Below are 57,245 nucleotides of genomic sequence, written 5' to 3'. Positions count from 1 at the left end.
CGTGTCGTCCAGATCCAGCACCCAGGTGTCGACATCGGCCAGACCGGGGCGGTGGGGTGGGGTCTTATGACACAGCATCAGTCCAGAGTAGTGACAGACTGGGCGACGTCATCTACGGGAGGACTGAGCTGTGGCGACGGCACTCATCACTGGGCCCACCGCGGGAATCGGGCGGGCGTTCGCGGACAAGTTGGCGGTCGAGGGCTACGACCTCGTGCTGGTGGCGCGGGATGAGGCGCGGCTCAAGGAGGTCGCGACCGAGATCACCCGGTTGCACGGGGTCGCCAGTGAGGTGCTCGCGGCGGATCTGACCGTGCCGGAGCAGCTGGCCACCGTCGAAGAGCGGTTCCGGACCGGGCCGATCGAAGTACTGGTGAACAACGCCGGCTTCGGCGAGAAGAAGCCGTTCTGGGCCAACCCGATCGAGGTCGAGGAGAAGCAGTTCGACCTGCTGGTGCGCGTCGTACTGCGGCTCACCCACGCCGCCGTTCTGCCGATGATCGAGCGCGGCTCGGGCGCGGTGGTCAACGTCTCGTCGGTGGCGGGCTTCCTGCAGCGCGGCAGCTACAGCGCGCACAAGTCCTGGGTGACGAACTTCTCGGCGGGCCTGGCGATCGAGCTGCACTCCAAGGGCGTCGCGGTGATGGCGCTCTGCCCCGGTTTCGTGCACACCGAGTTCCACAGCCGGATGGGGATGGACAAGACGATCATCCCGTCGTTCCTGTGGCTCGACGCCACCGACCTGGTCGACGCCGCCTGGACCGACCTGATGCGCGGCAAGGCGATCTCGATCCCGTCGATGCGTTACAAACTCGTCGTCGCGGCGGCCCGCTACACCCCGCGCACCCTGATCGCCCGGCTGTCCACGGTTGGCCTGGACGGCCGCCGCCGCGCCTGACCGGGCAAATCCCCCGGCAACCAATCGCTTCTCGCTAGCGTCCACCCCAGCAGGACGTCACATCGCGAGAAGGTTGGCCGGAGATGACCGCACGGGGATGGAAGCACGCCCACCTGGCCGCCGCTGGGATGGCGACGCTGGGCCTGCTGTTAGTGGCTTGCGGCAACGACACGAAGCCGTCTGGCAACGCCGCACCAGCCGGTACGCCGACGGCCGCGGCCACCACGCCTGCGCCCACCACTGGCGTACCGACTACGCCAAGCACGTCGAGCGGGCCAAGCGCTTCTGGCAAACCGAGTGCGACGCCGAGTGGCAAGCCCACGCCGACTCCGAGCATCACGCCCACGCCCACGCCGACTCCCGCGCCCGGCAAGCCGGTCAAGCTGACCACCGCGATGCTGCTCACCGGCGCCGAACTCGCCAAGGCCGACCCGAAGCGCGGCTGGGTCTCCACCACCGGCTCCGCCAGTACGCCGATCTGCGGCCGCGGCTCGACCCGCGGTGCCAACCCGCTGGGCAGCCTGAGCCGCAACTTCACCACCGACCTCGACGCCTCCGGTGGCCAGTGGCTCACCCGGTACTCCGACGCGAAGGCCGCGCGGGCGGCGTACGACAAGATCATCAAGACGGTGAAGTCCTGCAAGTCCGCCGTCCCCGCGCCGACCCACGCCCGCAAGCTGACCGAGGACCGCACCTTGGCCGTCGGCGACACGACCCGCATCCTCCGCTGGTACGACTACCCACTGCCGAACGACCCCGGCAGCGAGGACGGCGGCTTCCCGTACGCCATCACCCTGAAGGGCAAGATCGTCAGCGTCCTAGCCTTCCGCGAAATGGGCCCCGGCATCAAACCCCCCACCTTCGACCGCATCACCCGAGCAGCCGCAGCCCACCTCACCTGAGGGTCATCGACGGCGGCGATCCCTTAGCCTGGCTGCATGCGGATCCCAGGATCCACCGCCCCGCCATCCGGTGTCGCCCACCTGCTGAAGCAATTCCGCCTGCGCGCAGGCCTCACCCAGGAAGGACTGGCTGCTCGTGCCGGCTTGAGCGTCGAGGGGATCCGCGCACTGGAAGGCGGCCGTCGCCGCTCCCCTCGCGCAGCGACGATCGATCAACTTGCCCTCGCGCTCAGACTTTCACTGCCTGAACAACGTCAGTTGACGGACGCGGCCGATCCCCCGCGCCAGAGTCGTGCGCTTCCGGAGCAGCTACCGCCCGCCCCGGACGACTTCACCGGGCGTGATCGGGAGCTGAACGACTTGGTCCGGCTCCTACGGACAACTGACCTGCGCGTGGACAGTCGGGCTGTGGTCATCTCCGCGGTCGGTGGCATGGGCGGGGTGGGCAAGACCGCACTCGCCATCCAGGCCGGGCACTTGGTGGCTCCCGACTACCCGGACGGCCAGATCTACCTCAACCTGGGCGGTGGGAGTCAGGAGCCGGTCAGTACGGCGGGCGCGCTGGCCGCCGTACTGCGAAGTCTGGGTGTCCCACCAGCGGACGATCCTCGCGACGTCGAGCAGGCAGTCGGCAGGTACCGTACGGCGCTCGCGCATCGGCGAGTCCTGTTGTTGCTGGACGACGCGGACGGCGTGGATCAGGTGCTGCCGTTGATACCCGGAACCCGCGGGTCGGCAGTCGTCATCACGAGTCGCAAGCAACTGACTGCACTTCCCGGCGTAAGGTATCTCGGCCTGCAGGTGCTCACCGAGGAAGATGGTCTGAGCCTGCTCGGCGAGGTCGCTGGGAGGGATCGGGTAGCGGCTGAGCCGGAGGCCGCGCTGCAGTTGGTCCGGCACTGTGGATTGCTGCCATTGGCGGTACGGATCGCTGGCGGTCATCCGTCCATTCAGGCTGCCGGAGGGCTGGCAGCTCTGGTCGGTCTCCTGGCCGATGACGGCAGCAGGCTCGATGCGTTGAGTGGCGGCGGTGCAGGCGGCGGGATCCGGGCGACTATCGTGTCGTCGCTCCGTTCGCTGGCCGCGACAGACCGTCCCGGGGACCGGAAGTGTAGCGAGATGTTCCCACTGCTGGCCTTGTCGGAGGGGGACCATTTCCCGCTCCGGACCGCGGCGAAGGTGCTGGAGCTGCCGCTGGACGTGACGGAAGATCTCCTCGAACGGCTGGTGGACGTTCACTTGCTGGAGACGCCCGCGCCTCAGCAGTACCGAATGCACGATCTCGTCCGTGATGTCGGACAGGAGTTGGCGGCCGGCACGATGACCAGTGCCGAGCGGGCGGAGGCCTCGCGCCGGGAACTGCGTTGCTACTTGGGCGTCCTGTGGCGACTCAGCGAGCTCCACGAGTTGCCGCATCCGAAGGGCGCCGAGGACTGGTCGGCCGGCGCCGAAGACCTCGGCGACCGCGATGAGGTGGCACGCTGGCTGGAGGCCGAGGTCGGCAACGTGCTCCGGCTCATCGCCAAGGCGGCGACCGGAGGCCGGGAGGACCGGCTGACCGCCGCGCGGACCGGGCTGGGGATGTTTCAGTTCGCGCGAGTGCGGTTGCGGTTCGCCGAGTCGCGGGACGCATTGGCCGCCGTCACGGGCATTCTCGATGAACCGGACGACGAGCTCGACGACTGGCTGTGGCTCTCGCTGGGACGGCTGTACACGGCGCTCGACCAGCCGCGGTCGGCGGCCGACTGCATCCGGATCGCGCTACGGCTGGCCCGCGCCCGGGGCGATCTCGACCAGGTGGTGAACTGTTTGATCGAACTCGCCTATGTCTTGGTGCGGATCGGTGAACCGGCCGAAGCGAAGGCAGCGGTCGACGAAGTTCTGGCCTTGCCGCCGGAGGACTGGATGCATCTCGAGGCGGCCGTGCGGCTGGTCGCCGGTTCTGCCGCGGGCGCGCTGGGTGATCTGGCCGGGCAGCGGGCAGCCTTTGATCGCGTGATCGCCGTTCATCGCGAACGGGGAAGAGGCCGGACGGCCTTGCTTCATCAGGAGCAGATGGGCATGTCGCTGGTGGAGAGCGGCCAGTACGACGCGGGCTGGCCAATGCTGGCCGAGGCGCTCGAACGGGCCCGTGCCGACGGGCTTGCGATGATCGAGTTCGACCTGCTGACTGACTTCGGGAAAGGCTGGTCGCTGCGCGGCGATCACCAGCAGGCTCGCGAGTACTTCGAACAGGCGCTGGAGATAGCAATCCGATTTCCCGCTGAGAACCAGGAGGGCCGCACCCTGGATCGTCTCGGCCGGACCCTGCTTGCGCTCGGCCGGCCCGAGGAGGCTCGCATGCACTGGCAGCGAGCCGTCGTCCTGTACCAGCAGTTCGCCGACCCGGCGGCCGATGAGGTGCAGGAACTCCTCGATGTCCTCCCATCGACGGACTAGCCCAATTGGTCGGCGATTGTCGTGGCGATCGGGGTGGTCGGGCGGCCGATCAGCTGGGCGAGGGTGCCGGGGGTGCCGCTGAGGGTGCCGGTGCTGATTTGGGTGTCGACGTCGGCCAGGACGGTGGCGAAGGCCTCGGGGATGCCGGCGGCGGTCAGGCCGGCCAGGTTCTCGTCGTGGGACAGGGAGCGGTGCACTACGGGCTTGCCGGTCTGGCGGGTTACCTCGGCGGCGTACTCGCCGAAGGTCCAGGCCCCGTCACCGCTCAACTCGTAAGCCTGGTTGAGGTGGCCGTCGGTGCGCAGTACTGCGGACGCCGCGGCCGCGAAGTCCTGTCGGCTCGCCGTGGCCAGCCGGCCGTCCGGGCTGACGCCGTTCACGATCGCGCCGCTCTCGACGGTGGCGGGCAGGTCGAAGACGCCCATCTCGGAGTACCAGTTGTTGCGCAGGAGAGTGTGCGGGACGCCGGAGTCGAGGATGAGCTGTTCGGTCGCCTTGTGGTCGGCGGCGAGCAGCATCGCGTTGTCCGGAGCACCGAAGACGCTGGTGTAGGCGAGCTGCGAGACGCCCGCCTTCTTCGTCGCGTCGATGACGGCGGCGTGCTGACCGACCCGGCGGCCGAAGTCGGTACCGGACACCAGCAGGACCCGGTCGCCGGCGCTGAAGATCTCGTCGAGCGTCGCCGGTTCGTCGTAGTCCGCGATGGCGACCTTGACGCCCTGGGCCGCGAGGTCAGCGGCCTTTTCCTTGCTCCGGGCAACAGCCGTGATGCCGTCGGCGGGCACGCCCGCGGCCAGCAGATCGGCAATGACAAGACGACCAAGCTGCCCGGTGGCGCCGGTGATGACGATGCTCATCTGAAGAGGTTCGCTTTCCGTAGAGTTCGTGGAGTGCCACTAACTCTAGGGTGGGTACTATCTTCACAACAGTACCCACTTTGAAGTAAGGTACTACTCTCGAAGTAAGCCTAGGAGAGTGCCGCCATGCCCGAGACCTTCGCGCCGGACGTCAATCGGGTGGATTGCCCGTCCCGGATCATCCTCGAACACGTCACCAGCCGCTGGGGCGTCCTCGTGCTGGCCGCCCTGCTCGACCGGTCGTACCGCTTCAGCGAACTGCGCCGCCACGTCGGCGGAGTGAGCGAGAAGATGCTCGCCCAAACCCTGCAGGCCCTGGAACGCGACGGCTTCGTACTCCGCGACGCCAAGCCCGTCATCCCACCCCGCGTCGACTACTCACTGACCCCCCTCGGCCAGGAGGTAGCAGCCAAGGTCAACTCCCTGGCCCACTGGGTGGAGTCCAAAGTCCCCGACGTGATGCAGGCCCGCGACCAGTACGACAAGGCCCGCTAGCCGATCCGCGTGCTGGTGAGGTGCGGGGGTTGTTACGGGGTCAGGGGTAACGCTGCTGCGGTTTTGCGGAGGGTTTCGGTGGTTGCTTTTAGCAATGGGTTGTTGGTTTGGCCGGTGCGGATGGCGGCGTAGACGCGGCGGGTGGGGGTGGGGGGTGTGAGCGGGCGGAGTACGGCGGTGCCGGGGTTGGGGAGGGCTAGTTGGGGGACCAGGGAGACGCCGGCGCCCGCGGCGACCAGGGCTGCTACGGCTGTGTAGTCGTCGGAGTGGTGGGCGATGCGAGGGGCGAAGCCTGCTTGTTCGCAGGCTAGGAGGACTACGTCGCGGATCGGGTTGCCGGTCGACGTCATGATCCAGTCGTCGGTGGCGAGGGTGGTGAGGTCGATCTGGGCCGCGGTCGCGGCCGGGTGGTCGGCGGGCAGGATGGCGGCGAAAGGCTCGGCGTACAAGGGGATTCGGGTCAGGCGTTGGTCGTCGGGGCTGGGGGAGCCGCGGTGCTCTACGGCGATGGCCAGTTCGACCTCGCCGTCGAGGAGCTGGGTGATCGCTTGATGACCTTCGGCGTCTCGGACCGCGAGGTGGAGGCCAGGTGTGGTGGTCCGCAAGGCGGCGAGGGACGGGGCGACGAGGAGGCTGATGGCGGTGGCGAAGGCGGCTACCCGGATTTCGCCGGTGGCGCCTTCGGCGTGCAGGCGCATGGCTTCTTCGGCGCGTTCTACTTCGGTGAGGATGGCGTCGGTGTGGTCGAGCAGGAGGCGGCCGGCCGAGGTGATGGCTACTCGGCGGCCGCGACGTTCCAGGAGTTCTTGGCCGACCTCGGATTCGAGGGCCGCGAGTTGCTGGGAGACGGCCGACGGGGTCAGGTGCAGGACCTCGGCGGCCGCCGTCACGGTGCCGTGGTCAGCAAGCGCTCGCAGGACCCGCAACCGGCGTACTTCGATCACGAGGCTCAGCTTCCCACAGGGCCGTCGGGCGACGGCGCCAGCGGCGGCGGGGCTTGTCCGGTACGACGGGGGCGTCGGCCATACCGGAGCGGGATTCTTTGGCGACCTTCTCGATGGCGGGAGTGAAGTTGTAGTACATGCTTCGAAACTAGGCAGCGGCAGTTGATACGTCCAATGAAAGTTCTGTGCTCAGTTGATGCGCCTGGTGCATGATGGGTCCATGGAGCTGCGCCTGCTGGAGTCGTTTGTCGTGGTCGCCGAGGAGCTGAACGTCGGGCGGGCGGCGGTGCGACTGCACCTGACCCAGCCGTCGCTGAGCCGGCAGATCGCGTCGCTGGAGCGGGAGCTCGGGGTCGAGTTGTTCGCCCGGGTGAAGAAGCGCTTCGTGCTGACGGCAGCGGGGGAGAGCTTTCTGGCCGACTCGAGAGCGCTGCTCAAGCAGGCCGACCTGGCGGTTCGCGATGCTCAGCGGGTCCATCGCGGTGAGCTCGGTACGCTGCGGCTGCGGTTCGTCCAGTCCGCGACCTTCGAGGCGCTGCCGCGGCTTCTCGGTGCCTTCAGAGAGGCCCAGCCGGACGTCGTACTCGATCTGGAGACGATGACCACGATCAACCAGACCAAGGCCTTGCTGGACGGGCGGATCGATGTCGGTCTGTTCCGGCCGCTGACCACGACCGTGGACGGTCTGGCCACCCGGGTGATCTCGGCAGATCCGTTGGTCGCCGCGCTGTCCGCGAAGCACCCACTGGCCGGGCGCCGCAGGATCCGCCTGGCCGACCTGGCTGACGACGACTTCGTGCTCTACACCCGCGCGTCCGGACCGTCGGTGCACGACGCGATCGTCGGCAACTGCCAGGACGCCGGGTTCACGCCACGGATCGTGCAGGAGGGCGCCGACGTACAGACGATCGTGTCGCTGGTCGCGGCCGGGCTCGGGGTCTCGTTGCTGATCGCCCCGACACCGCCGATCGATCCGGACAAGGTCGTCTACCGCGAGTTGTCCGACGACCTACCACCATGGGACCTCTGCGTGGCCTGGTCACCGGACAACAACTCGCCGGTACTACGACGCTTCCTCGAGGTGCTCTAGCCGAAGGTGTCCGGGTCCCCACCGGTGCGGACGCCGGTCTCCAGATCGGCGATCGCGGCCATGTCGTCGTTGTCCAGCGCGAAGTCGAACACGGCGATGTTCTCCGCGATCCGGCTCGGCGTCTTCGACTTCGGCAGCACCACGTTGCCCAGCTGCAGGTGCCAGCGGATCGCCACCTGCGCGGGCGTCTTGCCGTACTTCGCGCCGATCGCCTTCAGCGTCGGGTTGTCCACCAGCCCACCCGAAGCCAGCGGGCTCCACGCCTGGGTGACGATGTCGTTCTCCGCGTTGAACGCGCGCAGCTCGTCCTGCGGCAGCTCCGGGTGCAGCTCGATCTGGTTCACCGCCGGCCGCAGGTCGGTCTCCTCGAACAGCCGCCGCAGCGCCGGGATGTGAAAGTTCGAGACGCCGATCGCGCGCACCCGCTTGTCGGCGTACAGCTGCTCGAACGCCTTCCAGGTCTCGACGTACTTGTCCTTCTTCAGTGCCTGCCAGTGGATCAGGTAGAGGTCCACGGACTCCAGGCCCAGCCGGTCGAGGCTGGCGTCGAAGGCCTTCAGGGTCGAGTCGTAGCCCTGGTCGCTGTTCCACAGCTTGGTGGTGATGAACAGTTCGTCGCGGGGCAGGCCGGAGGCGGCGATGGCGCGGCCGACCCCCGCCTCGTTGCCGTAGATGGCGGCGGTGTCGACGTGCCGGTAGCCGGCCTCGAACGCCGCCTCGACGACACCGGTGACGATCTCGTCCTCGACCTGCCACACCCCCAGGCCGAGCTGTGGGATCTCGACGCCGTTGTCCAGAGTGATCATGGGGACTGTGCTCATCTGTCTATTCCACTGGGCCGACGGCCTCAGGCCCAGTCATCTGATGTGTGACAACAACCTCATCAACTACCCGTAACCACTTCACAGGTCTTCGCATCGGGCTCCAGGAAGCGCAGCAGCGCCTCACCTTCGCGCTCCAGCGCGGCCGCCGTCTGCTTCGTCGTCCGGCCGAACGGAGTCAGGGTGAGAGTTGCCACACCTCGTTTCTTCTCCGCTGTCCACAATCCGGCGACCAGCCCGTCGACCAGGTACGTCGACTTCACCCGCAGGTTCTTGGTGAAGACGGCCTGCCGGTGTTCGCCGGCGATGATCCGCTCACGTTTCGCGTGGGCGAGCAGCAGGTTGTCGAACTCCGGCAGGAACCTGACCGGCGCCTCGCTGTCCGGATCGGGTCGCGGCCCGCCCGGTACGTCGTACAGGTTCTTGCCGTGCTCGTCGGTGAAGACCTCGAGCTCCATCGAGTCGAACAACGCCTTCGCCTTCGGCAACCCGGACCAGGTCTGGAAGTCCGCCGGGGTGGCCGGCCCGAACGCCTCCAGATACCGGACGGCCAGCTCCTTCGGTACTGCGGACCGCCGCACCTTGCCGCCGATCCACTGTTCGGCCGGGGTGAACCGTGCGTTCGCGGTCCAGCCCCAGCGGGTCTCAGACGGTGCGATGACCAGCGGCACGAGCATCCGGGTGCAGAATCCGAGCGCCCGGTCGTTGACGTCGGGGAACTGCTGCTGCAAGGCGCCCCGGACCTCGGTGAACGTCAGCGGCTCCACGGCGAGGAGCTGCCGCGCCGCGGCGGCGACCTTGTCGGGCTCCAGCCCTGCGGCCCGGTCTCCGAGCAGTTTCAGGCCGGCCTCGAGAACCGGGCTGAGCGTCGTACGGAAGCGCAGGTAGTCGTCGGCGGTGACCAGATGCAGGGTGCCCCGGAAGAGCGTGGCCCGGACGACCTTGCGCTCCTCGATCGCCGCGATCAGATCACCCTCGCTGAACCAGGCCAGCCGGGACCACAACCCGACGAACGGATGCTTCGGCTCCTGCCCCTGCATCCCCACCAGTTGCCCGACGGCCTCCGTGACGGACAGGTCACTGCGCTCCAGCAGCAACTGCCGGGCCAAGGTCGCCCGGTTGATCGCCCGCGGGCTCAAGATGCTCATGCCGCGCATTCTTCCCGCTCACCCCGACACTTCCAGCATCCTGCGCTCCACGGCGCCAGTGCTGGGTCTAGCAACGTTGGGAAGGTAATCGTGTGCTGAGGGCGTCTGGACGACAGGTCTTGCGGGTGGGTACGACAGCAGCTGGATCCGCAGCCAGGGCCCCCGACCCGGCCACGCTGCCGGCCCGCGAGCAGCGAGCCGGTCAACCGGCGACGACGCCGTCGTGAACCGCCCGGGCTCCCCGAAACCCACGGATCCCCACCGCATCAATGCCGCCCTGGACGACCCACCGCTGAACGTGGCGAGTCTCGCGAGCAATCCAGATTGATGGCCTGAAGCTCCGTTCTGCCCACCCCCCGGGGCGGGCCTGCCGGCGACCTTGTGCGTGACCTGAGCGTTCCACCGTGCTCCGGACGCTCAGCCCGTGCACAAAGCCGGCATAGGGCCGGACCCGGCCAGGCCCGACCCCTCCCCGAACCGTCGACTGCCCGCTCCCACCGATCCGGGGAGGATCTTCTCCCCACACCGGTAGCACGATCCTCCCCAAGTCCGGCGAAAATCCTCCCCGAACCAGTCCAGGGCGAGCTGCCACCCCTCCACCCAGCCGCAGGACCTGACCTCCAGCAGACACCAGCCGACCTGACTACCTCCCCAACGTTGCTGGACGAGGCGCTAGCTTTTGCGCACCCGGGTGCCGGCGACGCGGTCGGGGTACGTCTGCCGCGCTCCCCGGGCGATGGCGACGGCCTGCCAACCGATCGCCGCATAGGCACCCGCCGCCAGGACGGCGCCGCGCCGCGTGTGGTCCGCCCGGAATTCCCAGACGGCCTGATGTCCCAGCTCCCACGGCAGTGCGGTCTTGAGCAAGGTACGCGCCAGGGCCTGCGGGTACGTCGGGGCTTCGTCGGTCGTGTCGTCACTGACGGTGAAGCCGAGGAGCCGCTTTCCTGGCGAACCACCCGAGGCTTCCGCGGCCGCGAGCGAGCAACTGAGCGGCAGCGTCGCCCCGGCGGCGACGATCAACCGGACCCGGGCCGATGACAACGGTGGTCTATCCGCGGCCGTCGATCGGCTCCGGCGCAGCGCCACGATCCCGGCCAGCAGGCCGAGCGGTAGGGCCAGGGTGGCGTAGTCGATCCCGGTCGCAAGGCCGCGTCGCGCAGTCAGCATAGGCCGACAATACGCTTGATCCGGCGGTTTCGGGAGAGAGCCGAAAAGGTTTCATTTTCCGCGAAACTTAGTTGCCTCAGGCCCCGGTTCGGACAATTGATTGGTCTATTTCAGTCGAGCGTTTCAAGCAGTCGATGGGTGCGAAATACATTTCTCGGTAACGAGTAGGAATCCCTGTGCTGGTGGGGGTCTGGGCGCGCGGCCCGGCTCCGAATTTCACTGACAGTGAGTCATAAATTGTTCATGTGCAATTCAAGGATATTGCCTCTCGCTGCTCCGGGAATTGTCTGTTAACCTCGGGGCGCTGGCTACGAGGAGTCGAAATTCGTCGATTTTCATGACGCTCGATGCCGCCTGTTGGTGGCGCCGATCCGTCCTGCACCGGTCCGGTGGATGTCTGTCGCCGTACAGATCGTCGAGCCGACCCGAGAGCAGGCAGCGTGGAAACCCGGACCGCCCCGGCAAGACCCGGCACAGCCGGCGCACCGACGTTGTCAGCCGCCGTCCAGGTCACCGACGTGCACAAGTCCTTCGGCGCCGTTCAAGCGCTGCGCGGAGTCAGCCTCGAGGTCGCGCCCGGCCAGGTCTACGGGGTGCTCGGGCCCAACGGGGCCGGGAAGACGACGCTGCTGCGCATCCTGCTCGGGCTGGTGCGGGCCGACCGTGGGTCGGTGACCGTGCTGGGCCGGCGGCCCGGGGCCTCCGAGGCGCTCCGGCGGGTGGGTGCGTTGATCGAGTCGCCCGCCTTCGTGCCGCATTTGTCCGGCCGGACCAACCTGCAGGTGCTGGCACGGGCCGGCGGGCAGCCGGACACCGAGGTGGATCGGGTGCTCGACGTGGTCGAGCTCAGTCATCGGGCCGGCGACCGCTTCGGCGGCTACTCGCTCGGGATGGGGCAACGGCTCGGGGTGGCGGCGGCGCTGCTCGGCGAGCCGACACTGCTGATCCTGGACGAACCGACCAACGGACTCGACCCCGAGGGCGTCGCCTCGATGCGCACGCTGATCCGCGACCTCGGCGCGGCCGGTACGACGGTGCTGCTGTCGTCGCACCAGCTCGGTGAGGTGCAGCAGATCTGCGACCGGGTGGTGGTGATCGACCGCGGTCTGGTCATCGCCGATGACACCGTCGCCGCGATCCGCGACCGCCCCGGCTCCACCGCCCTGGAGCTGTGGGCCACCCCGCTGGCCGAAGCCGGCCAGATCCTCGCCACCCGAACAGGCGCCCGAACCACCGAAGCAGTCGCGGGCGGAGCGGCTGGTGGAGTCGCGGGGGAGCCGGTGCTGGCCGAGGTGGGGGAGGTGGGGGATCGGCATTGGCGGTTGAGTGGGGCGCCCGACGATGTTCCCGGCCTGGTCCGGGCGCTGGTGGCCGCGGGCATTGATGTTCATGAGGTTCGGCGTGAGCGGCAGACGCTCGAAGGTGTGTTCTTCGCGCTCACCGCGCATGACGGGCAGGAGGCGTCGTGATCACCGCGGTCGCCGCTGAGGCGCTGTTGATGCGCAAACGACTGGCTCCGGTGATCGTCGGCGCCACCTGGGTGCTGATGGTGGTCGGCTTCGCCTTCGCCGTCCCGTACATCGTCTACAGCGTGCTCGACCCGGCCGACGCGGGCCGGGCAGAGCTCCTCGCGATCCTGATGCCCGGCGAGGTCGGTTCCACCTCGCTCAGCAGCTACCCGCTGTTCGGGGGCGCCATCATGCTCATCCTCGGCGTTCTGGTCACCGGCTCGGAGTACCGCTGGGGGACTTGGACGGCCCGCTTCACCCAGGGGCCCAGCCGGACCCAGGTCCTGCTCGCCAAGCTTGTGGTGGGCGCGGGCGCCGTCGCCGTGATCGCCCTCGTCGCCGCCGCAGCCGCCGCCCTGGCCTCGGCGCTGATCGCTGTTGTCGAGTCTCAGCCGGTCGACTGGCCGCCGCTGTCGAACCTGGCCGGCTCACTGGGTGCGGCCGTGCTGATCTCGATCACCTGGATGAGCGTCGGGGCTGCCCTCGGCGTGCTGTTCCGGGGTACGAGTGCCGCGCTCGCGGTCGGCTTGCTGTGGACGCTGGGGCTGGAGAACGCGCTGTCCGGCCTGGCCGGCGTGATCCCGGCCATCGAGCCGGTCCGCAACGTCCTGCTCGGCTCGGCCAGCGGTTCGCTGGTCGCCAGCCTGGGCGCACCGACGCAGGGCGACGGGGGAACGCCTGGCGTCGTCGACTACCTGAGCGCGCCCGCCGCCTGCTTGGTGCTGCTGGCCTACCTGGCCTTGACCACCACTGCGGCAGCACTCCTGATCCGGCGCCGCGACGTCACCTGACCCGGCCACCTACGACCGCCTTACCGCCCACCGCCTGAGGAGCGTCCGTGACCAACCCACCCGCTGAACTAGTCCGCCCGCGCATGCGTCAGGACGTGGCGTTCCTGGAGACGCTGGACGGCGTCTACGTCCGCGGTACCGACGGCGCCTTCGTGATCCGCGGTGCCGGCGCCTACCGGTACCTGTCCGCCCTGCTGCCGCACCTCGACGGCAACACCGCGATGACCGACATCGTGGCCGGTCTGCCCAGCGCGCACGAGGGCGCGGTCCGCTCTCTGCTCGGAACCCTGGCAGCGCGCGGCGTCGTACTGGACGGGGCTGACTCGCGGGCCTTGCTGGACGACGACACCCGCACCAAGTACGCAAGTCAGTTGGCGCTGCTCGAACACCACGGCGACGACGGCACCGGGTTCGCCCGCGCTGCCGCTGCCCGGGTGATCGTCACCAGTGCCGACCAACAGGCAGCTGCCACTCTGGTGGAAGCCCTGCTGGTCAATGGAGTCGGCAGCGCGGAGCAGGGGTTCGTCCGCTTCGACACCCACCCTGACCCGGCCGATGCCGACCTGATCTGTCTGCTCGCCCTGGATGGCCCGTCACCCCAGCTCTTCACCCTGGCCGACCAAGCCCGCCGCGCCGCCACCGCCTATCTCCCGCTCTACCGCGTCGGCGACCTGCTGGCAGCCGGGCCGTGGCAAGGCTCGGTGTCGATCCACTCCGCGCTACTGCGCATGAGCGACAACGGCCTGCCAGGTACGACGGACCTGTGGCAGGCGGGAGTCGTAGGTGCAGCGGCCGCGCCGGCCCAACTGGCGCTGGCCAATGGCGCGTCGACGCTGCTGATTAGCATGGCGGGCTTCGAGGTGTTCAAGAAGCTGACCGGCTGCATCGCGGCCGACATCGACGGCTCCGTGGTGCTGGTGGATCCGGACCGCCTGACCGTCCGGACCGAGCGGGTCCTGGCGCACCCCGCGGTGCCACACGATGATGCCGACCTGGAGCCAGTTGCTGAAGGCAACGAAAGCGAGGGCGAGTGGGCCTACCGCCGGTTCGACCGGGTGGTGGCCGACTCGGTCGGGGCGATGCGGCGGTTCGACGACGACGCCGTACCGCAGATCCCGGTCAAGACGGCCGTACTGCGGGCGCCGGCCGCAGCGGCGGAGCCGATCATCAGCTTCGGAGTGGAGACGGTGCTCGAGGCGCGGCTCGTGGCGCTGGAGACAGCCGCTGCCCGCTATGCGTTGAACTTGCATCGCCGGTGCTCCCTGCTCACCGAACCCGCGCCCGACGCCGAGAGCGTCGTACCGGAGCAGTTGGAGACCTGGCTGGGTGTAACGCGGACAGATGGGCGGCAGGCTGCGGCGAGCGATCTGGCCGACCAGGCACCGCTGGCAGTTCCTCGTGGCGCGGCGCTGACCGGTCCACTGGACTGGAACGCGGCGGAGTACGAGCCGGAGCTGTCCGGCTTGGCGGCCGGTCCGAGGGCGGCCGAGGCGGCCTCGCGGGCGCTGATCAGCGCGGTAGGCGCAGCGGCGGTCGCAGCCGTGGCCCGTGGAGAACTCCCCATCGTCCGCGTCCCCGACGCCACGATCGCCGCGGCGCTCGATCCGCAGCAACACCGCCGGCTGATGATCCTCGCCCAGGAGCTGGTGGCCGAAGGATCTCAGCTCACCTTCCATCTCGGCCGTGGCGTCGTCCCCGTCGGAGTTGTTGCCATCAGCAACGGCTTGCGACAGCAAGTCATCGCAAGGTCCGGTGCGTCCTGGGTGCAGGCGGTGGAGACCGCGCTGCTGACCGCGGTCGGCGAACGCCAACTGGCCGGTACTGCGTTCGCCCGGGTGGACCAGCGCGTGCGACTGGACACCGACCTCACCGGCGCGCTGGTGGCCGGCCCCGAGGCAGGCGAACCCGAGCTGACCGACATCGTCGACGACCAGCAGATCGTCGCCGCCCTCACCGCGAGCGGCCGCCGGGCCGCAGTGGTGGACCTCACCCCACCCGATCTCGCCGGCGTCACCACTGTCGCCCGTGTCTTGCTGTTCAGCTCCGTCCACCCCGATCCGAAGGAGTCGCGATGACCACCACCAACCTGGCCACCGATCTGGCCGGCGAGTTGCTGTCCCTGGAGTCCGTCACCTTCGAGGTGGAGGAGATCGCGGACGTGGGCAAGGACGCCGCGGGCTGGTGCAGCTCCAGCACCAGTACGTCGAGCTGTTCGTCCTGCAGCACCTCCAGTTGCTGCGGCTGTTCCAGCTGCAGCTGCAGCAGTACGAGCTGATCCACCTCGCGAGGCGGCCCGGACGACCTCCGGGTCACGCCTCCCACGAACTCGTCGCCGGACCCGGCGACGACCCCCACCGCCCACGAAAGGGGGTGAACCACCATGGCGCTTCGTGAGGAGTTGCTCGTCCTGGAGACGGCGACGTTCGAGATCGAGGATCTTGTCGACCTCGGCCAGGACGCGGCCGGTTGGTGCAGCTCGAGCTGCTCCTGTTCCAGTTGCTCGTCCTGCAGCACGTCCAGCTGTTGCTCCTGCAGCACCAGCACCGGATGCGGCGGCGGCTGACCGCCGCTGCCGTCCCGGTGGCACCAGTCCGTCCAGTCGCGGCCGGCCGGCCGCGCAGAGCAACAGGAAGGAACGTCTTTCCATGACTACTCAGACCCTTGGCCTCGACCTGCTCGATCTCGAGGCCGTCACGTTCGAGGTGGACGAGATCACCGATCCGTCGCTGGACCTGGCTGCGACCAGCTCGTCCTGCAGCTGCTCCAGCTGCTGCTCCTGCAGCACCTCCAGCTGCTGCTCGACCAGCACCAGCACGTCCAGCTGCGGCTGACCGACACCCGCAGCACCACCTGTTCCACCAGTCGCGGCTGATCAGCCGCGCAAGACAACAGGAAGGAACGACCTTCATGACCACTCAGACCCTTGGCCTCGAGCTGCTCGATCTCGAGGCCGTCACGTTCGAGGTGGACGAGATCACCGATCCGTCGCTGGACCTGGCTGCGACCAGCTCGTCCTGCAGCTGTTCCAGCTGCTGCTCCTGCAGCACCTCCAGCTGCTGCTCGTCCAGCACCAGCACGTCCAGCTGCGGCTGACCGACGCGTCTGTGAAGTAGGTGCTGCGGGCCAAGGGCCCTGGTCCGCAGCATGTCGCCGTACGCCGGCAGGCCGCCGGTCCGAGAACCAGAAGGAGCTGCATCCAGTGACGACGTTGGAGGAACACCACTCGACCGAGGCGGTGCCCGATTCCGGCGCGCTGGTCGCGCTGGTCGGCGACCGCCTGACCGCGCTGCTGCCGCCCGGCGTGGTTGCCGGACTGGACGTCGCCGTGCTCGGACTGCCCGGCCAGGAGCACCGGACCGCCTTCGGCGCACTCCCGCCCACAGTCACCATCCGCCTGTACGCCGCCACCGTGGTGATCGCCGCGACACCCACTGGGGCCGGTCCCTGTCCGCAGTGTCTGGACCGTCGCTGGGTGGTGTGCCGCCCGACGATCGAGCGCCGCATCCTCGACAACCCGCACGGCGTACTCAGTACTGTCCCCAGCCTGCCTGGACCGCACGCGCTGAGCGTCGCCGCCGCCCTCTGCATCGCCGCGGTCGAGTCGGCCCCGGAAGGTCCCGCCTACCCGGTCTGGGAGCTCGACGCCCGGACGGCGCGGGTCGAGCGTTTCGCCTTGATCCGCGACTCCTCCTGCGACTGCGCGGCTCCGCCGGCAGATACGGCCGAGGGTGCGCGGATCCGCCTGCGGTCCACCTTGGCGTCCAGCCCCGGCAGCGGCCGCTCCCGCCGGCCGGAGGACCTGAACCTGCCGATGGACGCCCTGGCCAACCCGGTCTGCGGAATGCTCGGCGGCCCGGCGATGCGCGCGTACCACGCCACCGCGACAGCGCCGGCGAGCGGCCACTTCGAGGTACGCAGCAAGTACGGCCTGCACGAGATGTGGTGGAGCGGTCATGCTGAGAGCTACCAGCGCAGTGAGCTGCTGGGTGCGATGGAAGGGCTCGAGCGCGACGCGGGCCAGCGGCCCCGGCGCGTCACCCCGGCTCTGCGGGCCAGCGTCACCGAGCTGACCGCGCCGTACGTGGAGATGGAGCAGTGCGGCCTCTACCCGCCTGACTTCTACGTCCAGCACGAGGCGAAGTACGTGCCCTGGGCAAGTAATCCGAGCGTGCCGTGGGTCTGGGGCTGGTCCGTCCGGGACCACCGCCCGTTGCTGGTCCCGGAGCAGATCGCGTACTACCTGGATCACCGCGAGGATCACCGCAACACCGTGCAGGAGTGCTCGAACGGCTGCGCCTCCGGGAGCTCCGTGACCGAGGCGGTGCTGCACGGACAGCTTGAGCTGATCGAGCGCGATGCCTTCCTGATCAGCTGGTACAGCGGTCTCACGCCGACCGAGATCGACCTCGACACGGTCGACAGCCCACTGGTACGGCAGATGCGGGCGCACGTCGACCTGCTCGGCTACGACCTGCGCTGCTTCGACATCCGGGTCGACCTGCCGGTACCGGCCGTGGGCGCTGTCGCGGTACGACGTGACGGCGGGATCGGCACACTCTGCTTCGCCGGTGGCGCATCACTCGACCCGGCGGACGCAGTACGGGCTGCTGTCTGTGAGGTGGCGTCGTACGTCACCGGGTTCGCGGACCGGGTCACCGACACGCTCGGCGAGGTCCAGCGGATGGTCGAGGACTACGGCAACGTCACCGAACTGGCGCACCACGCGCTGCTGTTCGGGATGCCGGCGATGGCGCAGTACGCCGACCACTGGCTCCGGCAGACCGAGGTGACGCCACTGGCCGACGTGTACGCCGACTGGACCACCGGGCGGGCGCCTGCCACTGACCTGCGCGAACCAGTGGAGGAGATCGTCGCGCTGTTCGCGGCCCGGGGGATGGACACCGTCGTGGTGGACCAGACGACGCCGGAGCAGCTCGCGATGGAGCTGCACACCGTGGCCACGATCGTGCCGGGCCTGATCCCGATCGACTTCGGCTGGCAGCGGCAACGCGTCCTGACCATGCCGCGCACGCTGTGGGCGGCGTACCAGGGAGGGCGGGCGACGCAGCCGTTGTCGGCCGACCAGCTGCACCGCGTGCCGCACCCGTTCCCCTAGCAACCCGCACGTTCCGCACGATCCCGTCGTAGAGCAGAGGAGTTGAGTGCAGGTGACCACCGAGATCGATGGCGCCGCCCGGGCCGGCAGCCCGGCGGTCGCGCTGGACTACACGCGCCGGATGTTCGAACGCCAGCGGGTGGCTCTGCCGCCGATGGGGTTCGCGGTGGACTGGAGCGACCAGCCCTCCCGGCACAAGCTGTACCTGGACGCACCGAAGCTGCCGCTGCCACCGCCGTTCGCGAACCTGCCGACGCTCGGAGTGGACGCCGCAGTCGCCGCCGCCACCGGCAACGCGACCGCAGTGATGCCGAGCCTGGACGTGCTCTCCTCGGTGCTCGGCTGCTACGGGATCGTCGGTCGCCGGACGCACCTGAACTGGAACGAGGACAGCTCCGGCAAGCTCAAGGCGAATGCGCCGGTGTGGTCGCGTCCGACCGCCTCCGGTGGCGGCATGTACCCCGCCGAGAGCTACCTGGTTGCTGGTGCCGGGGCCTCGGTGCGTACGGGCGTCTACCACTACGACACCGCGCACCACAGCCTCGACCGGCTCTCGGCCGCCAACAGGTGCTGGGACCTGGCTGAGGCGACCGGGGTAGAGGCCGGGCTCTATCTCGTCGCCACGTTGGCCTTCTGGAAGAACGCCTTCAAGTACAACTCCTTCAGCTATCACGTGGTGACGCAGGACGTGGGTGCGCTGCTTGCCTCGTGGCGGCTGGTGCTGGCCGCGTCGGGGCTCGCGGTCGAGCCGGTGCTGTGGTTCGACGAGGGCCCGGTGAGCACAGCGGTCGGTGTGGACGGTCGGACGGAGGCACCGTTTGTGGTGATCCCGCTAGGCCCGACAGTTCCGGCCACCTCGCGACAGCGGCTGGGAGGCACGGACGCAGAACCCTTACGAGTATGGGAGAAATCGCATCGGGTCCGCGATTTCGAACTGGTCGACCGCGTGCACGCCGCTGCCCTGGTCGGTAGCGCTCCCAGGCCTGCCAACGAGACCAGCGACGCGTTGCCTGCCTTGGAGTTCGCTGACGTCATCCAGTTGCCTGCGGCCGGACCTTCGGCGGTTGAGCTCGCCGACTGCCTGCGGACCCGGCGGTCGAGCTTCGGTCTCTTCTCCGCGCATCCGGCGCTGTCGGTGGAAGACCTCGGCTCGGTGCTCGCCTCGACCGCGGGCATCGGCCGCGCCGGGACCGATGTCTCGCCGGCACCGCGTGCGGAGCCGTGGACCAGGCTCTGGGTGCTGCCCAACACCGTCGAGGGACTGACCGATCGTGCCTACGCCTACGACGCCGCCGGGCACCGGCTGCTCGGTGGAGCGGCGTTCGACTTCGGTGAGGTGCAACGGCACTACGCGCTGACGAACTACAACATCCGCGAGGTGGCCGCGGTCCTGGTGATCACCGGCCGGCTCGACGCACTGGTCGCCACCTACGGCGCCCGCGGCTACCGGATGCTGAGCGTCGAGGTGGGCCAGGCGGCCCAGACCACCTATCTGTCCGCCACCGCGCGCGGTCTCGGCGTCGGTGCGGTACTGGGCATCGACAACCTCGCGGTGGACGGATTCCTCGGCGTCGACGGCACGGACGAACGCAGCATGCTCTTCATCCTGCTCGGCCACGAACGCGCTGGGCTGGCCGGCTACGACCACGGGCTGTACCGGTCCACCCCTGTTGCGCTGCAAGGAGACAACCGATGACAGACGTCCTCTCCAACCCCTACCTCGCCGATGCCGATGCCGATGCTGCTGCTGCGGGGGCTGGTACGGCGCCGGGTTGGCGACTCGGGTCGGGCTTCCTGCTGCGCGTCGCCGGACAGCCTGCCGAGGCGGTCGCCGCGCTGCGTACGACGGAAGCGGCCGCCTGGGTCGAGCACGTCCTCGCCGCCGAAGCCGTTCGCGACACCGCCGGGCAGGTACTACGGGAGTCGCTGGAGACGGCCGTCGCCAAGCTCGGGTCCGACGACCAGGGCCGGGTCGCTCTGATCAACCTGCGGCGCGATGTCTTCAACGCCCGTCGTCCGAGGCCGACCACCCTTACTCGGGCCGAACCCTTGCTGGACAGCGAACTCGCGGCCTCCGTCGCTCGCTGGATCGCCACCATCGAGCGAGTGCGAGAACTGCTCGACGGCGGGATCGCTGTCCTGGGCAACGATCTCACCGCGGCCCGCGCGAGGGCGCGCGTATTGCTTGCCGATGACAACCTTCGGAGCGCGGTCCTGCTGCAGTCCGAGGTGCTCGAGAAGTTCATGGATCGCTATCTCGACCCGTCGCGCAAGCTGGACAAGCACAGCCGCCAGATCGAGCGGACCCTGCTGGAGCTGCTCTACCGGGCGGCACTCAAGACCAGCCCGTTCAGCACCCTGACCTCGGTCGGGATGGGTCGCTTCAGTGACGACGCCACCCGTCCGCGCCCCGAACCCGTCTCGCTCCAGCAGCGATCCACGGCACGGCTGAACGTCGCGGTGCTGGCCCGGCTGTCGGCGGTGATCCTCGCCGATCCCGTACTGCGCTCGACCATCCGCGTGACCCTAGCGCCGGGTGCCAGTTCGGACGGCGAGACGATGCGCTACGTACGCCGCCGGACGTCGGCCGGCACCGACCCGGACGCGGTCGTTGCGATCGACAACGTGCATGAGGACCTGTTCTTCCTGCCCAGCGGTCGTGCGCTGGACGACGTGGCGCGGCTGACCCGTGACGACCGGCCCGCACTCGACGAACTCGCCCGGCAGGTCGCTGCCGCGGTCCCGTCCCGGTCAGTCGCCGAGGCCGACCAGTTGCTCGGACACCTGCTCCGGTTGGGATTCCTGCTCGCGCCGGACCTGCAGATCGACCTGCGCTGCGCCGAGCCCACCGCGGCATTCGCAGCCGCACTGGAAGCACAGGACCAGCCACTCCTGCAGCAGATCGCAGCCTCCCTGCGAGCCGCCCTCGTAGTGACCGAGGCCTACCCCAGTACGCCGGCCCGCGCCCGGGCGGCTCTGCTCGCCGAGCTCGGCCGGCACGTCCGGTCCTGCTTCGAGGTACTCGGTGCCTCCGACCAGCTGGTTCCGCGGACGCTGATCTACGAGGACACCACCATCACCAGCAAGGGGATGGAGGTGGACCGAGGGCACTGGGAGCGCACCTTGCTCCCGGATCTGGCCGCCCTGGCCGAGATCCTGCCGGCGTTCGACCTGAACGTGGCGCGACGGCTCACCGCCAAGGGATTCTTCAAGGCCCGCTACGGAGTGGGCGGTGAGTGCGAGGACGTGGTCCGGTTCTGTCACGAGTTCCAGCGCGACTTCTTCGGGCCGTTCACCCGGCGGTCGATGAGCCGGCGCCAGTTCGACGAGGGCAACGCGTTCGTACCGCAGGAGAACTGGTTCAAGCTCGACGACATCACCGCGGTCGATCGGGCCCGGGAGGCGGCCTCCCTGCACCTGGCCGGCTGCCGCCCGGCGGACCTGGACTCGGTCGAGGAAATCCGGCTCGGCCCCGACTTCGTCGACGCAGTACGGCGTGAGCTGCCGCCCGGGCCGCAGCTGGCTCAGCCGTGGTCGTTCTTCCTGCAACTGGCCGCTGGGGCGGGAGACCGGTCGCCTGGGCGGCTGATCCTCAACCAGGCGTACGCCGGGCTGACGCTGATGTTCTCGCGCTTCGCCCACAGCCTGGACGCGGACGGCTCCGGTGCCACCGAACTGATCCGGCAGATCCTGCGGGAGTACTCGCCCGACGGCGCAGTACTGGCCGAGCTGCGCGGCGGGTACGAGACGACCAACCTCAACGTGCATCCGGTGGTGACGGACTACGAGATCGTCTGTCCCGGCGATGCCAGCAACCGGCCCCAGGACGAGCAGATCGCGCTGGGCGACCTGTGTCTGGTCCATGACGTGGAGGCGGACCGGATCCGGCTGATGTCGACCAGCCTCGGGCGTGAGGTGGTGCCGATCTACCTGGGCTTCCTGATGCCGATGGCCCTGCCGGAGATCCAGCAGGCGCTGCTGTGCTTCTCGCCGAGCGGGATGGCTCAGATCGATCTGTGGGCCGGCACGGGTGACCCGGTCCCGGTCGAGGGCATCACGTCGTACCCGCGGCTGACTCTGGGAGACCTGGTGCTGCAGCGGCGGATGTGGAAGCTGGACACGACCGTCTTCCCGTTCCGCGACCCGCGGCACTCCGATGCGGAGCACCTCCTGCGACTGCACCGGTGGCGTCTGCAGCACGGGCTGCCGCGGCGGTTGTTCGCCCAGATCGACAACGCCGCGAAGTCGGCGGTCGCGGACGATGCCGAGCCGGTCGCCGACGTCCCCGGGCCGGACGGCGAGCGCAAGGCGGGGCGCAAGCCGCTGCCGGTCGACTTCGACAGCTGGATGTCCCTGCACCTGCTGGAACAGCTGGCCCTCGGCGCGTCGGCCCGGATCGTCCTGACCGAGGCGAGCCCGGACGTGGACGAGCTCTGGCTGCGGGACGAGGCCGGCCGGCCGCACGTGACCGAACTGCTGCTGGAGCTCTACGACACCGGAAGGGACTCCCATGTCCGATGACTGGGTGGCATTGCACGTCTTCTACGCCAGCGACTCCAACCCGATCCTGGTCGAGGCGGTCCGGCCGCTGGTCGAGGAGCTGCGTCGGGAAGAGCTGATCGACCGCTGGTTCTTCATCAAGTACTGGATGGAGGGACCGCACCTGCGGGTCCGGTTCCGGCCCACGCGGCCGGAGCTGCGGGCCGCAGTACTGGCCCGGGCGACTGCCGCGTTGCAGGCGTTCCTGGACCGGCGTCCGGCCCTGTACGACACCGACATCGACGGGCTCGGGGACATCTACAAGAAGATGTACCTCGCCGAGTACGGCGAGGAGCGTTACGTCGAGGAGTACGGCGCTGACGGGCAGATGCCGTTCCGCCCGAACAACAGCGTGGCCGAGATGCCGTACGAGCGGGAGTTCGACCGGTACGGCGGTCCCGCCGGGATGGCGCTCGGTGAGTGGCACTTCCAAGCGTCGAGTGACCTGGTCGCCAAGCTGCTGGCCACCTCCAACACGCACGTCCGGCCGGTGCTGCTCGGGCTGGCGACCCAGCTGTCGCTGCTGACCGCGTACACCTTCCTGGGCAGCGACGAAGCCGTACGCCGGTTCTTCCAGCGCTACCGCGGCTTCTGGGAGACGTCGTACCAGGAGCCGTCGGACGACTACCACGACTCCTTCGACAAGAGCTTCGCGCTGACCAAGACGACCCTGCTGGAGCGGATCGATCGGATCCGCACCATCACGACGGGGGAGCCCGGCCAGGCGCTGTCAGGGATCGAGCGGACCTGGCTGGCCCACTGCCGGGAGCTGCAGGAGCGCGTGCTGACGGCGGCCGCTGCCGAGGAGCTGGTGTTCCCCAGCCGGACCACTGGGGAGCGGGAGCCGATCACCGATGCCGAAGGGCTGGCGACGGTGCTGCTCAGCTCGTACATCCACATGACGAACAACCGGTTCGGGGTGGCGATCCTGGACGAGATCTACCTGTCGTACCTGATCGAGAAGGCTCTGGACCCGGAGACCTCCGCCGCGCCGATCGCCGAGGTAGAGCTGGAGCCGGCTGCAGCGGGACCGGCATGACAACGGTAGAGAGACCAACCGCCGACGACTGGCTAGCGGTCGCCAAGCCGGCCCTGCGAGAAGAGGTGCACGTGGGGCCAGGCCTGGTGAAGGGCACTGCCGTCGTGCACGTCATCGGTGACCGCGAGACGGGGGCGTTCCTGCGCGTTGGACCGCGGGAGGCGTTCCTGATGGCGCAGCTCGACGGCACCCGGACCCTCGCCGACATCGGCACCGGGTATGCCGAGCGGTTCGGCAAGCGGCTCGGAGCGACCCACTGGCAGCAGTTGCTCACCTTGCTCTCCACGCACGGGCTGGTCATGCCGGCGGACCCCGAGCGCCTGGCCGAAGTACGGGACAAGGCCGAGGACGCCCGCCGTGCGCTGGGTCGATCGCCGTTGCTGTGGCGCAGACCTGTTCCGGGTGCGGCCGAGCTCGTCGTACCGCTGGCTCGCCGGGTCGGGTGGTTGCTCAACCCGATCGTTGCGGTGCCACTCGCGCTGATCGGGATCGCGCTGTCGGTCTTCGCGGTGGCCAACTGGAACACCTTGTGGGCCGCGATCATCGAGTCGCCGTCCCGGTGGTCGGCCGCCGCGGTAGGCCTGCTCGTCGGGTGGATCGTGATCGCTGCCCACGAGTTCTTCCACGGCATCGCCTGCGTCCGGTACGGCGGCCGGCCGACCGAGATCGGGGTGATGTGGCGGTTCCCGATGATCGCGCCGTACTGCAAGGTCGACGACGTCGTCACGTTCGCCAGACCCCACCAGCGGGTGGTGACCGCGTTCGCCGGGATCTACGTCAACCTGATCGCGCTGATCCCGTTCGCGGCGCTGTGGTGGTGGGGTCCACAGTCCGGTTGGTGGCACGGCCTGGCGGCCGCGCTGCTCCTGTTCGGAGTCACCGCCGCGCTGGCGAACCTCGTGCCGGTCCTGAAGCTGGACGGCTACCACATGCTCGAGAGCGCCACCTCGACGATGAACCTGCAAGGTGAATCGGCCCGCTACGCCGGGGCGTTCCTGCGGCGTGGACCCGCCGGGATCGCCGGCTACTCTCGGCGGGCGCGGGTGATCTACACCGGCTACGCGCTGGTGGCCTCGGCGATCCTCGGCCCGGCGATCGTGCTGCTGGTCCGCTCCTGGTATCTCACCCTGGCTGACCTCTGGGGTGCTCTGGCGGCGGTCGGTGTGCTGGCCGCGGAGGCCGTTGTGGTCGTCGCGCTGTTGCGCTGGGGCGTAGTCTGGCGGCAACGGAGAGCGACGGAGGCCGCCTGATGGAGCTCATCCAGACGATTCTCGGCATCCTCTTCGTCATCGGCCTGAGCTGTGGTGGCTGGATCGTCTACGGGATCACCCAGAACCGGCAGCGCGCGCGGGAACTCGAGATGGTCCGGGAACGCGAGCTGACCGAGCGGGTGCGGCTCCAGATCGAGGCCGACGAACGGGTCCAGGAGCGCGCTGATCGCGTCTACCTGGATGCCGTCCGCCGGCACACCGATCCGGAGTACGACGAACTACCGCCGAAGCCGGATCAGGTGTAGTCGGCCTCGTTGTACTTGGGGAGGTCGAGCAGTCTTCGGATCTCCGCGGCAGGAGTGTTGCCGCCGGCTGCGGAGGCACGGCGGATGTGGGCCGCCATCTCGCTGAGGCTGTCCGAGGCCGCGACCTTCAGCCAGTGTGGCCTGGCAGCCGCGTCGGCCTTGGCGAGTTCCCGAATCTGGGCGGCGACAGTGGTCGGCCAGGGGATCGACGTCAGCAGTTTCGATTCGGCCAGGTTCGACGCGGCGACGGACCTGGCCCGGGTGCGAAGGGTCTGTATCGAGGCTCCGCTGTTCGCTGCTTTCTCGAACCGCTCCAGCGCGACGTTGTACGGCCGCGTCACCGCCAGGTATCGCTTGCCCGCCTGAGCTTTTGTCAGGCGGACAGGCGTCGGTCGAGCGGTCGCAGCCGGCGTACTACGCGCTGCTGCGGTTGGCGTCGCGCTCGGCGCAGCAGCCGAAGTACTCGAGCTCGTAGCCGCAACTGGCTGGTTTCCGCCATCACCACATCCAGCAACACCCAACAGCCCGACAACCCCGGCAACGGCCAGTACTCCGCGCATGACTCTCCCTCACTCGAACGGACCGGCTCACCCTAGTGCTCAGCTCAGGGCGGCGCGGGCTTCGATGAAGGCGGCGACGGCGCGTTCGACGTCCTCGGTGGAGTGGGCGGCCGAGAGCTGGGTGCGGATCCGGGCCTTGCCGTGGGGGACGACCGGGTAGGAGAAGCCGATCACGTAGACGCCGAGCTCGAGCAGCTTCTCGGCCAGCCGGCCGGCCTCGGCGGCGTCGCCGATCATCACCGGGGCGATCGGGTGGTCGCCGGGGAGGATGTCGAAGCCTGCCTCGGTCATCTTGGTGCGGAAGAGCTTCGTGTTCGCGGTCAGTTTGTCGCGCAGGTCGGACGAGCCGCCGATCAGCTGCAACGCCTTCAACGACGCCGCGGTGACGGACGGGGCCAGCGAGTTGGAGAACAGGTACGGGCGGGAGCGCTGGCGCAGTACCTCGACGATCTCGCGCCGCGCCGACACGTAACCGCCCGACGCGCCGCCGAGGGCCTTGCCGAGCGTGCCGGTCAGGACGTCGATCCGGTCCTGGACGCCGAACAGGGACGGCGTACCGGCGCCGTCCGGGCCGACGAAACCGACCGCGTGCGAGTCGTCCACCATCACCAGCGCGTCGTACCGCTCGGCCAGGTCGCAGATCTCGTCCAGCGGCGCGACGTACCCGTCCATCGAGAAGACGCCGTCGGTGGCGATCAGCCGGTACCGGGCGTCCGCCGCGTCCTTCAGCTGGGCCTCGAGGTCGGCCATGTCGCGGTTCTTGTAACGGTACCGCTTGGCCTTCGACAGCCGGATGCCGTCGATGATGCTGGCGTGGTTCAGCTCGTCGGAGATGACCGCGTCCTCGGCACCGAGCAGCGTCTCGAACAATCCGCCGTTCGCGTCGAAGCAGGAGCTGTAGAGGATGGTGTCCTCCTGGCCGAGGAAGTTGCTCAGGGCATCTTCCAGGTCCTTGTGGATCTCCTGCGTGCCGCAGATGAACCGGACCGAGGCCATCCCGAAACCCCAACGGTCCAAGGCGTCCCGGGCCGCCGAGATCACCTCGGGGTGGTCGGCCAGGCCGAGGTAGTTGTTGGCGCAGAAGTTCAGCACCTCCTTGCCGGAGGCAACCGAGATGGCGGCGTTCTGCGGTGAGCTGATCACCCGCTCGGACTTGTACAGCCCGGCGGCGCGGATCTCGCCGATCGTGGTGGTCAGGTCGTCGCGCATCCGGCCGAACATCAGTGCTTCTCCTCCAGGTTGGTCCAGTCCAGGATCACTTTGCCGCAGTCGCCCTGCCGGGCGACGTCGAAGGCCTGTTCGAAGTCGGCGTAGCCGAACCGGTGGGTGATCACCGGGCCGAGGTCCAGGCCGCGTTCCAGCATCACCGACATCGAGTACCAGGTCTCGAACATCTCCCGGCCGTAGATGCCCTTGATGGTCAGCATGTTGAGCACCACCGTGCCCCAGTCGATCGCGATCTCGTCGGCGGGCAGGCCGAGCATCGCGATCTTGCCGCCGTGGTTCATGTTCGCGAGCATGTCGCGCAGCGCGGCCGGCTGACCGGACATCTCCATCCCGACGTCGAACCCCTCCCGCATGCCCAGGCCGTGCTGGGCGTCGGCGATGCTCTGTTCGCGGACATTCACCGCGTGCGTCACGCCGATCTTGCGGGCCAGGTCGAGCCGGTAGTCGGACAGATCGGTGATCACCACGTTGCGCGCGCCGGCGTGCAGCGCGACGGCCGCGGCCATGATGCCGATCGGGCCGGCGCCGGTGATCAGCACGTCCTCGCCGACGACCGGGAACGACAACGCGGTGTGTACGGCGTTGCCGAACGGGTCGAAGATCGCGGCCACGTCGAGGTCGACCGGATCGCGGTGCACCCAGACGTTCGTGGCCGGCAGCTTCACGTACTCCGCGAACGCGCCCGCCACGTGGACGCCGAGGCCGCGCGTCTTGATGCAGAGGTGGCGGCGGCCGGCCCGGCAGTTGCGGCAACGGCCGCAGACCAGGTGTCCCTCGCCGCTGACCACGTCACCGACCGCGACATCGCGGACACCGGCGCCGATCTCCACGACCTCGCCGCAGAACTCGTGCCCGGTGACCATCGGGACCGGCACGTTCTTCTGGGCCCACGGGTCCCAGTTCTGGATGTGCAGATCGGTGCCGCACAGACCGGTGCGCAGTACCTTGATCAGTACTTCGTCCGCCTCGATCTGGGGCTCAGGAACGTCCTGCAACCACAGTCCTGGCCTGCTCTCGGCCTTGACCAGCGCCTTCACCCGCGACCTCCTAGATTTCCTTGCCGTTCACATCGTTATCCCCGGTTGCCACGTCCGTCCATCGACACGTCGTACACAGCCTTTGCAGATCCTCTGCATACCAAGGGCATGTCACCCGATCCCACGCCTACTGCGCGGCACTCGGCACGGCATCTCGACGCACTGGGGTGAAGGCCACGATGGAAAACATCGAGGCCTTCACCCCAGCACGCCGAGCTACCGCACCGAGCACCTGCTCGCTACGGCGTGGGACCGGGCGACATACCCTGTGCCCATGGCACGGGGCGTCGTACGGGGTTTGGGAGTCGTCCTGCTGGTGGCCGGGCTCGGGTTGCTCGGGTGGGTGGGGTGGCAGTACTTCGGTACCGGGATCACCTCGAACCACGCGATGGACGACCTCAAGCGCGACCTGCACGACAACTGGCAACCAGCCAAGAAGCCCACCGCCAAAGCTGAAGCCGGTACGCCGATCGTGCTGCTGCGGATCCCGAAGTTCGGCAAGGACTGGGAGAAGCCTGTCGTGGAAGGCGTCGGCAAGAGCGAGCTGAGCCGCGGGATCGGGCACTACCCGCAGACGCAGCTTCCCGGGGAGCCGGGCAATTTCGCGGTTGCCGGGCACCGGGTCACGCATGGCTCGCCGTTTCGCAAACTGCTCGAGCTGACCAAGGGCGACCAGGTGATCGTGGAGACCGCCGACACCGTCTACACCTACGAGCTGGATGGCTCGCCCCGCGACCTGACCGTCAAACCGGCCGACAACTGGGTCCTCGAACCGGTACCGGGCAAGCCGCGCGAGGCGCCGACCAGATCGATCATCACGCTCACCACTTGTCAGGACCTGTTCCACTCCCCGGACCGCTCGGTCGCCTTCGGTCACCTGGTCAGGGCGGAGAAGAAGAACTAGCTGTCCCTTAGAGTGAGGGCTCATGAGCTCTGATCGCGCTGCGCTGCTGGACCAGGTCAAGACCAAGGCGATCGTGCGGGGGCGGGTGACGCTGGCCTCGGGCAAGGAAGCCGACTACTACGTCGACCTGCGCCGGATCACGCTGGACGCCGAGGCGGCGCCGCTGATCGGGCCCGCGCTGCTGGAGCTGACCGCGGATCTCGAGTACGACGCCGTCGGCGGGCTGACCCTCGGGGCCGACCCGGTGGCGCTGTCGATGTTGCACGCGGCCGCTCAGCAGGGCCGCAAGCTGGACGCGTTCGTCGTCCGCAAGGCCGAGAAGACGCACGGGCTGCAGCGCCGGATCGAGGGTCCGGACGTGAAGGGCCGCCGGGTGCTCGCGGTCGAGGACACCTCGACCACCGGCGGTTCGGTGCTGACCGCCGTCGAGGCGTTGCGTGAGGCCGGGGCCGAGGTGGTCGCCGTCGCGGTGATCGTCGACCGGGCCACCGGCGCGCAGGAGAAGGTCGAGTCGGAGGGGCTGGAGTACCGCTCGGTGTTCGGCCTCGAGGAGCTTGGCCTCGATTCATGACCTCGAGCATGGCGGTGATGATCGTCGTCGGCCTGCTGGTCGTCGGCGTGGTTTCCTATCTCAGCCACGTGCTGGCGAAGAAGCGGCGCGAGGAGTTCGCGGCCTTCGCCGCCCAGCTCGGCTTCAGCTATCAGCCGCAGAACCACCTGCTGGCCGGTCAGTGGGCCGGCACGCCGTTCGGCACCGGTAACAACCGGCGGGTCCGCAACGTGCTGGCCGGCGCCTATCAGGGCCGGCAGATCGTTGCCTTCGACTACAGCTACCAGACCCAGTCGAGCAACGGGAGAGGCGGCCGGCGGACCACGACGCACAAGTTCGGCGTCGTCGTGATGCAACTGCCGGGTGCGCTGCCGCGGCTCGAGGTCACCCATGAGGGGATTTTCGGTGGCGCGGTGATGAACGCGCTGGGTTTCGCCGACCTGCAGTTCGAGAGCGAGCAGTTCAACCGGACCTTCCGGGTGGAGGCCGACGACCAGCGCTTCGGGCACGCAGTGATCCATCCGCAGATGATGGAGATGCTGCTCAGCCGCGGCGAGATCGGCTGGCGGTTCGAGGGCAACTCGCTGATCGGCTGGGACTCCGGCGCGCACTCACCCGTCGAGGTGATGAACCGGCTCCAACTCCTGCAACTGGTCAGCGACCACATCCCGCCGTACGTGTGGCGCGACTACGCCGGGATCGACCCTCGCGTCAGCGGCTGATTGGTGCTGACACCAGGTGGCTGAGAAGCTTCGCGGGTGGACTTCACAGCCCTGCTGCCCCTGCTCCTCATGGTCGCGGTGACGATCGCCAGGAACCTCTACGGCAAACGACGGACCGACGACCGGGTGCGGACGGTCAGCACGCTCGCTACGGAGGGCGGCTGGCGGTACTTCGACGCCGAGCCCGCGCTGGCCGGCCGCTGGCCGGGTGACCCGTTCGGCCGGGGCGTGCACCGCGATGTCACCAACGTGATCCGCGGCAGCTGGGGAGGGCGGAAGTTCATCGCGTTCGACTACAGCTACGAGATCCGGCAGGGGCTGTTCCCGCAGGCCAAGGGTGCCGGGTTCGTCAACCAGTTCGGGGTGGTCGTGATGCAACTCCCCGCAAGCCTGCCACCCCTGCAGGCGCAGCACGAGAACCTGCTGGGCGAGCAGGTCGCCAACGCACTGTCGGGCGAGCAGGACATCCCGTTCGAGAGCGAGGAGTTCAACCGGCTGTTCCGGATCACCTCCGACGACACGTGGTACGCCCGGGCCGTGATCCACCCGCGGATGATGAACCTGATGATGGAGCGCGGTGACCTCGACTGGCGGCTGTCCGGCCGCGACCTGATCGCCTGGCGCCGCGGCCACCACACCGACGAGGACCTGCGCAGCCGCCTCGACTTCCTGGCTACCCTGATCGAGGAGATCCCCCGCGACGTCTGGGACAAGTACGCGGAGCCGCGAAAGGCCGACTAGATGCTCAGCGTCCTCACCGTGGGGGTGCTCCTGACGATCGCCGTGGTTGTGGCCGTCGGCATCGCCGCAACCCGGCAGCGCGGGCTGTCGACGCAGCGAAACCATGGACTGGCCGTCTTGGCCGCGCAGTACGGTCTCCACTTCGCCACCGCCAACCATGCGCCGGCCAGGCGGTGGTCCGGTACCCCGTTCCTCGGCGGCGAGGAGGGCCTGGCTTTCAACGTGCTGACCGGCCGGTACGGGGATCGTCAGGTCGTTGCCTTCGAGTACCAGTTCACGGTGTACAAGCAGGGGACCTACCGGTTCAGTGTGGTCGTGGTCCGGTTGTCGGCGGCACTGCCCCGGCTTGCGGTGGACTGGGCGGCGTCGGGCCTCGACGTGCTGACCGGGGCGCTCCGGCCGCAGGCGATCGAGCTGGAGAGCGAGTGGTTCAACGAGTCGTTCCGGGTGCTGGCCGACGATCCGCGGTTCGCGCACGCGGTGGTGCACCCGAGGATGATGGAACTGCTGCTGCAGCGGGGCGAGGTCCCTTGGCGGATCGACGGAGCGGACCTGATCGGCTGGGCCGAGGGGCCGCTGGAGCTGGGGAACGTGCTGCGGAGGATCGCGGTGCTCAGTGAGGTCGCCGGCCTGATCCCGCCGTTCGTCTTCACCGACTACGGACGCGACCCCAGGCTCGGCTGACCCCGCGGCGGACCTGGGCACCGTTAGAGTCGGGGCGAGCCTTACCCAACACTCGGGAGCAGGGAAATGACCCTCGTCATCGTCATCATCGTCGCGATCGTCGTGATTCTGGCCATCGCGTTGATGGTCTCGTACAACCGGTTCGTCAAGCAGCGGAACCTGATCCAGGAGTCCTGGCGGCAGATCGACGTCGAGCTGCACCGCCGCTACGACCTGATCCCGAACCTGGTCGAGACCGTGCGGGCCTACGCCGCGCACGAGCGGCACGTGTTCGAGGAGGTTGCCCGGCTGCGCACCCAGGCGGTGAACGTGCAGGGCGCGACCCCGGAGCAGCGGGCCGCGGCCGAGGGTCAGCTGTCCGGCGCGCTGCGCCAGATGATGATCTCGGTCGAGGCGTACCCGCAGCTGCAGTCGAACCAGAACTTCCTCAACCTGCAGCGCGAGCTGACCGACACCGAGGACCGGATCGCGGCCGGCCGGCGCTTCTACAACGCCAATGTCGGCGACTACAACACCCGGATCGAGGCGTTCCCGTCGAACCTGATCGCGAACAGCTTCAAGTTCGAGAAGGCCGGCTACTTCGAGGTCAAGGACGAGGAGGTCCGCTCGGTCCCGCAGGTGTCGTTCGGCACCATCGGCTCGGTCGAGGGCGAGCAGCCGCAGCCGCAGATGCAGCCGGGCATCCAGTCGTCGGGCCAGATCCAGCCGCAGATGCCGGGCCAGCAGCAGGGCGGCTACTCCCAGCAGCCGCAGTACCAGCCGCAGCAGCAGTTCCCGCCGACCGGTGGCCAGCCCCCCGTCGGCGGACCGCCTGCGGGAGCCCCCGGTCCGCAGGACGGTCAGCCGCCCTTCACCGGCTAGTGCGCCGTGTCGGGAGTTGCGTCAGCGATAGCGGTGTCCAGGTGCGTGCATCGCGGTGGCGGAGGAGCGGCCTCGATGCTTTTCCATCATTGCCGTTTCTCCGCTGCCGCGAGGTGCGTGCCTGGGCGCTGGTAGCGCGACGGAACTTGCGACACGGCGCACTAGGTAACAGCCAGTGGTCAGTAGGGCACTGAGCTCCCCCCGGCCAGTGCCCCCACCGCCGTTGCTCAGTGCCCTAAAGTCCCAAATTCAGGCCCGGGCGCGACGATGGTCACTCGTCACTCCCGGGCCTGCCCTCCCCCCGGTACCGCGGACCACCCTGCCTGGCGCGGATACATCGCGCGTACATCGCGAGGTACATCGCAGCGTCCGAACCTTCCCGGCGGGCGGGGAGGGATGCCACCATGGGGCGGGCCAACAGTTGAGAGGGCAGGCAAGTGGACAGTCTGAGGTACGAGATCCTCGGACCTCTGCGCCTCGCTCAGGTCCCCGGCCAGCCGCTCCGGGCCAGTAAACCGCGGCAGCTGCTCGCCACTCTGCTCCTGCACCCCAACCGGTTCGTGTCCACGGACCTGATCGCCGATGCGCTCTGGGAGGGCAACCCGCCCCGCTCGGCGACGGCCAACATCCGCACCTACGTCCGGGCTCTGCGCGGCGTCCTGCAGGAGGCCGGCCTAGCCGCGCCGATCGACACCTCGGCAGCGGGCTACAGCATCGGGGTGGGCGTCGACGAGCTCGACGCGAGCCTGTTCGAGTCCCTGCTCGCCGAAGGCGGCCACCTGCGCGATGCGGGGGACAAGCGGGAGGCGATGCGTGTCCTGTCCCGGGCCTACTCGCTCTGGCGTGGGCACCCGCTCGAGGACCTGACCATCCCGTCCGCCTGGGAAGGCTCGATCGCCCGCCTCGACGCGCAGTACCGGGGACTGGTCGACACACTGCTCGACCTGCGACTCGAGTACGGCGACGCCAGCGGTGCTGCAGTACTGCTCAGTGGACGCCTCACCGAGGACCCGTACGACGAACAGCTGTGGCGGCGACTCGTTGACGCCCTGCTGGCCGCCGGGCGGGTGGGTGAGGCCAGAGCGGCGTACCAGAAGGCCGTGCGGACTCTTGCCGACGAGCTGGACGTCAAGCCCGGCCCGGAGCTCCAAGCAGCCGGTGCTCGCGCAGAGAACGGCCGCTCAGCCAACTGGCCCGACCCAGGCATCCCCGCAGCAACCAGTACGCCGGTACGCGCGGAGCCGGAGCCCACCGGCCCGATGACGTCGCCGGTACTCACCGAGCCGCACCGGCCGCCCAGCCAGCTCCCACTCGACCTGTCCGACTTCAGTGGCCGGCAGCACCAATTGGAGCAGTTGCGCGACCTGGTGTGCGGCCGCGACCCGATCCGGCCGCCGATCGCGGTGATCTCCGGCGCTCCCGGTACGGGCAAGACGTCGCTGGCAGTCCGGCTGGGGCACCTTGTTCGGGACTCGTTCCCGGACGGCCAGATCTACCTGGACATGCGGGGCGCCACCGACCCCCGCGATCCGGCAGCGGCGCTGACCGATCTGTTGCTGAGCCTCAACATGTCGGACTCCGCAGTACCGGCAGATCCTGAGCGGCGGTCGGCGGCGCTGCGATCCGAACTCGCCAGCCGGCGGGTCCTGATCATCCTCGATGACGTTGCCTCCGCCAGCCAGATCGCGCCGCTGATGCCGGGCACCGGTGCGTCGGCCGTCGTGATCACCAGCCGGAACCGGTTGATGGACCTGGCCGGTGCGGACAGTACGCCGCTCGACACCTTCAACGACGGCGAGGCCGCCGAGCTGCTGCGCCGGATCGCCGGAGTCGGCCGGGTCGACACGAGCTCACCCGCTGCCAACGAGATCCTCGCCGCCTGTGGAAACCTGCCGCTCGCGATCCGGATCGTCGCCAGCCGGCTGGCTCAGCGCCCGGACCTCAGCCCCACCGAACTGGCCCGGCGGCTGCGCGACGAGACCCACCGGCTGGACGAGCTGAGCATCGGCGAGCTGGCCGTCCGGACCAGCGCGGATCTCAGCTACGACGCGCTGAGCGCCGAGGAGGCCCGGCTCTACCGGTTGATCGGGCGCTTCGCGGTCGGCGAGTTCTCCGCCCGGATCCTCGAGTCGATCTCCACGCCGGCCTCGGTCCGGCGCAGCATGGACCGGTTGATCGAGGTCAACCTCGTCCAGATCAACTCGGTCGACGCGAACGGCACCGCGCGGTACCGGGTGCACGACCTGCTCCGGTTGCACGCGATCGGAGTCGGCGACGACGCGCAGAAGGCGCAGGCGGTCAAGGATCTGCGGATCGTCTTCGAATCCCTGCTGCACAAGGTGCGCCGGGCAAGTGCAGCGCTGCCGTTCGAGTACTTCGGCGTCCTGGAACACACCGGTCCGCTGCTCACCCCGGATCCGCAGCCGTTCACCCCGTCGGATGCGATCGCCTGGTTCGACGCCGAGCGGTCCACCTTCGCCCCCGCGATCCGGGCGGCCGCGCAGAACGGCCTGCACGACTATGCCTGGCGGATCGCCGCAGCCTGGGGGCCGTACCTGGACATGCGGGCGTACTTCGACGACTGGAACGAGTCGCACCAACCCGGCCTGACCAGCGCGATCGCCTGCGGGGACCGGCAGGGCGAGGCGATCCTGCATCGGAACCTGGGTCAGCTCGCGCTCTACCAGGACAACTGGGACGCGGCCTGGCATCACCTGACCGAGGCGGCCGCCATCTTCGAGGAGGCCGGGCACAAACAGGGCGCCGGCATCGCCGCTGTCGGCCTCGGGACCTGGCTGCGCGAACGTGGCCGGCCCGACGACGCGCTGGCGCAGTACGAGCGTGCCGTGGGGGCGCTGGTCGAGGTGGGCGACAAGAACGGGGAAGCGGTGGCCCGGAGCGCGGCCGCCTCGATCATGCTGAGCCGCAACGACACGATCACCGCCGGGCGCTATCTGGCCGAGGCGTTCCTGCTTGGTGTGCGGCTCGGCGACTCGCATCGGGAGGCGAAGGTCCGGCGCCGGATCGCCGCGTTGCGGATGCAACAGGGCCGTACCGACCAGGCGGTTCGCCAGTTGCGGGCGTCGCTGGCGATCTTCACCAGCCTGGGTGACGACCACTGCGCGGCGTACGGGCGGGCTGAGCTCGGGCGCGCGTTGATCGCCGTCGGCGACGTGGCGGCCGCGCGGCGGATGTTGCTGGACGCGATCACCATCGGTCAGCGGCTGGGGGATCGCAGCGTCGAGGGGCAGGCGGCGTACGACCTCGGGCAGCTCTATGCGAGCACCGGGAACGTGGACTTCGCCCGCCGGTACCTGGATCGGGCCGCCCGGGTGTGGCAGCTCGTCGCCAACGACACCAAGGTCAGCGAGGCCCGGTCCGCGCTGGCGGCCGTGACGAGTGATCTCGCCGTGGGCTGATTGCCCTTCAGAGCAAGGGGTTTCGTCGCCCTGTGTAGTTGATCCTGGCAATGTACGGCGCGTGTATGCGGCCGGACGAAGATCGTGGCACCACGGCAGGGGCCGGAGGATGGGGGAAGCACGGCCATGGGGGAGATTGTTGTGGAGCGCCAGACACCGGCGGCGGAGCGTGAGTGGGCCGCGAACCCACGCGACACCGAGGCCGCACTGGGCTGGCAACTGGAACGGGTGGGATCGACCGCCTGGCAGGACTGGTCGCTGAAGTTCCAGCGGATGGCCTTCGGCTACGCCCAGGACAGCGGCTGGCACGATCCCGCCGACGCGTTGCAATGGCTCGACCACCACGCCTTGCTGCACGAGGGTGAGGCGCCACGGGGGGCGCTGGTCTGGTACCAGGCGGCGGACCGGGTCCGGGTGGCTTGCTCACTCGGCTCCGGCCAGGTGGTCGGCCCATTGCCACGCGGCCAGGTGGCTACTGCCGCCCTGGCCGACCTCAGCACCGACTACGTCTGGTCAGACCCGCACTTCCCGTTCGGGCACTGAGGGTCTACCGCGGGTCGGGAGCGGTGGTGCTCTCCTCGAGCTGGGCCTCCAGGCCCTCGATGACCTTGCCGTGGCCGCGGCGCCTGGCCAGGACGAACTCGACCACCATCGGCACCAGCGAGACCAGGACCAGCAGCAGCAGGGCCGACTCGAGGTGGTCGTGGATGAACTTGATCCGGCCGAGCGCGTGGCCCAGCAGGGTGACACCGGTGGCCCACAGGACGGCACCGATCCCGGTCCAGACGAAGAACTTGCGCGGGTCCATCTTGCCGGCGCCGGCCACCACCGTGATGAAGGTGCGCACGATCGGGACGAACCGGGCCAGCACCAGCGCGCGCGGGCCGTACCGCTCGAAGAACTCGTGGGTCTGCTCGATGTACTTCGGTTTCAGGAACCGGGCGTTCGGGTTGGTGAACAGCGTCGTGCCGAGCCCGCGGCCGATGTAGTAGCCGGACACGTTGCCCAGGAACGCGGAGATGGTCAGCACCACGCAGGCCAGCCAGAGCGGGACGTCGATCGTGCCGTGCGCGATGAACAGGCCGACCGCGAACAACAGCGAGTCACCGGGCAGAATCGGGAACAGCAGCCCGCATTCGACGAAAATGACGGCGGCCGTGCCCCACAGTGACCAGTCACCCAACCAGTTCAGCAGGTATTCGGGGTCCATCCAGTTCGGCATCAGCATCGCCATCATCGAGATCACCGCGACAGGGTAGCGTCCCGACCCATGCAGGAAGCCAATCGAGAGCGTGACTCCGGAACGGCCGCGGACCTGATCGGAGCCGATCTGGTCGGCCCGGCCGAGGTCGGGGTCGGTCCGTGGCCGGGGGAACCGCCCACGGATCCACGGCTCGACCCCGAGCTGCTGGCGGCCGGTGACCGCCGCAACGTGGTGGACCGGTACCGCTACTGGCGGCTGGAGGCGATCGTCGAGGACCTCGACACCCGCCGGAACCCGTTCCACGTCGCGATCGAGAACTGGCAGCACGATCTGAACATCGGCTCGGTGGTCCGGACCGCGAACGCCTTCCTGGCCCGCGAGGTGCACATCGTCGGCAACCGCAAATGGAACCGCCGCGGCGCGATGGTGACGGACCGCTACCAACATGTCCGCCACCATCCCCAGCTCGCCGACCTCGCGGCGTACGCCGAAGAACACGCACTCGCGGTGATCGGCATCGACAACCTGCCCGGTTCGGTACCGCTGGAGACCTACGAACTCCCGACCGACTGCATTCTGCTGTTCGGCCAGGAAGGCCCGGGCCTGACCGAGGCAGCGCACGCCATCTGTACCGACGTACTGTCGATCGCCCAGTTCGGCTCCACCCGCTCGATCAACGCCAGCGCGGCGGCGGCCATCGCCATGCACGCCTGGATCCGCCGCCACACCTTCCACCAGAAGCCCTAGTCCTCACTTGGCGGTCGGCCCGGAAGTTGCCGGGAGATGTTGCCGGGAAAGTTGTTGCCTCAGGGGCCGTAACCCCGGGGTGGCGAGGGGCGTTGGAACAGGAGTCAGTCCCAACTCGGAGGGGGACTGCGCTTGCTTCGGCATGCGCTGTTCGGGGTTCAGGTACGGCATTGGGGGACACCATGAGTGCGAATCTGCACGTCCGGCGGACTGTGGATCTCGATGAGGTCGCACAGGTACCGGCAGTCAGGCCTGTTGACGCCCAGCAGCAGCTGGAAGAAATCTGGGGCGTCCTCATCCACGAGGTAGCCACCGTGCACGCGATCTCCACGGCAGCGGTAGAAGCCCGCAACGACGAGTCCCGCCAGGCGCTGCTCAAGTTGTTGGAAGCCGAAACAGCCGAGGTAGTAGCCCTGGTCCACGAGGTTGGGCGTGAGCTCCCAGGTGTGATCGGCGAGGCAAGCTGACCTCCGCTTTCGTTCCGGCGCGGGGCACTACTGTGGTGCCGTCGTCCGGGAGGAGTTCTGATGGTGCCGTGGGCCGACCACGCGATTTGGTGGCACGTGTATCCGTTGGGGTTTGTCGGGGCTGAGGCTGCCGCGCTCCCGGCCGGGTTCCGGACCCGCAGGATCGGGCGGTTGGAGAACTGGCTCGACTACGCGATCGAGCTGGGTTGCTCGGGGCTGTTGCTGGGCCCGGTTTTCGAGTCGGAGACGCACGGGTACGACACGGTCGACCACTTCAGGATCGACGCGCGGCTGGGCGATTACGAGGATTTCGACTCGCTGGTCGCCGCGGCGAAGCAGCGTGGGTTGCGGGTCGTGCTCGACGGGGTTTTCAACCACGTCGCGCGGAGTTTCGCCGCCCCGCCGGAGTGGTTCAAGCGCCGGCCGGACGGATCCCTCGACACCTTCGAGGGCCACGACCATCTGGTCGTGCTCAACCACGACGAGCCGGCCGTCCGCGAGTACGTCGTCGAGGTGATGTGCCACTGGCTCGACCGGGGTGTCGACGGGTGGCGGCTCGACGCGGCGTACGCGGTGGCGCCCGAGTTCTGGCATGCGGTGTTGTCGCAGGTTCGCGAGCGGTTCCCGGAGGCCTGGTTCGTCGGCGAGCTGATTCACGGCGACTACGCCGGTTATGCCGCGACGAGCACGCTCGACTCGGTGACGCAGTACGAGCTGTGGAAGGCGATCTGGAGCTCGCTGAACGATCGCAACTTCTTCGAGCTGGCCTACGCGCTGGAGCGGCATCAGCAGTTCGTCGATCCGTTGGTGCCGCAGACGTTCGTCGGCAACCACGACGTCACCCGGATCGCCAGCAAACTGGACGATTCACGGCATCTGGGCCACGCGCTGGCGGTGCTGTTCGCGGTGGCCGGGGTGCCGAGCATCTATGCCGGTGACGAGCAGGCCATGCGGGGCATCAAGGAGGACAGGGTCGGCGGCGACGATGCCGTCCGGCCGGAGTTCCCGGACAAGCCGAGCGAACTGGCCGACGCAGACTGGGCGACGTACCGGCTGCACCAGCAGTTGATCGGCGTACGGCGTCGCAACGCGTGGCTGACGCGGGCGCGCACCAAGGTCGCCCACCTGACCAACCAGGCGCTCGCCCTGCGCTCCGGCGACGCGCAGGGCCAGCTACTCCTGCTGCTGAACATAGGCGACGAGGCCTACCGCTTCCCGGTGGAAGTGGCAGGCCTCGTCATCGCAGCGCAGTCGGATCCTGGTCAGCTGCCGGAGGATCCGCTGCTACTGCCTCCGCATAGTTGGCTGATCCTCGCTACTGGCTGAGGCTTGGGCTCCTAGTCGAGACCGATCTGGGCATTGAAGGACTGGTTGTCCCAGAAGAGGTACTCCTCGTCCATCGTGTTGTGGCGGTTCCAGATGCCGACCGTGGCCATCAGGATCTCGTACGCCTTGCCGGTCGGCTTGATGAAGCCGCCCTTGCCGTTGGGCATCGGCTTTGTGAAGGTGCCCTTCATGACGCTGGTGACGGCGGTCAGCTGATTGGTCGCGACCCGCAGCGGGTGCTCCAGGATCCGGGTGTCGGGCGCCCAGAGGAAGAACCAGGCCAGGTCCTCGATGTGCTTGTCGATGCCGTCGGTGAAGTGCCCGTCCGGATGGTGCACCCGGATGTTGCGCGCGTGGCTCTCGCCGAGCCGGTCCCACTTCTGACCGGTGAACACCTCGAAGTCCAGCTCGTCGAAGATCCGCAGCTGCCGACGCTCTTGCGGTGAGAGGTTCGCCGGATAACCCGGCTGCCCGCTGCCGAAACCGCTGGTGGGTCCGTCCGTGGTCGAGCCGTAGGCCAGCTCGGTGCCGCTGTTCACCGCGGCCAGCGCGAGGGCGCCGAAGCCGGCTGCGCTGCCACTCCGGATCAGAGAACGTCGGTCAATCATCGTGTCATCCTTCGGTCGCTGTAGTCACTTCTGGATACTGCTTACTACAGGATACTGAGACCTCCAAGTGACCGGTATCCAAAGTGGCTACACTGAGGGACGTGAGTGAGCAGGATGACTACGATGTCTTCTCCGCCGCGTGCCCGGCCCGGCACGTGCTGGAGGACGTGACCGGGCGATGGGGCGCGCTGGTGCTCGGATCGCTCGGCGGCGGGCCGCTGCGTTTCAACGAACTGCGCCGGCACGTCGACGGCGTCAGCCAGAAGATGCTGGCCCAGTCGCTGCAGGCACTCGAACGCGATGGCCTGGTGAATCGGGTGGTCCAGTCGACCTTCCCACTGAAGGTCGAGTACAGCCTGACCCCGCCCGGCGAGGTAGTGGCCGCGAAGCTGCTTGAGCTGATCGGCTACCTGAACAGCAGCATGCCCGGCATCGTCGAAGCTCAGCAGGCTTACGACCAGGCCCGCGCCAACTCCTGAACGCAAGAAGTCCCCGCCGCTCCGGTACTACGAGCAGCGGGGACTCCGTCGGACGGGTCAGTCCGTCTGGGTGACCTTGCGCAGGCCGCGCGGGGCGTCGGGGTCGAGGCCGAGCTTGCGGGCCAGCGCCTCGATCGCGCGCTGGGCCGGGATGACTAGGGCCAGCGGGGCGAGCGTCTCGGGCAGGTCCGGACCGGCCAGGTTGACGTCGCAGAGGGCGGCGAACTTCGCGTCGCCGCCGATGCCGAGGATCTTGCTGCCCTTCTCGCGGACGATCGAGGCGAGCTCGGTCATCCCCGGCAGCGCGGGTCCGTCGGCGGCGGCGACCAGGATGGTGACCAGATCCGCGTCGACGACCGCGATCGGGCCGTGCTTCAGGTCGGCGTACGAGAGGCCGCGGACCGGCTGGAGGCAGGTTTCCTCGAGTTTGAGGGCGACCTCCAGCGTCGTACCGAAGGTGAGGCCTCGGCCGCTGGACAGCACGTCGTGGGCGCCGGCCAGCAGTTCCGCGGCGGCGTCGACCGAGCCTTCCAGCATCTTCGAGGCGGCATCCGGGACGCGGGCGATGTCGGCGTCGAGCGTGCCCGGCTTCTGGGCCAGCGCGTCGACGGCGACCGTGATCGCGGCCAGCTGGGTCGTGTAGGTCTTGGTCGCCGGGACGGCCAGCTCCTTGCCGGCCTGGGTGATCAGCGCGACGTCGGCGGTCGAGGCCAGCGGGCTGTTGCCGTCGTTGGTGATGCCGACGACCGCGGCGCCGTTGCGCTTGGCCCACTCGGCGGTGTCGACGATCTCCTGGGTCGCGCCCGACTGGCTGACCGCCACGACCAGCGAGTTCGACAGGTCGAGGTTGGCGCCGTACAGGGTGGCGACGGAGGGTGCGGCCAGCGATGCCTGACGGCCGGCGTGGATCTCGGTCAGGTAGCGGCCGTAGACGCCGGCGTTGTCGGAGGAACCGCGGGCGACGAAGATCACGTGCCGCCGGCCGGCCGCCAGCCGGGTGATCTCGTGGCGCAGCGGGAGCACGTGCTCGAAGGTCGCGGCCAGCGCTGCCGGCTGTTCGGCGATCTCGCGGGCCATCTGGGTGGTGGGAGCGGGGACGGGCGTTGACACCACGACGATCACTGGTCCTATCTGGTCTTAACAGGTATGCTGCGCACGATAGCAGTGAGCGGCGTACCGGGGCACCCCCGCGTTCCCGCCCAGGTCTGGAGGATCGAGATTCGATGGTGGCGACCAAACGGGCCCAGGTCCGATCGGTACTGGAACGGCTGATCGACGTCGAGCTGCACCCGGGTGATCCGATCCCGTCGGAACGCGCACTGGTGGACAAACTGAACGTGTCCCGGGTGACCGTCCGGCAGGCGATCAGCGACCTGGTCGAGTCGGGCGCGCTGGAACGCGTGCACGGCAAGGGGACCTTTGTCACCGGTCCGCAGGTCGACTCCCAGTTGCACCTGACGTCCTTCTCCCGGGAGATGCGGGCCCGCGGCCTGGAGCCCGGCACGGTCGTTTTGTCGGCGACTGAGATCGAGGCGTCCGACGAGACCGCGAAGGGCCTGCGGGTGCCGAAGGGCACCAAGGTCATCCGGGTCGAGCGGCTGCGCACCGCCGACGCCTCACCGATGGCGTACGAGGTCGGCTACTACCCGTCCGCGCTGTTCCCCGGCCTGCTCGGCCGCGAGCTCGGCACCCTGTACGACGTCTTCGCCAGCGAGTACGACGTCGTCGTCACCTCGGGTGAGCAGACTGTCCGGGCGGACAACGCCGACGGTCATGTCGCCCGGGTGCTCGGCGTGGCCCGGCGGGCACCCCTGCTGGTCCTCGAGCGCACCACCTTCGCCGGCCGCAAGGTGGTCGAACTGTCCTGGTCGGCCTACCGCGCCGACCGCTATCGCCTGCACATGGCCCTGACACCCCGGGGGCCGCGCTCGGGTTCGGCTTGAAGTAGCCGACCCGACTCAGCCGCTTGACCGGCCGGTCCCGGAAACAAACTGGATCGGTCCTGTTCATCAACTGGTCTGTTCTCCTGCTGTTCGCTCCCCGGTCACCTGGCCGGCTCAGCAGGCGGGCCGCCGGGTACGACGAAGTGCCCGGCGGCGATACTGGAGCTCGAACCCCATGGAACTTTGCTGTGAGGAGTACCGCGAGACATGCCTATTGCCACCCCTGAGGTCTACGCCGAGATGCTGGACAAGGCGAAGCAGAACGCCTTCGCCTACCCGGCCATCAACGTCAGCTCCTCGCAGACGCTGATCGCCGCGATCCGTGGTTTCGCCGAGGCGGGCTCGGACGGCATCGTCCAGGTCTCCACCGGCGGCGCGGAGTACCTGTCCGGCTCGACCGTGAAGGACATGGTCACCGGATCGGTCGCGCTGGCGGCGTACGCGCACGAGGTCGCGAAGAACTACAACGTGAACATCGCGCTGCACACCGACCACTGCCCCAAGGACAAGCTGGACGGTTTCGTCCGGCCGCTGCTGGAGATCTCCGCCGAGCGGGTCGCGCGCGGCGAGAACCCGCTGTTCCAGTCGCACATGTGGGACGGTTCCGCGGTGCCGCTGGACGAGAACCTCGAGATCGCCAAGGAGCTGCTGGCCAAGGCCGCGGCGGCGAAGATCGTGCTGGAGATCGAGGTGGGGGTCGTCGGCGGTGAGGAGGACGGCGTCGCCAACGAGATCAACGACAAGCTCTACACCACTGTCGAGGACGGCCTGGCCACGGTCGAGGCACTCGGCACCGGCGAGCACGGCCGCTACCTGACCGCGCTCACCTTCGGCAACGTGCACGGCGTGTACAAGCCGGGCTCGGTCAAGCTGCGCCCGGAGATCCTGAAGGAGATCCAGGACGCGGTCGGCGCCAAGGTCGGCAAGGAGCGCCCGTTCGACCTGGTCTTCCACGGCGGCTCGGGCTCCACGCTCGAGGAGATCCGCGCGGCGGTCGACCACGGCGTCATCAAGATGAACGTCGACACCGACACGCAGTACGCGTTCTCGCGGCCGGTGGCGGCGCACATGTTCAGCAACTACGACGGTGTGCTGAAGGTGGACGGGGAGGTCGGCAACAAGAAGGCGTACGACCCCCGCGCCTGGGGCAAGGCCGCCGAAGCCGGCATGGCCCAGCGTGTAGCCGAGGCGTGCGAAAACCTGCGCTCCACCGGCACCTCCCTCCTCGCCTGACCCAAGCACCAACCACAAGCACCACAGCATTCCGAGCACCCCGGTCGCAGCATGCGCCGGGGTGCTCGCGTACTACGTCCCCCACGCCGGCGCCTCCGCTCGCTCCTCCGTCGCTCACACGGCGCTGGCTCCCGCCCGCCCTGGGGCGCGGGCTCCTCCGTCGCCCGCTTGGGTGAAAGCGGGGTAGTTGGCGAAGGGATCGCCCGATCGCGGGCTCCTCGCCCGCGCTGGCGCCTCCGCTCGCTCCTTCGTCGCTCACACGGCGCTGGCTCCCACCCGCCCTGGGGCGCGGGCTCCTCCGTCGCCCGCTTGAGTGAGAGCAGGGGAGTGGGCGAAGGTCGCCCGATCGCGGGTTAGCCGTGGGTGCACGACGTGGTTGGCGAGGTTGGCCCCGATGGTGGGCGACTGCAGATGGCCGTTGAGGGGTGCGGTGGATGGCCCGGGGACTCGCCACGCTGGCGCCTCCGCTCGCTCCTTCGTCGCTCACTCGGCGCGGGTCCTACGTCGCCCCTTTGAGTGTGAGCAGGGGTGGTTGGGCGAAGGTCCTCCGGTCGCGGGTTGGTAGTGGGTCGTCGCAAGGGCGGCATCTGGTGTGGGAACCAAGGCACAGGTTTGTTGCGGGGGCGCTGGCCGTGTGGGGAACCGCGAAGGCAGGCGCTCCGGACGTGTGGTGGGTGGGTGGATGGATGGACCCAGGGCTGGTGGCACTCCGGCGTGGGTTGGGGTGGACGCCGTGGTGGGCTTGTAATCGGCGGGGGTTGGGGAGACTGGTGGTTTGGATGCGCTTCGGTTGGCGACGGTGCCGGGTGGGCGTTCGGGCGGTGGGGATCATCGGTGGGGGCGATGGGAGTGATCGGAGTTGGTTGCTTTTTGTGGAGTGGTGGGGTGTTTAGGGTCGGGGGATGACGACGTTTCGTGCTGCCTTGTGGCTGCCGTTGTTTGATGAGTTGGCTGAGGCGCTGGTGGTGGCTGGGGTGGCTGCGCTTGCTGAGGAGGCTGGGTGGGATGGGTTGTTGGTGTGGGATCACGTTCGGTGGCAGGCGCCGGTGCGGGGTGTTGCTGATCCGTGGGTGACGCTGGCGGCCGCTGCGATGGCGACTGAGCGGTTGCAGTTGGGGCCGATGGTGACGCCGTTGGCTCGGCGGCGGCCTGCGATGGTGGCGCGGCAGGTCGTCACGCTCGATCGGCTCAGCGGAGGACGGCTGACGCTTGGGGTGGGGATTGGTAGTGATCGGTTCGGGGAGGAGTTCTCGCGGTTCGGGGATGAGGTCGATGATCGCAAGCGGGCCGAGATGACCGATGAGGCTCTCGCCGTACTGCGCGCCGCCTGGTCCGGTGAGACCGTGGATCAACGGCATCCACTACACGGTCGACCAGGTCGAGTTCCTGCCTCGGCCCGTGGACCCGCGTGGCATCCCGATCTGGATCGCGGGCTTCCCCGGGAAGATCCGGCCCCGTCGCCGCGCGGCTCGGCACGAAGGCTTCTTCCCGGTCAACATCACCCACCCCGACGAACTGGCCGAAGCCGTCGACGCCGTCACCACTCTCCGCGCCGCAGAGCTGGAAGAAGCTGCAGCAGAGGATTACGACGTGGCGGTTGCTTTGGAGCCGGGGACGGATCCGGGCGCGTTCGTGCGGGCGGGCGCGACCTGGTGTCTGACTGAGACCGATCCTGACAAGCTCCGGCTGGCGGACATCCGCGCGATGGTTGCCGATGGCTCCTTTCGGTAGGAGGTCAGTTGCGTTTTCGGCGGTGGAGGTTGAAGGGGCGGACGCCGGTACGCCGGTCCGCTCGGGTGAAGGCCCGGCGAAGCTCCGCGACCACCTCGGTGGGATCGTCGAGGTCGGCCCAGGAGATCCAGCAGTACTCCAAAGGCTCCGGTGCGTCCGGTGCGCCGGCCGGCGGACCCGCGAAAGCCCGCTCCACTTCTTCCAGATAGCCCTCGAGATCTTCGGTCCAGAAGGCGCCGCGGGGTTCGAACTCCACCACGGTTCGTTGATCGGGGAACCACAAGCAACCCTCCGAGCTGTCGACCGACTCAGGCGTTGACGGCGGAGGCACTGAAGCCGGTACAGGCAGAGCTGCCTCGGTCAGGATCAATCGCAGCCGTGCTTCCGCTACCGAGGCGGCCTGTCCGGTGACCAGCGCGAGGACCTGCTGCGCCCGAGCGCGGCCACCAGCCAGCTGGTTCACGGCACGTTTCAGGTCAGACGAAGTCACCAGCCCGGAGTACAAGGCGGCTTCGGCGAGGACCAAGGCTGGGGCAGTCGATGCAGTAGCGGCGACTTCCGCGACGGCGCGTGCTGGGGTGACCAGGCGCAGCTTGTTCCACACCGTCACTCCAGGACCAACCGGATCGCGGACGTGCCGATGGATTCCGCCGGCATGCAGGCCGGCCCGGCCACTCCGAGTCGTCACGTGCAGGTTGGTGAGATCCAACCCCCATAGCGGCAACGCATGCAGGGCGGCCGCCGACTGGTGGCTGGCGATCAGGCCGGGCTCACCGCGGCGTAGTACGTGGAAGAGGCGTCGGAGGTGGAGCATTTCGTCGTCGACCACGGTGAGGGTCTGGTGTGGGGCATAGGTGCCCGGCCGGATCCGGCGCCAGCCGCCGGTGTCCAGCAGGGAGTCGATGTCAGGGTCGGGGTAGCCACACGCGCGCGCATCGGCCCGCGTGAACACCCCGCCGCGGATCTGGTTCATCACGCTGAGTTGTGGGTTCACACCACAGAAGATGCACCGATCGCCCGACCGGATCGGCGGTCAGTTCAAAGCTGTGGACAGCCAGGCCTCAGCAGAACAGTCAGAAGGCATGAAAAAAGCCCGTCATGTCTGTATGACGAGCTCGGCGCGGGTTGGTACCCAGGGTTGCCACAGGAGCGGCATGTTGGCCTCGGACGGCGTCCGGTTGCCTTTGCGCTCGTTGCACGAGGCATGGGCGGCGACCGCGTTCAGCCATTCCGTCCGGCCGCCCCGGGATCTCGGTTGGACGTGATCCATCGTGTCGGCGTTCGGCAGCCCGCAATAGGCGCAGTGGAACCTGTCCCGCCGCAGTACGCCGTGTTTGCTGTACTTCATCCGGCCGGCCGCGTAGCGCCAGTGAGTCACGACGTAGCGGACCAGTCGCAGTACGCGGGGCACCGGAAAGGGGCCGATGGTCCGCTCTCCGTGCGCTTCCTCGACCACCGCCACCTCGCGGACCAGCATCCGGATGGCGTGCTGGATCGACACGGTGTGCAGCGGCTCGTAGGACGCGTTCAGGACGATCACGCTCATCGGGTGCCTCCTCTCCGGCCGTAGCTGGGAACCACGGCGGTCTCGACGCAGGGTCTCAAGCATCCGTGGCCGTCCGGTGAACGGTCAATGGATTTCGCCTACCGGGCACGTGCCGGCCCGGGCGCTTGATCAGCGAAGATGTGCTTTATGGAATTGAACAATCTGCTGTCAGGTCCACCCGAGACACTACTCCCCGTCGACCCGGCCGCGGCGGAACTCGCCGCCGGGGCCGCCGCGGTCGACATCGCGGCCAGGTACCCGACCTCCTCGCTGGCCTGGTCGGTGCTCGCCGAGGGGGCGCTGGCCGACGGCCACACGATCGAGGCCTACGCCTACGCCCGGACCGGCTACCACCGCGGTCTGGACCTGCTCCGCCGCAACGGCTGGAAGGGCCACGGGCCGGTCCCGTGGGAGCACGAGCCCAACCGCGGCTTCCTGCGCTGCCTGGCCGTTCTGGGCAAGGCCGCCGCGATCATCGAGGAGAAGGACGAGGCCGAGCGCTGCAAGACGTTCCTGCGCGACTCGTCGGCGACCGCCGCTGACGTCCTGGCCTAGGACGACTCGGCCTGGGCTCCGCCCAGGCCGGAAAGCTGGTTGTAGGGGTCGGCACCGGCGGGGCATGATCCGTCGGTGACCAGCCCCTATGCACAGCAAGGATTTCGCGTCGGCTTCGACTGGGGGCCGGTCGGCGCGACTGCCGTTCCCGGCAGCCTGGTGGCGGTGGTGGACGTACTGTCCTTCACCACAGCCGTCACTGTGGCCGTCGACCGCGGCATCGATGTGTACCCCTACCACTGGCGCGACGAGACAGCAGTCGCGTACGCCGAACAGCTGGGCGCGACCCTGGCGGTAGGTCGCTCGCAGGAGGGCGTCACCCTCTCGCCGGCCTCGATCCGGCAGGCGCAGGACATCAAGCGTCTGGTGCTCCCGTCGCCCAACGGCTCCACCATCTCGCAGCTGCTCAGCGACAGCGGCTCGACAGTCATGGCCGTGTCCCTGCGCAACCGGTCAGCCGCTGCGGGCTGGGCAGCGAGCAAGCTGACCGATGACCCCTCACTCACAGTGGTGGCGATCGCTGCGGGGGAGAGGTGGCCTGACGGCTCACTACGCCCGGCTGTCGAGGACCTGTGGGGTGCCGGTGGCTTCCTGGCTGCACTGGCAGACCACGGAGTCGGCCCGCTGTCCCCGGAGGCCTGGGCGGCAGCCGCGGCGTACAGCGCGGTGGCTCACCAACTGCCTGAGCTGCTGCACGACTGCGCCGGCGGCCGCGAGTTGACGCAGTACGGCTTCCCGCAGGATGTGGCGGTGGCGGCGGAGGTCGACGGCAGTGCGGTAGTGCCTGTGCTGCAGGGCGGCGCTTTCAAGGCTGTAGACTGACCCAGTCATCGAAACCCCAGAGGTTCTGCCCGGTGATAGAGCCGGTAGGCGGCGTGCGTCCCCGGTTCCTACCGAAAATGGACGGTTGTAGGCGGCACAGACGGACCGGCGAAGCAGGACGCCCACGGTCAGGTCACCGCCCCGCCGGGCAGCGGAAGGTACTACCGTGCCGGCACTCACCGGACGGATCCGCACGCCCCAAAATCCCCATAACCCGCGAGACCAGCACCACCCGCAAGACCAGCAACGCCCGCGAGACCGGCGACGCCAACTGCGGCAGCAAGCCCCCAGCGGCTACCGCCTGGCTCTGCGCACACCGGGAGCGCTGAGGTTCTACCTGGCCGCGGCACCGGCCCGGATCGGCATCGCCATGACCGGCCTCGGCATCGTCTGGCTGGTGCACGGATCGACCGGCTCGTACGCCGTCGCCGGTGCGGTGACCGGTGGTTTCGCCGTCGCCGAGGCAGTCGGTGGACCCCAGGTCGCCCGGCTGATCGATCGCTTCGGGCAACCACGCATGCTGCCGATCACCTTGCTGCTGCATGCGGCAGCGATGGGCCTGCTGATCGCACTGACCCTCTCATCGGCCTCGCTCTGGATGCTGGTGCTCGCCGGCGTACTGGCTGGCGGTTCCCTCCCACAGATCGGTGCACAGACTGCGGCCCGCTGGTCCTACGCGTTGCGAGGGGACCCAGTCCTCTCATCGGCCTTCGCGCTGGAGTCACTCAGCACCGGCCTGTCCTTCCTGGTCGGCCCGGCCCTGGTTGGCTCTGTCAGCGCCCTGGTCTCACCAGTAGCAGGCTCCTTGCTGGCAACAACATTCGTGCTTGCAGGAGGCCTCTCCCTAGCAGCACAACGCCGTACTGCGCCGCCTCCTACCGCAGGTGTGCGGCCGGAAGGCTCAGATCGCCTACTGCGTAAGGGGTTCCTCGCACTGATCGGCACCAACGTTGGAGTGGGCCTGTTCTTCGGCAGCATGCAGGTGTCGGTCACAGCCTTTGCTGTCGGCCGCGACTCGGCTTCACTGGCCGGACCGCTCTACAGCATCACCAGCTTGATCAGCCTGGTCGCCGGAATCGCCTACGGAGCAAGGCGTTGGCGTACGCCGGCCAGAAAGCAGTTCGTCATCGCCATGGCCGTCCTGTTCGTCAGCACCCTTCCACTGCTGGCCGTGAACACGCCACTGGCTCTTGCGCTGGCGTTAGCTGCTCCGGGCCTGGCCCTTGCCCCGATCCAGGTGCTGTCGTCGGTCCTGGCCGAGTCAGAGGTTGAGCCCGCAGTACTGACTCAGGCCTTCACCTGGTTGAACTCGGGGAGTGCTGCCGGCATCGCGATGGGTGCTGCCGTGGCTGGGCGAGCAGTAGATGCCCAGGGCCCGCAGTTGGGGTTCGCGCTGGCCATCGCCGCGACTCTGATGGCTACGGCGATGGCCGTCGTTGTCAGGCGGCGCTAGTCGCGCGGGTGTCCGATTGTGGCCAGGACCGGAGGGCCACCGAACCGTTGCCTGACGGCAGGGGTGCCGTGATACTCAGTCTCGCCATCGAATGGGAAGCGCTTTCCAGCGGGTGGCGAGACCGAGTCCACAGCCCGTCCCAGGAGCTCGCCGATGACCTCACTCGTCCCGCGCCGACCCCGCAAGCTAGTGCCCTGCGTCCGAAGTTCACTAGTAGCCGCGCTAACACCGCTGATATTGGCCGGTGCGCTGGTGCAACCCGGCACCGCGCAGGCCGCGCCCGCCGCGGACTCGCCGTACCGGTTCGACTTCGGGACGGGCAGTAGTCCGGTCGCCGAGGGCTACACGGCGGTCGGCGCGGTCGGCTACAGCGCCGAGCGCGGCTACGGCTTCGCCGATCCGTCGAAGGTGACGGAGGTGGACCGGGCTACCGGCGACGCGTTGCGCGGTGACTTCGTCGCAATCGCCGGTACTTCGTTCGTCGTCGACCTGCCCAACGGCGACTACACCGTGTCGCTGGTGGCCGGCGATGCCGCCGAGGCCAGCGAGATCGCGATCACCGCCGAGAAGATGGCCAAGGTCCAGGTGACCGCCAAGCCCGCCGGTGAGTACCTGGCGATGACGTTCCCCATCTCGCTCGTCGACGGTCAGCTGAACCTCGATTTCGGTGGTGCCGCGGCCAAGCTCAACTCGTTCGTGATCACCCGGCAACCCGGCCGGACCGCGGGAGCCAAGCCGACCGCCTTCCTGGCCGGCGACTCGACCGTGCAGACCTATGACCCCGGCTTCGCCCCGCAGGCCGGCTGGGGGCAGATGCTCGGCCGGTTCCTCACCGACGACGTCCTGGTCGCCAACAAGGCGATCGGCGGGCGCAGCTCGAAGAACTTCATCACACAGGGACGGCTCGACGAGATCCTCCGGGCGATCCGGCCGGCCGACTACCTGTTCATCCAGTTCGGCCACAACGACGCCACCCAAGGGGTCGACGACCGGTACGCCTCTCCGGCCGACTACAAGGAGTACCTGCGCACCTACGTCCAGGGGACGCGGCAGCGCGGCGCAGTACCGGTCCTGGTGACACCGGTCTCGCGGCGGAGCTTCGACGCGGCCACTGGCAAGTTCAACGTGAGCTTCCCGGAGTACGTCGCCAAGATGATCGAGCTGGCGACGGAGGAGAACGTTGCTCTGGTCGACCTGTCTGCGGCCAGCCGGTCCTACCTCGACACGATCGGACCGGAGGCAGCCAAGGCGGTCTTCCTCCATGTGGATCCAGGCGTTTACCCGGGCCGGCCGAACGGGACAGTGGATGACACCCACTTCCAGGAGTACGGCGCGATCCAGATGGCCCGGCTCGTCGCTACAGAGGTGGCCAAGCTCCAGGTGCCGCTTGCAGCCGAGGTAATCGAGGTGCAGCCGCCTGCTGCAGTCCCGGCCGCACCCACCGGGTTGCTGGCGAGCAGCGTCTCCAACGCCGGTGCCGTACTGCGCTGGGCCGCGTCTCCGGGCGCGGACATCTACCGGGTCTACCGCAAGCTCGCGTCAGCCCCCGACACGTCGTACGCGTTGGTCGGTACTACGACCGCCACCACCTCGGTCGTGCAAGGACTGGCCGAGGGGGAGACGTACTCCTACCGGATCGGCGCGGTCAACGGGCGTGGCGAGTCGGAGCCCTCGGCCGCGACGACGTTCACCACCAAGCGAGCGAAGTACAAGTTCGACTTCCAGCCGGTCGGTGCACCTGTTGCCGCCGGCTACACCGAAGTCAATCGCACCATGACCTACACGCAGGAGCGTGGCTTCGGCTTCACCCAGGCACCGGAGGCACTGGCCGACCGGGACCGCGGCAGTACTGCCGGAGTGCCGAACGACCTGCAGCGCGACTTCGTGCTCTCGGGTACGCCGTTCGAGTTCAAGCTGGACGTTCCGAACGGCTCCTACATGGTGAAGACCTACAGCGGTGACTGGATCGGCACCAGCCGGACCAACTTCGCCATCGAGGGCAAGAGCGCAGGCAGTGGCAACGCAGGCAGGGCCTCGGTGACCGAGCGGCTCCATGGTCCGATCTCGGTACTCGACGGGCAGCTGAACATTGTCGTCAGCGGCGCCGGGGCGCGGCTGAACGGCATCGAGGTGACGCCCTTGCTGGTGGCGCCGAGCGGTCTGGCGATCCAGGCGCAGACGAGCCCTGCAGCCGCTGCTGCCACCTGGGCCACGACGGAGGACGCCGTGGGCTACCGCGTCTATCGGCAGGGTCCGGGTGACACGAAGCCGGTCAAGGTGGCCGAACCCGCTACACCTGCCTTCACCGACACCACTGTGACCGCAGGCCTCTCCTACACGTACTCCGTCACCGCGGTGGACAACACCGGGCTCGAGTCGGTGCCGTCCGACCCTGTCACCGTGGCAATCGTGGACCCGGCTGTGGCAGTACCGGCAGCGCCGACGAGGCTCAGGCTGCGCGGCATCAACAAGTCCGACCTGACCTTGCAGTGGAAGAGGAGCAGGACGGCTGCCGTCTACCTGATCAGCCGGGCCGAGACCGAGAACGGGCCTTACGAGGTGGTCGGTCAGGTTGCCGCGACGATGTTCAAGGACACCGACGTGCTCACCACGATCAAGTACTACTACCGAGTGGCTGCCGTGAACGCGGGCGGCATCTCGGCGCAGACTCCGACGCTGGTCACTCCGGCGGTCACGGTGCTGAAGCGCCAGGCGGAGTACCTGGACCGGTCGCCGTCCGCAGTACCGACCGCTGACGGCAAGGTGCTGGTCAGCTGGCGGCTGCTGGGCACAGACCCCAAGGAGATCCGCTTCAACGTCTATCGGGACGGCAAGAAGCTCAACACCCAGTTGCTGGACAAGACGACCAGCTTCCTGGACGCCGACGGGACCAGCACTTCGAAGTACTACGTGACGTCGGTCCTCAAGCGGCAGGAGAACCGGGTCACCGGCAACTTCGGGACATGGGACAAGAGCTACTTCTCCGTGCGCCTCGACAAGCCGGCGGACGACTACACGAAGGACGGGCAGCCCTACAGCTACAGCGCGGGCGACGCGAGTGTCGGCGACCTGGACGGTGACGGAACCTACGAGATCGTTCAGCTGTGGTCACCGTCCAACAGCAAGGACAACTCCCAGGGTGGCTACACCGGGACGGTGTACATCGACGCCTACAAGCTCGACGGGACCAAGCTCTGGCGGATCAACCTGGGACCGAACATCAGGGCCGGCGCGCACTACACCCAAGTACAGGTGTTCGACCTGGACGGCGACGGCCGGGCCGAGGTGACCCTCAAGACCGCCGACGGTACGACGGATGCCGCGGGCAAGGTGATCGGCGACCCGAACGCCGACCACCGCAACAGCTCTGGCTACGTGCTGACCGGGCCCGAGTTCCTCACCGTCTTCGAGGGAGCGACGGGCAAGATCCTCGACACCGTCGACTACACGCCACCGCGTGGTGACGTCGGCGCCTGGGGCGACACCTACGGCAACCGGGTGGATCGCTTCCTGGCCGGCGTGGCCTACCTGGACGGCGAGCGACCGAGCGTCGTGTTCAGTCGCGGCTACTACACCCGGGCCGTCATCGCCGCCTACGACCTGGTGGACGGAAAGCTCAAGCAGCGTTGGGTTTTCGACTCCAACGACAAGGCCAGCGCCGGTGGCTACGGGATGGGCAACCACAACCTGTCGGTCGCCGATGTCGATGCCGATGGCAAGGATGAGATCGTCTTCGGGTCGATGACCGTCGACGACGACGGTTCGCTGCTCTACAGCACCGGCCTCGGGCACGGGGACGCGCTGCACGTGAGTGATCTGGTCCCGGCCCGTCCGGGGCTGGAGGTGTTCGCCGCCCACGAAACCATGAGCAGCAGCGGCAACCGCGGCGCGACGATGCGCGACGCCCGCACCGGCGAGATCCTGTGGGACATCCCGGCCACCCGGGACACCGGCCGGGCCGCGGCCGGCGACATCGATCCGCGGCACCCCGGCGCCGAGGGCTGGGCCGTCGGTGGGGACGCCGCCTGGAACTCGCGGGTCGGCCAACTGAAGTCGTCCACCGGCGAGCTCGTGTCCACGACCATCCCGGCGGCCAACTTCCTGGCCTGGTGGGACGGTGATCCGCTGCGCGAGATCGTCGACCACGACTGGAACCCGACGACCTCGACCGGCACGCCGACGATCGGCAAGTGGAACTGGGAGACGAACACGGTCGGCGTCCTGCTCTCAGACCCCGACGCGCGCTCGAACAACAGCACCAAGGGCAACCCGGCGATCCAGGCCGACCTGTTCGGCGACTGGCGGGAGGAGATCGCGTGGCGCAGTGCGGACAGCTCGGAGCTGCGCATCTACAGCACGCCCTACCCGACCGACCGGCGGCTGCCCACTCTGATGCACGACCCGGTCTACCGGCTGGGCGTCGCGTGGCAGAACACGGCGTACAACCAGCCGCCGCACGTGAGCTACTTCATCGGGCAGGACATGGCCGACCCCGCGCCGCCGAGCATCGTCTACGCCGGGAGGTCTACCGAAGAGTGACCTGGGCCTCGGCGGCCGCGCGGGCGGCGTACTCGGCCGGTGTGAGCCCGATCTGCTCCTTGAACTCGTGGGAGAAGTGGGCCTGATCGAAGTAGCCGAGAGCCGCGGAGAGGTTGGCGAGTTCGCTGACCTCTCCGCGCGCCAGCAGGTCGGCGCCGTCGTGCAGGCGGTAGCGGCGCAGTACCCACTTGGGGCCGACGCCGACGTAGCGCCGGAACAGGCGCTGCAGGGTACGGACGGGGATGCCGAACCGCTCGGTGACCTGATCCACCCGGGTCACCGAACGGTCCTCCGCCATCGCCTCGATGATCTCCCGGACCAGCTCGTACTGCGGGTCCGCCGCCACCAGGTGATCGGCGAGGAACGCCTCGAAGACGGCCCGGCGGCGTACGTCGGACTCCTCGGCGAAGATCAGGTCCGCGAGCCGATCGGCGTCGGTGAAGAACTCACCCAGCGGCCGCACCTCGTCGCGGAAGGACGCCACGTCCAGCCCGGTCACCGCGCCGAACCCGCCGGCCCAGAACTTCACCCCGAAGACCCGGCCGCGGCCGGTCAGCTCCCGCCGGAACTTGCGGGTGTAGACGCCGTTCACGAAGGCGCCGCCGGGCTGCTCGAAGGTGACGTTGACGCTCGGATAGGGCAGCACCTCGGCGACGTACGGCTCGCGCAGATCCCACTCGACGATCCAGTACCACTCCACGAAGCGGCCGATCTCCGGTCCGGCGGCGAGCCGGCTCAGGGTGCGATGCCGGGCTTGTTCCCGCGGGTGCAGGATGCCCTTTTCGCTGTCCGACGGGTGAGTCAAGGGGGCTGTCGCTTTCTTACAAGACCGGTCGGTACGGGGTACCGAAGACTGGGCGTATGACGACGAACACGGCGCAAAACACTGTAAAGCCCATCCCCGACGGTTATCACTCGCTCACCCCGTACCTGGCCGTGTCCGACGGACCGAAGGCGATCGAGTTCTACACGAGCGTGTTCGGGGCCGAAGTGGTCAGCCGGCAGGACATGCCGGACGGGCGGCTCGGGCAGGCCGAGCTGCGCTTCGGCAACTCGATGCTGCAGCTGAGTGACGAGATGCCGCAGATCGGGCTGCGGGCACCGAACGGCGAGTGGGTGCACTCCTCGCTGGTGCACTACGTCCCGGACGTGGACGCGACCTTCGCGAAGGCGATCGAGGCGGGCGCGCGGCAGGTCGAGCCGGTCAGCACGTTCATGACCGGTGACCGGTACGGCACGGTGATCGACCCGTTCGGGCACCGCTGGGCGATCCTGACCAAGGTCGAGGACGTCTCCCGGGAGGAGGCCGACCGCCGGGTCAAGGAGTGGCTGGCCGGCAACCCGGAAGGCCTCGACGCCTAGGCCAGTTGCCCTTGGCCACAAGCCCTCAGGCGCCGGTCCGCGCGCCTTCAGGGCATAAGGAAGCGGCCCGCCGGAACCGTCCCCTGCGGCAGTTTCGGCGGGCCGCTGACTAAGAGTGTGCACGTGATCACCGAAATTGGCAACCCGTGGTGATGAATTGCGCGCTCGGTGTCACCTGCTGCCTGCGATGGGCATCACCAGCATGTTAACGCGCAGTTCCGGTAGGCTTTGGCCGCAAGAGCCCAGCAGCGGTCGCCGGATGAATGTTCGGTGAATGGTTGCCGGGCTTCACCGTTTCCAGCGGCCGGCTGCGCACGGATCGTGGGTGCGTCCAGCCGACGCGTGAAGAGGAGGGCTGAGATGCCCGCAATCGTGCTCGTCGGCGCCCAGTGGGGCGATGAGGGCAAAGGCAAGGCCACCGATCTGCTCGGCAACACCGGGGCCGAGATCGACTACGTGGTGAAGTTCAACGGCGGCAACAACGCCGGTCACACGGTCGTGATCGGGGACGAGAAGTACGCCCTGCACCTGCTCCCCAGCGGCATCCTGACCCCGGGCGTCACTCCGGTGATCGGCAACGGGGTGGTGGTCGACCTCAGCGTCCTGTTCGAGGAGCTGGACGCGCTGCAGACCCGCGGGGTGGACACGTCCCGGCTGGTGGTCAGCGCGAACGCGCACCTGATCCCGCCGTACAACCGGACCCTGGACCGGGTCGCCGAGCGCTTCCTCGGCAGCCGGAAGATCGGCACGACGGGACGAGGCATCGGCCCGACGTACGCGGACAAGATGAACCGGATCGGGATCCGGGTCCAGGACCTGTACGACGAGAAGATCCTGGAGCAGAAGGTCAGCGGCGCGCTGGAGCAGAAGAACCAGCTGCTGGTGAAGGTCTACAACCGGCGCGCGGTGGAGATCGCCGAGGTGATGGACGAGCTGCTCGGGTACGCCGAACGCCTGCGCCCGATGGTTGCCGACACCCCGCTGCTGCTCGGCCGTGCCCTGGACGAGGGCAAGACGGTCCTGATGGAGGCCGGCCAGGCGACGCTGCTGGACGTCGACCACGGCACCTACCCCTTCGTCACCTCCTCCAACGCGATCTCGGCCGGCGCCTGCACGGGCTCCGGTATCCCGCCGACCCGGATCGACCGGGTGATGGCGGTCGTGAAGGCCTACACGACCCGCGTGGGTGAGGGCCCGTTCCCGACCGAGCTGCTCGATGCCGACGGCGAGTGGCTGCGCCAGCAGGGTTTCG

At 68.5% G+C, this 57,245-nt stretch carries 54 protein-coding genes and 1 pseudogene (2 of these 55 cut by a window edge); 40 read left to right on the top strand and 15 right to left on the bottom strand.

Going from position 1 to position 57,245, the window contains the following annotated elements; genetic code table 11:
* A protein-coding gene (locus ACQPYM_RS39920; RefSeq protein WP_433011859.1) for a pyrimidine 5'-nucleotidase crosses the window boundary here: on the bottom strand, positions 1-78 show its beginning. It extends 636 nt beyond the left edge of the window; only the first 78 of its 714 coding nucleotides appear in the window; it begins with the start codon at positions 76-78; its stop codon lies beyond the left edge, outside the window.
* Positions 79-130: 52 nt separating this feature from the next.
* Here ACQPYM_RS39920 and ACQPYM_RS39915 point away from each other — a divergent pair, with 52 nt between their 5' ends.
* The 3 genes from ACQPYM_RS39915 (at position 131) to ACQPYM_RS39905 (ending at position 4,239) form a co-directional block, all read left to right on the top strand.
* Positions 131-898, top strand: coding sequence for an SDR family NAD(P)-dependent oxidoreductase (locus tag ACQPYM_RS39915; RefSeq protein ID WP_433011856.1), 768 nt, complete (start codon positions 131-133; stop codon positions 896-898).
* A gap of 83 nt (positions 899-981) precedes the next feature.
* Positions 982-1,800 carry a hypothetical protein gene (locus tag ACQPYM_RS39910; RefSeq protein ID WP_433011853.1) on the top strand — a complete coding sequence of 273 codons (819 nt, stop codon included), beginning with the start codon at positions 982-984 and terminating at the stop codon, positions 1,798-1,800.
* Positions 1,801-1,836: 36 nt separating this feature from the next.
* Entirely contained in the window at positions 1,837-4,239 is a 2,403-nt protein-coding gene (locus ACQPYM_RS39905; protein ID WP_433011850.1) for a tetratricopeptide repeat protein, read from the top strand.
* Here the strand turns inward: ACQPYM_RS39905 and ACQPYM_RS39900 are convergent.
* Positions 4,236-5,096, bottom strand: coding sequence for an SDR family oxidoreductase (locus ACQPYM_RS39900; RefSeq protein WP_433011848.1), 861 nt, complete (start codon positions 5,094-5,096; stop codon positions 4,236-4,238). The two genes, ACQPYM_RS39905 and ACQPYM_RS39900, sit on opposite strands and share 4 nt — an antisense overlap.
* Before the next feature lie 126 nt (positions 5,097-5,222).
* Here ACQPYM_RS39900 and ACQPYM_RS39895 point away from each other — a divergent pair, with 126 nt between their 5' ends.
* Complete coding sequence (locus ACQPYM_RS39895; protein ID WP_433011845.1) at positions 5,223-5,591, top strand: winged helix-turn-helix transcriptional regulator; 369 nt, start codon at positions 5,223-5,225, stop codon at positions 5,589-5,591.
* Between the two features lie 32 nt (positions 5,592-5,623).
* On the opposite strand, the gene ACQPYM_RS39890 is transcribed toward ACQPYM_RS39895, so the two are convergent.
* On the bottom strand, positions 5,624-6,535 hold the full coding sequence (locus tag ACQPYM_RS39890; RefSeq protein ID WP_433011842.1) for a LysR family transcriptional regulator: 912 nt from the start codon (positions 6,533-6,535) through the stop codon (positions 5,624-5,626).
* Positions 6,536-6,755: 220 nt separating this feature from the next.
* Here ACQPYM_RS39890 and ACQPYM_RS39885 point away from each other — a divergent pair, with 220 nt between their 5' ends.
* The gene (locus ACQPYM_RS39885; protein ID WP_433011839.1) at positions 6,756-7,625 is read left to right on the top strand and encodes a LysR family transcriptional regulator; all 870 of its coding nucleotides are present in this window, start codon (positions 6,756-6,758) and stop codon (positions 7,623-7,625) included.
* Here ACQPYM_RS39885 and ACQPYM_RS39880 read toward each other — a convergent pair.
* From ACQPYM_RS39880 to ACQPYM_RS39870, 3 genes are all read right to left on the bottom strand, one after another.
* Complete coding sequence (locus tag ACQPYM_RS39880; protein ID WP_433011836.1) at positions 7,622-8,446, bottom strand: aldo/keto reductase; 825 nt, start codon at positions 8,444-8,446, stop codon at positions 7,622-7,624. The genes ACQPYM_RS39885 and ACQPYM_RS39880 overlap by 4 nt on opposite strands.
* Before the next feature lie 62 nt (positions 8,447-8,508).
* Positions 8,509-9,594: a winged helix DNA-binding domain-containing protein gene (locus ACQPYM_RS39875; protein ID WP_433011833.1), complete on the bottom strand. Its 1,086-nt coding sequence runs from the start codon at positions 9,592-9,594 to the stop codon at positions 8,509-8,511.
* A 672-nt stretch (positions 9,595-10,266) separates the two neighbouring features.
* Entirely contained in the window at positions 10,267-10,764 is a 498-nt protein-coding gene (locus ACQPYM_RS39870) for an RDD family protein (protein WP_433011830.1), read from the bottom strand.
* A gap of 440 nt (positions 10,765-11,204) precedes the next feature.
* On the opposite strand from ACQPYM_RS39870, the gene ACQPYM_RS39865 reads away from it, so the two are divergent.
* The 13 genes from ACQPYM_RS39865 (at position 11,205) to ACQPYM_RS39805 (ending at position 25,273) form a co-directional block, all read left to right on the top strand.
* Entirely contained in the window at positions 11,205-12,233 is a 1,029-nt protein-coding gene (locus tag ACQPYM_RS39865; RefSeq protein WP_433011827.1) for an ABC transporter ATP-binding protein, read from the top strand.
* On the top strand, positions 12,230-13,063 hold the full coding sequence (locus ACQPYM_RS39860; protein WP_433011824.1) for an ABC transporter permease subunit: 834 nt from the start codon (positions 12,230-12,232) through the stop codon (positions 13,061-13,063). Before ACQPYM_RS39865 ends, ACQPYM_RS39860 begins: the two co-directional genes overlap by 4 nt.
* Positions 13,064-13,110: 47 nt before the next feature.
* On the top strand, positions 13,111-15,138 hold the full coding sequence (locus ACQPYM_RS39855) for a hypothetical protein (RefSeq protein ID WP_433011821.1): 2,028 nt from the start codon (positions 13,111-13,113) through the stop codon (positions 15,136-15,138).
* The gene (locus ACQPYM_RS39850) at positions 15,135-15,338 is read left to right on the top strand and encodes a thiazolylpeptide-type bacteriocin (RefSeq protein WP_433011818.1); all 204 of its coding nucleotides are present in this window, start codon (positions 15,135-15,137) and stop codon (positions 15,336-15,338) included. The genes ACQPYM_RS39855 and ACQPYM_RS39850 overlap by 4 nt, the downstream gene beginning before the upstream one ends.
* Before the next feature lie 191 nt (positions 15,339-15,529).
* Complete coding sequence (locus ACQPYM_RS39845) at positions 15,530-15,712, top strand: hypothetical protein (protein WP_433011815.1); 183 nt, start codon at positions 15,530-15,532, stop codon at positions 15,710-15,712.
* On the top strand, positions 15,709-15,894 hold the full coding sequence (locus ACQPYM_RS39840; RefSeq protein WP_433011812.1) for a hypothetical protein: 186 nt from the start codon (positions 15,709-15,711) through the stop codon (positions 15,892-15,894). Before ACQPYM_RS39845 ends, ACQPYM_RS39840 begins: the two co-directional genes overlap by 4 nt.
* Positions 15,895-15,970: 76 nt before the next feature.
* On the top strand, positions 15,971-16,156 hold the full coding sequence (locus ACQPYM_RS39835) for a hypothetical protein (protein ID WP_433011809.1): 186 nt from the start codon (positions 15,971-15,973) through the stop codon (positions 16,154-16,156).
* A gap of 106 nt (positions 16,157-16,262) precedes the next feature.
* On the top strand, positions 16,263-18,179 hold the full coding sequence (locus tag ACQPYM_RS39830) for a TOMM precursor leader peptide-binding protein (RefSeq protein ID WP_433011807.1): 1,917 nt from the start codon (positions 16,263-16,265) through the stop codon (positions 18,177-18,179).
* A 52-nt stretch (positions 18,180-18,231) separates the two neighbouring features.
* On the top strand, positions 18,232-19,875 hold the full coding sequence (locus ACQPYM_RS39825; protein WP_433011804.1) for a SagB family peptide dehydrogenase: 1,644 nt from the start codon (positions 18,232-18,234) through the stop codon (positions 19,873-19,875).
* Positions 19,872-22,700 (top strand): lantibiotic dehydratase, encoded by a 2,829-nt coding sequence (locus ACQPYM_RS39820; RefSeq protein ID WP_433011801.1) that lies wholly within the window; start codon positions 19,872-19,874, stop codon positions 22,698-22,700. Before ACQPYM_RS39825 ends, ACQPYM_RS39820 begins: the two co-directional genes overlap by 4 nt.
* Positions 22,690-23,757 carry a thiopeptide-type bacteriocin biosynthesis protein gene (locus ACQPYM_RS39815; protein WP_433011798.1) on the top strand — a complete coding sequence of 356 codons (1,068 nt, stop codon included), beginning with the start codon at positions 22,690-22,692 and terminating at the stop codon, positions 23,755-23,757. Before ACQPYM_RS39820 ends, ACQPYM_RS39815 begins: the two co-directional genes overlap by 11 nt.
* Positions 23,754-25,007 carry a hypothetical protein gene (locus tag ACQPYM_RS39810; RefSeq protein ID WP_433011794.1) on the top strand — a complete coding sequence of 418 codons (1,254 nt, stop codon included), beginning with the start codon at positions 23,754-23,756 and terminating at the stop codon, positions 25,005-25,007. The genes ACQPYM_RS39815 and ACQPYM_RS39810 overlap by 4 nt, the downstream gene beginning before the upstream one ends.
* On the top strand, positions 25,007-25,273 hold the full coding sequence (locus tag ACQPYM_RS39805; protein WP_433011792.1) for a hypothetical protein: 267 nt from the start codon (positions 25,007-25,009) through the stop codon (positions 25,271-25,273). The genes ACQPYM_RS39810 and ACQPYM_RS39805 overlap by 1 nt, the downstream gene beginning before the upstream one ends.
* Here the strand turns inward: ACQPYM_RS39805 and ACQPYM_RS39800 are convergent.
* From ACQPYM_RS39800 to tdh, 3 genes are all read right to left on the bottom strand, one after another.
* A complete protein-coding gene (locus ACQPYM_RS39800; RefSeq protein ID WP_433011789.1) occupies positions 25,264-25,614 on the bottom strand; it encodes a hypothetical protein in 351 nt (116 codons plus the stop codon). The genes ACQPYM_RS39805 and ACQPYM_RS39800 overlap by 10 nt on opposite strands.
* A gap of 258 nt (positions 25,615-25,872) precedes the next feature.
* Positions 25,873-27,054: a glycine C-acetyltransferase gene (locus tag ACQPYM_RS39795; RefSeq protein WP_433011787.1), complete on the bottom strand. Its 1,182-nt coding sequence runs from the start codon at positions 27,052-27,054 to the stop codon at positions 25,873-25,875.
* A complete protein-coding gene (tdh, locus tag ACQPYM_RS39790; protein ID WP_433011784.1) occupies positions 27,054-28,097 on the bottom strand; it encodes an L-threonine 3-dehydrogenase in 1,044 nt (347 codons plus the stop codon). Before tdh ends, ACQPYM_RS39795 begins: the two co-directional genes overlap by 1 nt.
* Positions 28,098-28,371: 274 nt before the next feature.
* On the opposite strand from tdh, the gene ACQPYM_RS39785 reads away from it, so the two are divergent.
* From ACQPYM_RS39785 to ACQPYM_RS39750, 8 genes are all read left to right on the top strand, one after another.
* Positions 28,372-29,001, top strand: coding sequence for a class E sortase (locus ACQPYM_RS39785; RefSeq protein ID WP_433011782.1), 630 nt, complete (start codon positions 28,372-28,374; stop codon positions 28,999-29,001).
* A gap of 22 nt (positions 29,002-29,023) precedes the next feature.
* Complete coding sequence (pyrE, locus tag ACQPYM_RS39780) at positions 29,024-29,572, top strand: orotate phosphoribosyltransferase (RefSeq protein WP_433011779.1); 549 nt, start codon at positions 29,024-29,026, stop codon at positions 29,570-29,572.
* Positions 29,569-30,273: a hypothetical protein gene (locus ACQPYM_RS39775; RefSeq protein ID WP_433011776.1), complete on the top strand. Its 705-nt coding sequence runs from the start codon at positions 29,569-29,571 to the stop codon at positions 30,271-30,273. The genes pyrE and ACQPYM_RS39775 overlap by 4 nt, the downstream gene beginning before the upstream one ends.
* 36 nt (positions 30,274-30,309) lie before the next feature.
* Positions 30,310-31,014: a hypothetical protein gene (locus ACQPYM_RS39770; protein ID WP_433011773.1), complete on the top strand. Its 705-nt coding sequence runs from the start codon at positions 30,310-30,312 to the stop codon at positions 31,012-31,014.
* 18 nt (positions 31,015-31,032) lie between these two features.
* Positions 31,033-31,698, top strand: a complete 666-nt coding sequence (locus tag ACQPYM_RS39765; protein ID WP_433011770.1) for a hypothetical protein — start codon at positions 31,033-31,035, stop codon at positions 31,696-31,698.
* A gap of 66 nt (positions 31,699-31,764) precedes the next feature.
* Positions 31,765-32,559, top strand: coding sequence for a LemA family protein (locus ACQPYM_RS39760; RefSeq protein ID WP_433011767.1), 795 nt, complete (start codon positions 31,765-31,767; stop codon positions 32,557-32,559).
* Between the two features lie 437 nt (positions 32,560-32,996).
* Positions 32,997-35,978, top strand: a complete 2,982-nt coding sequence (locus ACQPYM_RS39755) for an AfsR/SARP family transcriptional regulator (protein ID WP_433011764.1) — start codon at positions 32,997-32,999, stop codon at positions 35,976-35,978.
* Between the two features lie 126 nt (positions 35,979-36,104).
* A complete protein-coding gene (locus ACQPYM_RS39750) occupies positions 36,105-36,521 on the top strand; it encodes a hypothetical protein (protein ID WP_433011761.1) in 417 nt (138 codons plus the stop codon).
* A gap of 4 nt (positions 36,522-36,525) precedes the next feature.
* On the opposite strand, the gene ACQPYM_RS39745 is transcribed toward ACQPYM_RS39750, so the two are convergent.
* A complete protein-coding gene (locus ACQPYM_RS39745) occupies positions 36,526-37,215 on the bottom strand; it encodes a DedA family protein (RefSeq protein WP_433023482.1) in 690 nt (229 codons plus the stop codon).
* Positions 37,216-37,248: 33 nt separating this feature from the next.
* Here ACQPYM_RS39745 and ACQPYM_RS39740 point away from each other — a divergent pair, with 33 nt between their 5' ends.
* From ACQPYM_RS39740 to ACQPYM_RS39730, 3 genes are all read left to right on the top strand, one after another.
* Positions 37,249-37,929, top strand: coding sequence for a TrmH family RNA methyltransferase (locus ACQPYM_RS39740; RefSeq protein WP_433011758.1), 681 nt, complete (start codon positions 37,249-37,251; stop codon positions 37,927-37,929).
* Between the two features lie 182 nt (positions 37,930-38,111).
* Positions 38,112-38,396, top strand: coding sequence for a hypothetical protein (locus ACQPYM_RS39735; protein WP_433011756.1), 285 nt, complete (start codon positions 38,112-38,114; stop codon positions 38,394-38,396).
* A 60-nt stretch (positions 38,397-38,456) separates the two neighbouring features.
* Positions 38,457-39,722, top strand: coding sequence for an alpha-amylase family protein (locus ACQPYM_RS39730; protein ID WP_433011753.1), 1,266 nt, complete (start codon positions 38,457-38,459; stop codon positions 39,720-39,722).
* 11 nt (positions 39,723-39,733) lie between these two features.
* Here the strand turns inward: ACQPYM_RS39730 and ACQPYM_RS39725 are convergent, their stop codons facing one another.
* Positions 39,734-40,330 carry an ester cyclase gene (locus tag ACQPYM_RS39725; RefSeq protein ID WP_433011750.1) on the bottom strand — a complete coding sequence of 199 codons (597 nt, stop codon included), beginning with the start codon at positions 40,328-40,330 and terminating at the stop codon, positions 39,734-39,736.
* A 101-nt stretch (positions 40,331-40,431) separates the two neighbouring features.
* Between ACQPYM_RS39725 and ACQPYM_RS39720 the strand changes: the two genes are divergently transcribed.
* On the top strand, positions 40,432-40,809 hold the full coding sequence (locus tag ACQPYM_RS39720; RefSeq protein WP_433011747.1) for a winged helix-turn-helix transcriptional regulator: 378 nt from the start codon (positions 40,432-40,434) through the stop codon (positions 40,807-40,809).
* Positions 40,810-40,866: 57 nt separating this feature from the next.
* Here the strand turns inward: ACQPYM_RS39720 and ACQPYM_RS39715 are convergent, their stop codons facing one another.
* Positions 40,867-41,919: an SIS domain-containing protein gene (locus ACQPYM_RS39715; RefSeq protein ID WP_433011744.1), complete on the bottom strand. Its 1,053-nt coding sequence runs from the start codon at positions 41,917-41,919 to the stop codon at positions 40,867-40,869.
* 113 nt (positions 41,920-42,032) lie between these two features.
* Here ACQPYM_RS39715 and ACQPYM_RS39710 point away from each other — a divergent pair, with 113 nt between their 5' ends.
* The 4 genes and pseudogenes from ACQPYM_RS39710 (at position 42,033) to ACQPYM_RS39695 (ending at position 45,716) form a co-directional block, all read left to right on the top strand.
* Positions 42,033-42,752, top strand: coding sequence for a GntR family transcriptional regulator (locus ACQPYM_RS39710; RefSeq protein WP_132215972.1), 720 nt, complete (start codon positions 42,033-42,035; stop codon positions 42,750-42,752).
* 207 nt (positions 42,753-42,959) lie between these two features.
* On the top strand, positions 42,960-43,985 hold the full coding sequence (gene fbaA / locus ACQPYM_RS39705; RefSeq protein ID WP_433011741.1) for a class II fructose-bisphosphate aldolase: 1,026 nt from the start codon (positions 42,960-42,962) through the stop codon (positions 43,983-43,985).
* Positions 43,986-44,887: 902 nt separating this feature from the next.
* Positions 44,888-45,277 (top strand): annotated as a pseudogene (locus ACQPYM_RS39700) (LLM class flavin-dependent oxidoreductase); the annotation flags it as partial.
* A gap of 43 nt (positions 45,278-45,320) precedes the next feature.
* Positions 45,321-45,716 (top strand): hypothetical protein, encoded by a 396-nt coding sequence (locus tag ACQPYM_RS39695; RefSeq protein WP_433023525.1) that lies wholly within the window; start codon positions 45,321-45,323, stop codon positions 45,714-45,716.
* A 4-nt stretch (positions 45,717-45,720) separates the two neighbouring features.
* Here the strand turns inward: ACQPYM_RS39695 and ACQPYM_RS39690 are convergent, their stop codons facing one another.
* Positions 45,721-46,710 carry a type IV toxin-antitoxin system AbiEi family antitoxin domain-containing protein gene (locus tag ACQPYM_RS39690; RefSeq protein WP_433011738.1) on the bottom strand — a complete coding sequence of 330 codons (990 nt, stop codon included), beginning with the start codon at positions 46,708-46,710 and terminating at the stop codon, positions 45,721-45,723.
* A gap of 102 nt (positions 46,711-46,812) precedes the next feature.
* Positions 46,813-47,262, bottom strand: a complete 450-nt coding sequence (locus ACQPYM_RS39685; protein ID WP_433011735.1) for an HNH endonuclease — start codon at positions 47,260-47,262, stop codon at positions 46,813-46,815.
* A 147-nt stretch (positions 47,263-47,409) separates the two neighbouring features.
* Between ACQPYM_RS39685 and ACQPYM_RS39680 the strand changes: the two genes are divergently transcribed.
* From ACQPYM_RS39680 to ACQPYM_RS39665, 4 genes are all read left to right on the top strand, one after another.
* Positions 47,410-47,817, top strand: coding sequence for a DUF3151 domain-containing protein (locus ACQPYM_RS39680; RefSeq protein ID WP_433011732.1), 408 nt, complete (start codon positions 47,410-47,412; stop codon positions 47,815-47,817).
* Between the two features lie 75 nt (positions 47,818-47,892).
* Entirely contained in the window at positions 47,893-48,639 is a 747-nt protein-coding gene (locus ACQPYM_RS39675) for a 2-phosphosulfolactate phosphatase (RefSeq protein WP_433011729.1), read from the top strand.
* Between the two features lie 166 nt (positions 48,640-48,805).
* Positions 48,806-50,092 (top strand): MFS transporter, encoded by a 1,287-nt coding sequence (locus tag ACQPYM_RS39670; protein ID WP_433011726.1) that lies wholly within the window; start codon positions 48,806-48,808, stop codon positions 50,090-50,092.
* 252 nt (positions 50,093-50,344) lie between these two features.
* Positions 50,345-54,631 (top strand): fibronectin type III domain-containing protein, encoded by a 4,287-nt coding sequence (locus ACQPYM_RS39665; protein ID WP_433011723.1) that lies wholly within the window; start codon positions 50,345-50,347, stop codon positions 54,629-54,631.
* On the opposite strand, the gene ACQPYM_RS39660 is transcribed toward ACQPYM_RS39665, so the two are convergent.
* Positions 54,618-55,436, bottom strand: a complete 819-nt coding sequence (locus ACQPYM_RS39660; RefSeq protein WP_433011720.1) for a DUF6597 domain-containing transcriptional factor — start codon at positions 55,434-55,436, stop codon at positions 54,618-54,620. The genes ACQPYM_RS39665 and ACQPYM_RS39660 overlap by 14 nt on opposite strands.
* A gap of 56 nt (positions 55,437-55,492) precedes the next feature.
* On the opposite strand from ACQPYM_RS39660, the gene ACQPYM_RS39655 reads away from it, so the two are divergent.
* Together ACQPYM_RS39655 and ACQPYM_RS39650 are read left to right on the top strand one after the other, a co-directional pair.
* Positions 55,493-55,993 (top strand): VOC family protein, encoded by a 501-nt coding sequence (locus tag ACQPYM_RS39655; RefSeq protein ID WP_433011718.1) that lies wholly within the window; start codon positions 55,493-55,495, stop codon positions 55,991-55,993.
* 360 nt (positions 55,994-56,353) lie between these two features.
* A protein-coding gene (locus tag ACQPYM_RS39650; RefSeq protein ID WP_433011715.1) for an adenylosuccinate synthase crosses the window boundary here: on the top strand, positions 56,354-57,245 show its 5' portion. 401 nt of this gene lie beyond the right edge of the window; the window shows 892 of its 1,293 coding nt (coding positions 1-892); its start codon is at positions 56,354-56,356; its stop codon lies beyond the right edge, outside the window.

The sequence above is a fragment of the Kribbella sp. CA-294648 genome (genome assembly GCF_050943845.1).
GTDB lineage: Bacteria > Actinomycetota > Actinomycetes > Propionibacteriales > Kribbellaceae > Kribbella.
The sequence above is the reverse complement of the archived record's forward strand: the minus strand, read 5'-3'. Positions and strand labels throughout refer to the sequence as shown.

Coding starts and splice junctions, on each gene's coding strand:
- ACQPYM_RS39795 (WP_433011787.1), bottom strand. CDS start 27,054: ATGTTCGGCCGGATGCGCGACGACCTGACCACCACGATCGGCGAGATC.
- ACQPYM_RS39885 (WP_433011839.1), top strand. CDS start 6,756: ATGGAGCTGCGCCTGCTGGAGTCGTTTGTCGTGGTCGCCGAGGAGCTG.
- ACQPYM_RS39815 (WP_433011798.1), top strand. CDS start 22,690: ATGTCCGATGACTGGGTGGCATTGCACGTCTTCTACGCCAGCGACTCC.
- ACQPYM_RS39835 (WP_433011809.1), top strand. CDS start 15,971: ATGACCACTCAGACCCTTGGCCTCGAGCTGCTCGATCTCGAGGCCGTC.
- ACQPYM_RS39685 (WP_433011735.1), bottom strand. CDS start 47,262: ATGAGCGTGATCGTCCTGAACGCGTCCTACGAGCCGCTGCACACCGTG.
- ACQPYM_RS39735 (WP_433011756.1), top strand. CDS start 38,112: ATGAGTGCGAATCTGCACGTCCGGCGGACTGTGGATCTCGATGAGGTC.
- ACQPYM_RS39895 (WP_433011845.1), top strand. CDS start 5,223: ATGCCCGAGACCTTCGCGCCGGACGTCAATCGGGTGGATTGCCCGTCC.
- ACQPYM_RS39680 (WP_433011732.1), top strand. CDS start 47,410: ATGGAATTGAACAATCTGCTGTCAGGTCCACCCGAGACACTACTCCCC.
- ACQPYM_RS39805 (WP_433011792.1), top strand. CDS start 25,007: ATGGAGCTCATCCAGACGATTCTCGGCATCCTCTTCGTCATCGGCCTG.
- ACQPYM_RS39760 (WP_433011767.1), top strand. CDS start 31,765: ATGACCCTCGTCATCGTCATCATCGTCGCGATCGTCGTGATTCTGGCC.
- ACQPYM_RS39905 (WP_433011850.1), top strand. CDS start 1,837: ATGCGGATCCCAGGATCCACCGCCCCGCCATCCGGTGTCGCCCACCTG.
- ACQPYM_RS39785 (WP_433011782.1), top strand. CDS start 28,372: ATGGCACGGGGCGTCGTACGGGGTTTGGGAGTCGTCCTGCTGGTGGCC.
- ACQPYM_RS39730 (WP_433011753.1), top strand. CDS start 38,457: ATGGTGCCGTGGGCCGACCACGCGATTTGGTGGCACGTGTATCCGTTG.
- ACQPYM_RS39810 (WP_433011794.1), top strand. CDS start 23,754: ATGACAACGGTAGAGAGACCAACCGCCGACGACTGGCTAGCGGTCGCC.
- ACQPYM_RS39725 (WP_433011750.1), bottom strand. CDS start 40,330: ATGATTGACCGACGTTCTCTGATCCGGAGTGGCAGCGCAGCCGGCTTC.
- ACQPYM_RS39880 (WP_433011836.1), bottom strand. CDS start 8,446: ATGAGCACAGTCCCCATGATCACTCTGGACAACGGCGTCGAGATCCCA.
- ACQPYM_RS39875 (WP_433011833.1), bottom strand. CDS start 9,594: ATGAGCATCTTGAGCCCGCGGGCGATCAACCGGGCGACCTTGGCCCGG.
- ACQPYM_RS39850 (WP_433011818.1), top strand. CDS start 15,135: ATGACCACCACCAACCTGGCCACCGATCTGGCCGGCGAGTTGCTGTCC.
- ACQPYM_RS39740 (WP_433011758.1), top strand. CDS start 37,249: ATGCAGGAAGCCAATCGAGAGCGTGACTCCGGAACGGCCGCGGACCTG.
- ACQPYM_RS39900 (WP_433011848.1), bottom strand. CDS start 5,096: ATGAGCATCGTCATCACCGGCGCCACCGGGCAGCTTGGTCGTCTTGTC.
- ACQPYM_RS39750 (WP_433011761.1), top strand. CDS start 36,105: ATGGGGGAGATTGTTGTGGAGCGCCAGACACCGGCGGCGGAGCGTGAG.
- ACQPYM_RS39745 (WP_433023482.1), bottom strand. CDS start 37,215: ATGATGGCGATGCTGATGCCGAACTGGATGGACCCCGAATACCTGCTG.
- ACQPYM_RS39870 (WP_433011830.1), bottom strand. CDS start 10,764: ATGCTGACTGCGCGACGCGGCCTTGCGACCGGGATCGACTACGCCACC.
- ACQPYM_RS39840 (WP_433011812.1), top strand. CDS start 15,709: ATGACTACTCAGACCCTTGGCCTCGACCTGCTCGATCTCGAGGCCGTC.
- ACQPYM_RS39820 (WP_433011801.1), top strand. CDS start 19,872: ATGACAGACGTCCTCTCCAACCCCTACCTCGCCGATGCCGATGCCGAT.
- ACQPYM_RS39910 (WP_433011853.1), top strand. CDS start 982: ATGACCGCACGGGGATGGAAGCACGCCCACCTGGCCGCCGCTGGGATG.
- ACQPYM_RS39655 (WP_433011718.1), top strand. CDS start 55,493: ATGACGACGAACACGGCGCAAAACACTGTAAAGCCCATCCCCGACGGT.
- fbaA (WP_433011741.1), top strand. CDS start 42,960: ATGCCTATTGCCACCCCTGAGGTCTACGCCGAGATGCTGGACAAGGCG.
- ACQPYM_RS39775 (WP_433011776.1), top strand. CDS start 29,569: ATGACCTCGAGCATGGCGGTGATGATCGTCGTCGGCCTGCTGGTCGTC.
- pyrE (WP_433011779.1), top strand. CDS start 29,024: ATGAGCTCTGATCGCGCTGCGCTGCTGGACCAGGTCAAGACCAAGGCG.
- ACQPYM_RS39710 (WP_132215972.1), top strand. CDS start 42,033: ATGGTGGCGACCAAACGGGCCCAGGTCCGATCGGTACTGGAACGGCTG.